Origin of the sequence: Emticicia sp. 17c, assembly GCF_037153985.1 — a bacterium.
Lineage (GTDB): Bacteria > Bacteroidota > Bacteroidia > Cytophagales > Spirosomataceae > Emticicia.
In genome coordinates this window covers 1-41220 of sequence record NZ_JBBAYI010000021.1, presented here as the reverse complement: position 1 = coordinate 41220, position 41220 = coordinate 1, and the positions used below count along the sequence as shown (strand labels likewise).

Genomic DNA, 41220 nt, shown 5'->3' with positions numbered 1-41220 from the left:
TATTATTTATGGTGTTGAGCTATCATCTACTAATTATATAAGTATTGCTGATACGAAACCTGATGAGTTTAAGGACTTGAAGCAATATCTTGGAGGAGAAGCTAATTGTGATATGGCTAAAGATTTGACGCTTGAACAATTAAAAACAATAGCTCCACATGCCAGCAAAGCCAATAGAATAAAATATTTAGAACCTCTTAACCAGACTATGCTTGCTAATGAAATAAATACTGTTTTGAGAAAAGCTCATTTTTTAGGTACTCTTCTACACGAATCTGGAAGTTTTCGTTATAATCGAGAAAGTGGAAAAAGTAATGATTCTTATGGCGGATTTCCAGGCAGAGGATTAATTCAGATTACAGGTAAAGATAATTACACTAAGTTTGGTCTTTTTGCCAATGAAGATGTTACCTCTACACAAGAAAACAAAGAAAAAATGGAAAAATTGCCACATAGTGTTTATTCAGCAGGCTGGTTTTGGAGTGAAACAAATTTAAATCCAATAGCTGATGATAACGACTTATTGTATATTTCTTATAAAGTTAATGGTGCCTATAATAATATTGATGATAGAAACGATAGATTCACGGATGCTATGTCTGGATTAGATGCTTCTGTATGCTTAAATAAAAAAAATTCTGAACTCTTAAGTTTTCCTTTTGAAAGGAGTAGGATATATAACAATGCAGATGCTGCTTTTAAATGGGGAATTTGGCACGATAGTACCCCTAAAATGTATAACCCATTAGGTGCAAAAAAAGACACAAATGAGGCACTAAAAGGTTACTTAAGGGCCAAAGAATTATGGGATATTGACAAAGTAAATGCTATTTTAGCAAAACCTGAAAATAAAATGACTAATAAAGAAAAAATATATATAAAAAAATGGAACATTATTTTAGAAGAAACCAATTAAATATGAAAGTCATGGCAACGCTTGTTTTTGTTATGTTTATGTTTGGAGAAGTTAAAGCCCAATACATGGAAAAAATTAATTTTATTAATAATAATAGATTTGACGGTATTTCATTGTCTAATAAAATACTCAATGAAGAGAAGTTTAAAAAAAAGTTTGTCATAGCTTATAAGAACGAAAAAAAAATTGATTCAGTAAAAAAAGAAAATGAGATATTTTTTAGTAAAAATAAAGCAAAAAACCAATATACTTTACGTGGCTTTTATCCTACAATTCCATTTTCAAGTGTTGATACTGTCAAAAATACCTTTTTTAATCTTGTATATACTTACACCATAGGCGGTTGGTATTATAGTGAATTGCAATTTATATATAAAAATGATTTTCGTCTCAATAGATGGTCTTTAGCCTTTGTCCGAGTGATTGAGAATAAAACTCATTTTCAAAAAGATATAGAGGAAGTAGGTTTTGAACCTAATCCTACAATCATTTCATGGAGAAGACCAAATAAAGTTATTGATTTTTTCTCATTACATAAAATCAATCTTGATTCAACACAGACACTCTCCTACTTACCAGTTTTAGTTTATAACAAAAAAATAAAAGAGGAATATCAAAGAAAAAACTATTCTTTCTTTAAAAATACTTTTACTGAGTCAGAGATAGAATATTTACTCTGCTTATATCAGAGAACTCCAGACTCAATTGAATTTTTTAACAATTTAGGCTTCTACTTAGAAGAAATCAATATGAATAAAGAGGCTATCTATCTTTTAAATATTGTAATTGGTTTTGACAAATTCCGAACTGTTGCCTACCTAAATTTGGGTGATGCGTATTGGGCAGCGAAAGATTTTGTAAGAGCTAAGGAGATGTATAAAATTTATCAGAAACAGATGCAAAATAATAGAAGCGAAGACCGAATTCCTGATAGGGTCTTGAAAAGATTATAATGAATATTTAGAAAAAATGAAATATATTCTGCCAATATTGCTATACTTTTTGATGAATTTAACATACGTTAATGCACAGGTTATTTCACTTGATAAATTGGGCATAAAAGATTTTTTGCCTGAAGATTTTAGACTGTTAGGTAACGTAAAAACGGTTAAAATTTATAAAAAAACTATTGAAAAATTAAAACATAATATAGAAGTTGTCTAAAATTATACAGGTTAAACGCATTATCAAAATTTTCATCATAATTTGCGACAATTTCCAAAAGAAAAGTTTAGGTGATTTTTATAACTATCTGATAATCTTTCAAAAATCATCTTATTTTCGAGAGATGACCAAAGAATATTCTGTAATGCGTTCAACCTGATCGGGTAACAGATATTTTGGTTCGCAAAACAAAAGTACTGTTTGATGAGCATCTTAATTTTTATATCCACATAATGTTAAACAAGTTCAGTATGAAAAAACAAAGACAAACTTTTGGTTGACACAGGTAAATATACTTTTGAGGTTGAATTTGAAGTCGAAACCAACGGGCTTAGACCTTTACGAAATTCAAAAATTAACTAATTTGTGGTGGTTCTATAGAAACGCTACAATTTTGAATTATAAATTTATTGTATTTTTCTTAGCTATCTTGATTCAATTTTTCTATTTTGATATAAATTCCAAGGAGAAAACAAAGTATTTCTTCTTTAAAAGAATCGGTAATTACTATGAAAATATAATAATTCTAAGAAATATAAAGTAGGTTTAACTGTAGCGAATCTATTGAACCTTCACAACTAATTGCTTAGTTTGAAAAGTGAATTTTTTCTCGTTTTGGATGAAGAACCTCTTCTTGTTCGTGTATTGTTTGTCTGTTCATTTTATCGTGTCTTGGTGCGTTGGCTTGGTAGCTCTTTTGCATTTTTTGTGGATTTGTGTGTTGGCTAAAAATGCAAATGTGCTACCAAAAGCGTTGGCTATATTCTTGTCATTCGTTGCGATTCGATTTTGTTAATGTCTTGTATTGTTATGTTATTTTCAGTTACTAAATTTTCAAGATGTCCACGGTTTAGTAATGTTATGTCGTTAGACTTTGCTAAAATTGTTGCTGATGAACTGTAATCATTATTGGTTATTGTCAGCAGTTTGAATTGTTCTTTAAATCTGTCCTCGTAATATTTTTTTGCTGTGCAAATTTCTTGTATTACTTCATTTCCAACTAAGGATTTTGTCTGTTTAGCTTGAATAAGATAATTTTCTCCGTTCTTTAAAACCACAACATCAACTCCCTTGTCATTGTAATACGGTGTTAGATATACTTCAAAACCTTGTTTTTTATATAATGCTCCAATTGTTGCTTCAAACAAGTTGGGGTTCAAACGGTCTATGTCAGTAAGAGTTTGACCCTTCGGTTTACTTTCGGTTTTTGTTCCAAAAATATTTCCAAATAGTTCATCAGGTGTGATTTCAGCTTGTTCTGTTGGAAACAAAGTATTACTTGCCAAAGACTTTTTGTTATTCAATAAGGTGTCAAGAATTTCATCAAAAGATTTCATTCTATTACCTTCTTCGTCTTTCATTTCTTCTGGAAATATTGCCATTGGATAATACACAAAAACATCTTTTTGTTGTCCAATTCTATAAGCCCTGTCTGTGGCTTGTTCTTCTTTTGCAGGATTCCAATGCCGTGTGTAATGAACTATATGATTGGCTTTTGTTACATTCAAGCCAACACCTGCTGCAATGGGCGACATAATAATTACATTGAATCCTTCTTCTTCTTGAAAACGGTCAATGGTTTGTTGTCGGCTTAGTTTGGATTTCCCTTCAAGTTGTTTTGTAGTCGGTGTATCTCCGTTTATAATACTCGTGAAAATTCCAAAAGTATCGTAAACAACTTTCTGCAACATCTTTTGAGTTTCTCGCCTGTCAGCAAAGACAATTACTTTTTCATTTTTGGATTTTATATCTGCTAAAATCCCAACGGTAGTCTGCAGTTTAGACGAACTATTTATAAGTTCATCACTAGAAAACTTCAAAATTTGATTTTCCAATAAATACGGATGGTCTGAAATGTCTCTAACTGCCCAAAGTGATTTCAATTTTTGATTTCTTTTTTCTACCCCTTCCAATTCTGAATCATTTGCCATTTCAATTTCCTGCTTGTATCGGTCTAATTGAACGGTCGGCATTACTTTTTTGATTCTTGAATTTTGATCATCGTATTTTTTAGGCAAATCTTTTGCTACATCACTTTTTAATCTTCTTTTGATAAATACTCCAATGTTGTTGCGAAGTTGTTCCGTTAATGCTTTTATATCTGTATTCTCATCACTCAAAGGTTTTTGATATTCTTTCGCAAAATCTTTGGCATTGCCTAAAAGTCCCGGAACTGCAAAGTCCATTAAACACCAAATATCAACCAAGGTGTTTTCTACTGGTGTTCCTGTCATTGCAATTTTAAAATCGGCTTTTAGTGCTTTACTTGCATTGGTTATAAGCGTTCCTGGTGTTTTTATTTTTTGTGCTTCGTCCAATGCAATTATTGCAAAATCAACCAAACCTAAACTGATTTGGTACGACCTGAGTGTTTCATAATTAGTTAAAATAATTTGTTTGAATTGTAGCCGTTTTGCATCTTGTTGGTTTTGAATTGGTTTATTTTCTTTTGTTAATGATACACCACCATACAGTTTACACAATGGTAAATTCTTTGGACTAAAAAATTTCTCATATTCGTTTTCCCAATTTTCAAGCAAACTAACGGGAGCAACAATCAAGTAAGGTTTGTTTTCATCACAACTTTGGCTGTGCCATTCTATGAAATACAAAAGTTGCAATGTTTTACCTAAACCCATATCATCAGCAAGCAATCCACCTACAAAGTTTCCTTTGAACAAAGATTGTAGCCAAGAAACACCTTCTTTTTGATGTTCTTTTAAGCTAATGCCATTATTCAAATTTGGTATTTCATAGAAGCTATGTTTCAAATTTTCGGGCAACTCATTTCCGTTTGAAAACTCGGTTAGTTCTGCATTTTCTTTGATAATCAGAACTTCGTGATCTGTTTGCTTCTCTTGTTTTATTGGTTTATTTGGATTTTCAAATTGCTTTTTTGCAGTCTTGATAAATTTTTCAGCATCTTCTATTGGAATTTCAGCGTTTTCCCATTCAACAGTTTGCTTTTTTTCTTTTATAGCTTTTTCCTTTTGCTCAATGAAGTCATTTAGTTTTTCAGGCGTTTTGAAATAAATTTTCTTTTCTCCGTGAACTTTATCTTTTATTACAATTCCCGGAATCCATTGTGATTTATATGGACTTGCAAAAGAGTAGAACTTTGGACTATAAACGCCAATTTCTTTTACTCTGTCGCTGTAAAAAACAGTAAAATCAATTACATCATCATCAAAAAACAATTCTGGGTGCTCAATAATTTCCTGAATTGCTTCTCGGTCTGAAATTTTCCTATGAGTTTTTATTTTTCGAAGTTCAGCTTTCTGATTTTCTGAAATAACTACTCTTGTTGTTTCTCCATTGTTTGATGAAACGGGATAAACATCACGAACCATTGGCAACTTATCAAAAGTATTGGTAAAGCCTATTGCGTTATCAATTTCAACTGATGGTATGATTTCAAAAATGCCGTTATTGAAATCAACGTCCAATTTGATTTTTTCAGGAACATATAATTCTTGATTGTTTAAAAATTGCTCTAAGGTCAATCCACTATCTTTTGAAAGTGATTTTAATTCTGATAATTTTTTAAGATTAGTAAAATTTCCTTTCTCGCTATCGGATAAGTAGTTGAATTCGTCAATAGCTTGACATAGCAAATATTGGTTTTCGGAAAGTAGATACTCGTTTTCTTCTACTTGTAAAATTGCTCCATTTCGAATTGTCTTTAATCTTGTTCCGTTAGGTGCAAAGTCATAAAATCCATATTTGAACTTGAAAGAATTATGTGTTAAAATTCCGTCTGATTCTACAAAAATCTCATACGGATAACCTTTAGGCAAATCCAATATTTGCTTATCAATATCATTTAACCTTAAAATATCAATACTATCAATTTCACAAGAGTTTTCCGTGTAATTCGCTAATCCGTTATCGTGTAATTCGTTAAGAATTGCAAGTTGAGATAGATATTCTGATTGCAGTTTTTCCCATTTAGAAACAGAGATATTGCTCTCAGATTCATTTAGGAAGTAGAAAGAAAATTTGTTGTTGTCTTGTTTATATTTAAACATTTATTCCTGCTATATTTTTAAACCAATATTCAAAAACTTGTTCCCATCTTAAATCTCCGTCATTATGAGTTAAGCGACCTTCTCTATTGGTATCATTTATACTGTATCCAGAACGATAAACAAGCATTGGCATTGAGCCATTTCTTAATTCATCTACACTTTCCAAACGATAATTTAAATTTGGTTTATTATTTCCACTCAATTTGTAAGCATAAAAGGCATAACCAGCATCACTAAATTCAATGAGCATATAGTCTCCAATGTAAAGGATAAATGCTGACACATCTCTGTTGCTTGAAACGACTTGAAATCGTCCTTCTAAATATTCTACAATTCTATTGTCTCTCTTGAGAATATTTTTAGTTTGAGTTGGTCCGTAAACTTTAAAAGAAACTCTGTTTTTTGATGCAACGTTAAGCCAAAAACGTTTTCTTCTTTCATCATTGATACAAACTCTAAAGAAAATATCAATAAACTGTTTAGCAATCCATTCGTCTAGAATATTTCTTGCTTCAATGATTTCTCTTCGTTCAATTTCAGTTGCATTTTCAAAAGCATTCCAATTTGAAACATTGCTTGGATCGCCTATTTGAGTAAAAGCGATCTTTTTTATACTGTCTTGTAGGTTAGAAAATTCAGGCTTATTGGCTTGAATAATTATTTTGCTGATTAATCTTTTATTTGTAGTTGAACTATTATGTTTTAGTAAGACTTGATTCAAATTTTCAATCTCATTTGATATATTATTTTTGTTCCTTTCGTAATAAGTTACAATAACTTTAGAGAAGTAGGCATAATCAAACCACGATTCAGGAACACCTAATATTTTTGTAGCTTCTTGAATTGGCTTGTTAAGTTTTGCTATGGTGTCGCCTAAAATCAAATCTCCATTTTTTGAGTTGAAAAATCTTTTGTTATTTTTGAATGAAGCTAAGGCACTTCGATTACCTGAATAATTGTCTAATTTTTGACTGATAAAATGCTCCAATTGCTCTAATGATTTCGGATATCTTGTTTCCCAATTCTTCAAAAAGCAATCTATCAAACCAACCAAAAATGAATCACGCCAGTTTGATTCTAATAAAGTCAAAGCATATTTCAGCTCATTTTCATTGATGAAAATGGAAGTTAAACTTTGTTCTGAATGATTCAAGGAATAGGTAAGCGTTCTTAATTCTCTTCGTTCAAAACTTGTATCTTTACTAATGATAGAATTTTTGAATTTTCTAAAAACTTGTGGAATAAGATTGTTTCCTGAAAACGAAAAAGAATTTGCCCCAACTTCTTCTGATATTTTTTGAAGTTTGTCAATTCTATGTTCATTCAAAGATGTAAGTGTAATTGGAATAATCTTTTGTGCCGACTGCTGAAATGCAGTCGGTGAAAAATGAAATTGTAATATGTCTTGTATCGTTGGCATATTAGTTTCTTCTTCCGTTCAACTTGCTAAGTTGTTCTGTTAGTTCTTCTAAAATATCTTCTTGTTTTGACGATGCTCCTGCAAGTGATTCCGCTGTCTTGGTCAAAGCATCGGTGTATTTACCTAAATAAGTTTCAAGGCTTCCTCCTACAGTAGCTTGATAATCTTTTAACCCAGTTGTTATTTTTCCAAAAATGTCTTGTAATCCTTTTTCTATAATTTCAAATTTCTGTGCGTAATCGGCAGAAACAGTTTTTGCTGTTTCTAAAGATTTTTGAATTTCAATAATTGTGTTGGAATTGTTTTGTAAGAACTGGTTTGTGTGCTTTGAAAACTCGTTTTGCGATTCCCCAAATTTGCTTGATGATGCGTTTATTTCCTGGGAAACATTTCTGAAAGTTGAAATAACCTTTTCCAGTTCTGATTGAGCTTGATTAAGTTTTGAAATGCTACCGTTTACTTCCGTGGATAGTCCGTTCATTTTTTCAATACTTGTATTGAAAGCACTCAAAAGATTTTCAGAAACTTGTAGGTTTTTAGATTGTTCGGTTAACAATGTTTGTTGTCCAGTTTGTAACCCTCCGACTTGCTCTCTCAATATCTTAATCATATCTTCAATCTGCATTTTCATTTGGTTGGTAGATTCTTCGGATTGAGAAAGTGTTTGCTTAGAAATTTGTTGCACAACTTCTTGTAATCCTCTAAAGTTTTCATTGAGGTTATCGGTCATGTTTTGCAATTTCAAAGGGAAGTCTGTTAATGACCCACCTGCTTGACCAAGTAACCCCGCCAATCGTTCCATTTCATTTTTAGTTTCTCCGCTCATTGAAGTTTTAAATTCTTCAATCATTTTACCCATTGATTCCTGCAATTCTTTTACAATATTTTGGGTCATATCGGTTGCTGGGTCTTTGAGTTTGTTGCCTAAACTCTCAATTTCGGCTTTTACCAATTTTAATTCAGCTACCACACCTTCTGTTGGGTTATTCAAAATTTGCTCAAAACCTGCTGAAATCGTTAAAGCTAAATCAGAAGAAAATGTTTGTAAGGATGTTGATTGCTTTTGAGATTCTTTATAAATATCCCGGAAAACATTTCCGGGTTTAATGGTGTTTCCGTTTTCATCAATAGTGTAGAAATCATTTCTTAATTCTTCAATTGCTTCGATTAGTTTATTTATGGCTTTTGTTTCATCGCTTAAAACTCCTTTTTCATTTTTGTTTTTTACAAACGATATTATCTTTGAGAAGATAATTGAAAGTGCTATTCCAACTATAGATGCAAGAAATGCTGTTTTTAATCCTTGCAATAATGTAGGAATACTTTTTTCAATATCTTCAGGATTAAAGAACCATAAGCCATAAGCAATACCGCCAAATGTTCCTAAAATACCTATCGTAGTAAACATTGAAGGAATTAATTCCAAGTCGTTTAGGTTTACTTCACTGTAGTTTTTCTTCGCAATATTGAGTACATAGAATCCATAAATTAGATATGAAAACAATGCTATTGCAATAAATATTTCAACTATGTTCATTTCTTTTCAATGTTTTTAAGTGCTTCGTTAATAATGGCTTCGCTAGTTGTTACAATTCTAAATTCAACTCGTCTAGATTTGTTATTGTCAATTGGTTGGTTGCTACCAAATGCAATTTTAAAATCTTTATCTACGGTTCGTCCATATGAAAGACCATTGGCTGTCAGCCAATATTGTAACCTATCTTTTTTATTTGTTTCAAGATTTATAAAACAATCTTGTTGTCTAAGAAAACCTAAAACATTTCTTGCTCTGTTTTGGGACAACTCCATATTGTCAATGTAGGGGTCGCTTGTTTTGTTAATGGGCTTAGTGTTTGTGTGTCCTTCAATACGGATTTCTGCAATTTTGTCTTTGTATTTATCTTGTAAAACAACCCTTAAATACTTAGGCAGAAACTCTCTTAAAATATTTTGGAAAGTAGGAGTAACATCTGATTTCCCTTCATCGAACAAAACTTGTGGGTTTGTAAATTTTATTGATAAGTCATTGTCAAGTTTTAAATTCCATTTTGCAAAATCCTTTTTAAAAGCTTCGTTCAATTCGTTGTATAAAGCAACTTTTGATTCTTCATAGTCCTTAAATATTTGATTTTGTTCCTTCTGTCGCTTTTCCATTAATGCCATATAAGAAATAGACATAAATAGAAAAATTACCATTAGAACCGTCATAAGGTCGGCTAAGGGAATCCAATGGCTTTCTTTCTTCGTTCCTGACATATATTTCTCTGAATTAGTTAAGAATGTCGAATGTAATTTTGTGCGGTTGGGGCAAAAGCAAATGTGCTGCAAAGCGTTGGCATTGTGCGTTGGTTAGTAGCTCTTTTGGTTTTGCCGAAGCGTTGGATTGTCTGTTCATTTTTTCGTCTGTTTAATTTAGCACTGTCGCTGGTTTAGGGTGACAGCTAACTCTAAAATATACGAAAGGTTTACGGACCGCCCTTTAGATTTGAACTTTGATTATTTATAATGTGAATCAAGAGTTGAAACTATAAAAAGCAAACAAGGAGCATTTTGTTAAATTGCAAAATGCTACAGTTACAATTAATTCAAATATACTGCCTTGTTTGCGAGTGCTATACTACAAAAAGTTGCTTGCACTACCAACGGCAAAGTAATAATTATAGTCCTCGATTTACGGATGCCGAAGCGATAACTATTTATCTTTTCTGCACCTTGCAAGGTGAATTTACGAATCGTTCAAGCTATAATTATATTGTTAATCATTGGTTAGACTGGTTTCCTGATTTACCATCTTATCAAGCCTATAATTTTCGGATAAACGAATTATACTGGCATTTTGAAGTTATTATTAATTATTTGGTTAGCCAGATTGATTATTCAGATTGTTATGCAAATGTCTGTTTAATTGATTCCTTACCAATTATGTTAGCTAAGTATCCTGATAGAGCTAAAGTAGCACCTATGTTAGCCAGTAAAGGATATTGCGATGCTAAATCACAATACTATCATGGAATTAAGCTACATTGCCTAGGAAAAGATAGGTTTGAGCAAATACCTAAACCAAGTATAATTCGTATTACAGCGGCCAATGTACATGATTTAACAGCTGTTAAGCCTATAATTTGTCAATTAAATAACCAATATGTCATTGGCGATAGAGCCTATGCATCAGAATCATTAAACCAGTTAATCAAAAAAAACAACTCAGCGGTTTTAACACCAGTAAAACGTAAAAAAGGTCAAAGAACAAAATCTGCTGAAGATAATTTAATCTCTAAGTATATCAGTGCTGTCAGGCAACCTATTGAATCTTTCTTTAAAGCGGACGGCTAGTCTGGTTGATAAACAAAACTGATATTCAGAATGCAGCTAAAGTCCGTTCTGAAAAGGCTTTGTGGACGCACTGCTTTGGAAGAATTGCTTCAGCTTTAATTTTATTCATCATTAACCCTTGATTCACATTATTTTAGTATTATTCAAATAATACATTTGATTTTTGATGTCGTACTTTTTAGATATTATCATTTTATATAAGAAAGGAAATGAGACAATTTTGTAAAAAACCAGTAAATCTCCATTTAATTATTTACTTAATTTCCTTCTAAAATGATCTTCTATCTAATCTTTGACTTTAGCCCCAAAATTAAAAAAATAGTGCCATTTAATAAAATATTTTAATTTATATTGATTAATCGGTACTCAAAAAATAGTTAACTAATCTCTCCTTTTATTTCCCATGCCTATCACGTTTTTAACTAGCCAAGAAAGAACCAAATATCAAGAATTACCTGCGGTTTTAGAAGAAAATGTTCTCAGGCAATATTTTCATCTAACAAAAAGTGATTTAGATTTTCTTGACAAGTATCATGGATATGTTAATCGTTTAGCCATTGCTTTACAAATTGGTATTGTTCGTTACTTCGGGTACTTACCTATTTCTTGGCAAATAAATGTTAGCACGCAACTACTAAATTTTATGGGCTTTGAGTTAAAAACAAAGTTTCCAATAGAAATCAATATAGAAGACTATGGCAAACGAGAAAAAACACGCACAGAGCATTTACAAGAAATAATCAAACACTTAAATTTTCGTAAATGGCAACCCTTGATGGATGAACCCATCTTTGAAAAGTGGCTTGTCGAACAAGGAATGGTTGGGGTGGTCTTGATTCGACGGACACTTGAAAAGTGTACTTTTACAAAATTATGCCAAATCAAGTAAATAACAAACGGGGTCAAAAGTATGACCAATCATTCAAGGAGCAGGTACTTCAAAAAGTACGAGGGGGTCAAAGTGTGCCGAAAGTAGCCATCGAATTGGGCATTAGAGAGAGTGTCATTTATCAGTGGCAGGGTAAATTAGGCACTGACGACAAGCGAAAAATTAGCGACCTGGAAAAAGAGGTTTTTCAACTCAGGAATCAGCTAAAGCAGGTTGAAATGGAGCGAGACATCTTAAAAAAAACCACAGCCATTTTTACCAAGTCGGGATAGTGGACAAGTATGAATTTGTTAAGCAAGAGCAACAAAACTATCCTGTTAGAATTATGTGTAATGTACTCCATATCAGCAAAAGTAGCTATTATATCTACATCAAAGGTCAGAGCCATCAACAGCCTGTGGAAAGTGGTTTAAGCGATGAATTACGGCAGGTTTTTCAGAACCATAGTCGTTATGGTTCGAGAAGACTACAGGCACAGATGAAAGGTATGGGCTATAAAGTTGGCCGTCATGGTGTGCGTAAATTGCTTAGGGAGCAAGGTTTGAAGGCCATTCAGCCACTATCTTTTGTTCCTAAAACAACTAACAGTAAGCATGGATTGGTGGCTTGTCCTAACTTGCTGGGTATCGGTTTTGAGGCTCATAGACCTAATCAAACATGGGTTTCCGACATTACATATATACCACTCAAAGGTGGTAAATGGGCATATTTGGCAGTTTGGACAGACCTTTATACCCGAAGAATTGTAGGCTGGGCAATAGACACCTCAATGACACAAGAGCTCATTATTATAGCCCTCAATAGTGCTATAAAACGCTATAAACCAACAACAGGGTTAATAGTTCATTCTGATAGAGGGGGGCAGTATTTTGGACTCAAATTTAGGCAAATTATTGACAAGCATCTGTTTATACAAAGTATGGCAGGTGTAAAGGCTGCCTATGAGAACGCTCACGCAGAGTCTATTTGGGCAACCATTAAGCGTGAGTTAATTGAAAATGGTAGCTTTGAATCATTGGAAGATGCTAAAACCGAACTTTTTGACTATATTGAGGTCTATTACAACCGGCAACGTAGGCATTCGGCTTTAAATTACCAAAGCCCAGAAATATTTGAACAGCAGTACAATCAAAATCAATTAAATAACTTACAAACTAAGGTGTCCGCCATTTGAGGACCACCCCACGCTTAAAAGCTAATATAGGCGATAAATATTTCATAAAGCAATTATTTTATCTGCTTCTCTAATTCCACTTAAATATGCTCCGTGTGCTGTTGAAAAATAGTCAATATGTGTATGCTCTCCTGCAAAGAATAATTTGCCATATACTTCTTCTGCCAAGTCGTCAAAATGTTGCATTTCTGTTCCAACTTGTGTAAAAGAATAAGAACCAAATGAATTTTCATTAGTTTGCCATTGGGTTCTTAACATATTTGTAGGATTTGGAATGCTGTTCCCATAAATATCTCTTAAATGCAACATTATTTCGCCTATAATTTGTGCATCAGTCATTGCTTCAGTTTGCCTTGCATAATTTGCATAAGCAAAAGTCATCAAAGCATTTACATTTGGGTGAAACTTTTTTACATTCACAAAATAGTTAAATTTATCTTTAATTTCAGGTGTATAGTATATGTATTGTTTATTGTCCCAAAAAGCAGTATTCCAAGTAAGTAAAAATTTATTTACACAATTCATCCCTACTTTTTGAATGGCAGTTTGTTTGGCTATTGGTAAATTTGGGACAAACTGAATTTTTCCTGATTTTAATACACCCAAGGGAACTGTTACTATAACATAATCAGCTTCTGTTACATTGCCATTATGAGTAATTTTTACTTTTATATCTATATAGTCAATTTTTGAAACTCGTTGGTTTAATTGAATATTTAAGCCACTTGCCAAATAGTTTGGAATAGTGTCATAGCCATTAGTAGAAATTCGTTCTTCACCAGAAAACTCTTCTCCTTCTTCATACAAAGTTGAAGAAACTTTGTCCAAGTCGCCTAAGTCAAATGTAATGTATGTTGAAAGTAAGAACTTCCATAGGCGGTCGTTTACTTTTGTTGGGTATAAACGATTAAAAACTGTTTCAAAACTCTGAGAGGCACCACCACTATTTTTTAGACTGTTTAAAATAATTTCAAATTCAGTTTCTGCATCATTGAAAACAGCATTATTTCTTAAAACGCCAGTAATGTCGTAGCAAACCAAACTTTCATCATCGGTAAAAGCAGTACTCATACCTGCTTGTTGAGCTAAGGTTGTTATAGGATTACCACTAGTACCGTGAATCCAACTTGCACCTTCATCAAAAGCTACTCCTAAGGTTCGATTGGTTCGTAGTCGTCCGCCAATTTTATCTTGGGCTTCAAGAACAGTAACATTAAAACCATTTTCTTTCAATTTTTTGGCTGCTGCCAAACCTGATATACCTGCACCAATAACAATAACAGTTTTTTCATTGGGTTCGTGGTCATCTTCTTTATTACAAGAACTTGCTAATAGAGATGGTGTCAAAAGTAATATGGGCAAACCTGTTAGATTATCTTTAATAAACTTTCGTCTCTGCATATTATTAATTTTTCGGTCTGTTGTTCTAAAATGGCAAAGAACAGTTTTCGGCTTGGTGAAGGTTAGAATTTCGAAGTACAAATACTCATTTAAGCACAAATGTTCAACAGAATTCTAAATTTAGGTTTTGAACACTTTCGAGTAAGACAGCCACTAATGGTCTTAGGGGTTTATGTTGGGGAAACGCGTGTTAGCGGCTCGGCTATTATTTTTTTTATGACTATTTCCCAATTTTCTATAAAGAGTTTAATTTCTTCTTTAACTCAATGGATAAATCGAATTTTTTGTAAGGTATCTCTTTTGAATTTTCACAATATGTTAATCCATTTGGTCCTATCCACTGCTCATAGTCACTATTCTTGATAGTGGTAAAATGTGTCCATTCGTTATTTTTCTCTTTATCTATAGTCGTAAAAAGTCCGCATAAAATATAAAGTATCTCTTTATTTGGCTTTATACTGTATTTGATTTGAACATTCTTAAATTGTGTTGGCAAAGGTTGTTGGTTCTTATAAAAATCATTAGCCGAAACTTCAATTATTGATTTGACTACCGCATCCAAAGAATCATTTCTTGCAATTACGGAAGGAATACTGTCAATACTTACCTGAGAAGTAGCTGTTTGAGTTTTGTTCGACCGTGTATTACAAGAAATTAAAAGAATTGTCAAAAAAGCCACCATAATTTTTAAATACATTCTGGGTTTGGCAAATGTCTGTCTTTTTTTAGTGGTTCTTTTCATTTTTAATTAATATTGATTATAAATTATTTTATTGCGTGACCTTTAATGACTCTTAGCTTGGCGAAGTCAGGGGTTTGGAAACCATCAGCCAAAATTAGTGTTGATAGAAGTACAAATGCTCAGTTGCTTCCGACTGCCCTGCTTTTGTCAAACGGATTGTTAGTGGGTATTTTTCTCTTTATAAATACTATTGCTGTGAATATGATAAATAAAATACTTCCATCTAAAATGAACTTATTTATTTCAAACATTGAATTTGTATTTTCTTCAATTAACCAGTTATTTTTTTCTATACGAAACTTTACTTCATGCTTATTTTCATTATTTAATATAAATTGTTTCTGTGGCAAGCCTTTATGACTCAAAATCAGTTCACATTGATTGTTTGGCATATCCTTAAAAAGGATATTTTTAATATGATAAGCTGTGATTTTTTGAGGCACATTTTCCAATTCAGCAAAAAGCGTTGTTTCATGACCTAATTGAATTTGTGGATTAGTAAGTTTAATGGTATCATTGTTAATGACAACAAAACAGCTTTTGCTGAAATGCTTAATTGCTAACATCTTAAACTCTTGTGGGGTTTTATAGGCATCTTTACCATAACGATAAATTACCTCTCCTTCAAATGCAGCTAATGAACTTTTAATTACAATAAAGTTTTTCCCTTTTTGTTCATAAATCATTAGGCTTGAAAGGTCTGGGCTATGAGCAAATAAGAATGGCTTAAATAATATCATTCCTATTATAGTTAGTATTAATTTAAAGTTCATTAATTATTGAGCATACGCTCCTGCTAAACTGTTGATAAAATTATTAGAACCGGCTTTGTCGACATGATAATGGTATCCTCTTGTAGCGTCATAATGGCCACGACTTGCATCAAGGTCGGTATATTCCGTTCCAGAAGCACTTAATCTTTCATATATTCCAAAACCATCTAAGGCATACCCAATCATAGCAGCATGCCCGTCTAATTGATGAATTTTTGTAGATTTTCCTGTTGCTGCATGATAGTGATAACCTGCACCAATATTAATATGTCCACCTGCATCATCAAAAGGTGCCAATGTATATGCTCCTAAAATAGCACTTACAGGAGCTGGGGCATCAAACACAACACCATTGAAAGCAATGCCTCTTATTGTTGGTCCTGAAGAACCTGGGCCTGCACCAAAACTTACAGGAGAAGACAATTTTACCGGAGTTATAGGTATATAAATAGTTTTTGTTACCGAAGAAACATAGGAAGGCAGACATTCAACACAGTAGTTTTTATATTGAACACCAACATTTGGATTTGCAGCAGCCTGACAATCAGCTTGGGTCAATGTTTTTGTTATTTCACCAGTTGTTTTATTATACATTTGCCAAGTTGTGTTATTGTAAAAAGTAGCTAAATTTTTAATAAATGCACCATCTACATCATATACATTCCCATTCTCTATCCAAATGCCCCCTTTGGAGGCATCATCTGAAATGTTTGTAGGACACCAAGGACCTTGGATATGGTCAGTTGGTGTACTTTTTGTGACAATTTTGTAGCAAAGAGCAGACGTACCATTTGATAGCGTTCTTGTTTCGGTTGAAATAGTTACGTTTCCAGATGATGTTAGGAATTTTGTTGCGTCTACATTAATTACTGTACCATTATTGGTAGGTGTTGTAGTACCACCATCTTTACTACAAGACATCAAGGCACATATTAGTGCTACAAATAAGAGATTTTTGTAATTCATACATTTTATAATAAAAAGTTAATATGATACCATTTGTGCGGTAGCTAAACTTACATTTTACTTAAACTTTTTAGAATAATTATCACTGCTCTTTTTGAAAAAACACTGTATCTTTTCTCTAAAACTTAATATCAAAAGTTCTCATCAAAATAGAAAAAAATAAATCGACCTCTCTAAGAAAAATACAATGATTTTATAATTAGAAATTTTAACATTTCTATATAACCAGTACAAATTATGTGGCTACAAACATAATGCAATAAGGGAAGTTTGCCAATGCTATTTCCGTTTAGTAAAGTAATTGGTCTATTAAAGAAAAGAGTAAAGGGGAGGATCTCGACTAGACGTAATTTTCGTTACAAAAAACTCACAAAAAGGTGGAAAGCAAAAGTAAACTATGTACCGCATCCTCAAAATCGAGTAATTGCGCATGCCTATCTGTAAGAAAAAATTATTAGCAGAAGAAAAATCAAAAACAAATTATACTTTCTTAAAGATGTAACCCTCTGAAAATCATACAATAATGGAATTTACAAGGAAAGCCAATACACAAAAGTTATCAGCATTACAGGGTATAATCTTATTTATATTTTATGATAAAATATTCAATGATACCATCTGCCTTAAAATGGGTCATAAACTATCATAATTCTAGAATCACAACCAAAATAACGTCTTAAGCTAAGTTACCTTTTTTACATTTTCAGTCAAAAGTTATAAAATTTAATATTTACCTAAAACCCTAACAATAAAAATGAACAGATTCCTTATTTTACTACTTATGGTCTTTGGCATATAGCTGGTTTTGGAATTGTTACCGAAAGCCCTATTGTTACATTAGCCCGGAGGTTTCATTAGCATCCTCTACCGTAATTGATAGTACTAATATCCTAGCAAGTAAATCTGCTGATACCGTAAAATTGACACAAGAAGAACAGATTCTTTTTAAACCCATTGATGTCTATTTTCTATCAGGTCAAGTAAGTATTTTACATACTCCGGAAGTAGATACATTCCTCTTGACTGCAAAAAAATATTTAAGCAGGTACCCCCAAAAGCAATTATTGATTACTGGGTATACCGATAGTGATGGCTCTGATGAGTTAAACCTGAGACTTTCTAAGATACGAGCAAACAAAGTAAAAGGTTTACTAGCAACTGATGGTGTCAATTCTAATCAGATGATTACAGAAGGAAGAGGTGAAAAGGAACCTATAGCTTCTAATGATACCAATGAAGGTAAGTCTAAAAATCGTCGTGCAACCATAAGGCTAAAAGAGTAAGCTATAGCCGAACACTTTTTTATGTTTAATCAATTAAATACTTTTTATATAATGGAAAATCTAAAATGTCTATTCAATAATTTCCCTTGGGATATATTCTTTTTTTGGTTCTTGCCCATACTATTATTAGCATTATTATTATGGTGGTTTATGAATAAAAAGATTAACAATTTAGAGAACTATAATGCAGATCTGGAAGATGAAATAAAGACATTAAAGAGTGAATTGAAGGCTTATCTTAAGGCAACAAACATAACAACTGGTCTAGGCACTTTATCAAATCAATTCGTTGATGACCTCAAAATCGTGGAAGGGATCGGTCCCAAAATCGAAGAATTACTTAATAAAGTGGGTATCTATACTTTCTCTCAATTGGCAAATACATCAGTGATTCAATTAAAAGAAATTTTAAATAAGGCAGGAAGTAGGTTCCAGATTCATGATCCAACCACTTGGGCAGCTCAAGCAGCTATGGCTCGTGATGGGAAATGGGAAGAACTAAAAAAATGGCAGGACGAGCTTTATAAAGGGAAACTATGATACATAAAGGAAGTGTAACTGAACTATTGACTAGATAGAGGTTCAAAATCTTTCCACAAATAACTTATAATTGAGAAAATCTCAATCTGTAAGTCAATGTCCATTTTTAGAAATATTTTATATTCATATCTATCAAAAGTAGGGCTAACGAAGACATGTTATCAAGCCCTACTTTTTGTGAGAATGTCCCATTAAATAGATACTCTTATTTGCATAAATTTTACAAATATGTAAAGTGTAGTACCCCGTGTTTCATTTAGGCCAAAAGCGTATTAAGTATTATTTAAGTCGCTATCATATATAAATGTTTCAAAAGGAACAGGCTACTATTTTCTTAAAAGAATCGAAACAGCGAAATGCTATTTAACTAAAATATCTACAAAACAGTGTAAAAAGTTAATTATCCTATTTAAAAATATAAAAACAGATTCTTGGGCATCGTATTCAGCTATATATTAAGTTTTTATCATTTAAAGACCCAACTGGAAAATTGAAAAAATCTATCAATATACTGCTATAAGACTCAGAACTTTACAAATTTTCCCAAAGTATAATCAGGCTTCTGCTTAGAATACATATGGCCTAGAGAGACAATGGACATGAGTTACAAGTCAAATAGAATTTGTTAGTCTCTTTCTGTTTTGATGGCCATATATTACTCTCCAATTAAGTTTTGACATCTGTATCAATTTTTTATTTATTGATACTTATAAATATTTCAGTGATGCAGTTTTCGTTTAACTCAACTACAAAACTTCTCGAGAATTTACAAAATTCAGGAATTAATGAGGAAATTTTGTTGCAACTTATACAGCATATTAAGTCCATTACCCTAAAGCCTAATCAACTGCTCTTAAAGGCTGGGCAAATAAACACGCACCTTTACTATGTCCTTGCTGGTGGCTTTGTATGTCGGTTTGTTAGTGGTGATGGCGAAGTAAAACGCACTATAAATTTTTACCTCAATGAACTTCACCCCGTTATGGCGTGTATAGATAGCTATTTTTCGCAAACGAAAACCCAATGCGAACTGAAAGCTATTGCTAAATCAACGGTTTTGGCAATTCCAAAAACAGAACTTGATAAAATTTTAAATTTAGACGATAAATTTAAAACCCTATACGATAACCTACTGACTAGGGCTTTAATTGAAGAAAATGACCTAAAACTTAAAATTATTTCTTCAAAACCCGATGAACTTTATCAATATATTCTCAGAGAATTTGCTGTAGTAGTTCAGAAAGTTCCTTCAAAATATATTGCCGAACTGATGGGTATTTCGGCCGAATGGCTCAGTAAATTGAAATCGAAACAGCGTTTTATTTCTTGAATTAATTCAAATAAGAATATAGAATTAAAGTCAGAACTTTGCAAAAAACATATTAAACTATGAAAAAAGCATTTGTGGGATATTCTGACGAAGATAAAAAAGAACTTTTCTCAAAATTTTATATCACCTCATTCGCCCCATTGTCGGCAGAGGTAATGGAAGCATTAAACAAGCCTTTAGTATGGGGTAGTATGCTCGATATAGAGCACATGACTGCACTTGAATCTGAAGGCTACATGGATGTAGAAACAGGGTTTTGTGTAGATACTGATGGTAGTACGATGGTAGCTGTAAAAACCCCTATGCCAAATATATCACCCAAAATGTGGAATTGGTGGTTTGGATGGCATGGTTCGCAAGATAGCCGCTATAAACTTTGGCATCCTGCGGCTCATTTGTCGGCTAAGTGGGAAGACGGACGCAGCGACAATGGCTATATTGGTCGAAACTCAATAATCAAAGAATACATTGGCGAAAATTTGCTCAATGCCTCCATTCAGTTTAAGTCACCCTTAGCATTTGGGTTTTCAAACGCTGCTCTCAATCAAAAAGAAAAGGTGGTATATATCTGTGCCGAATTGGGGCATCCTACCTTACCGGTAAATTATGGTTATCTAATTCATCAGGTCAGAAAGACTACCAATGGTGCCGAAATGCGTTCTCGTTTTTGGGTAGGTGGTAAATACGTTTCGCTCAGAAAAGAAGGAAAAATAGCCGAAGCTGTAACTGCCTTTTTGAAAACCATCAAGTCTTTACCCCAAAATTTTGGGCATGATTTATTAAAACATTGTTCAGAAGAAATGAGCCATTTGGCAACATTTTTACCACAACTTTATAAAGAGTTTTTTGACGAAAATCAATTAATAATCAGTGGTTTAACACATTCAAAAGACGAAAGTGATTTTGAAAAAATTATGTTTGGTTTGCTGTACAACAAGCAGCATTTTGGGCGTGTACCTGATATAATTGCCGAGCCCAAAACGGTTGAAGACGTTATTGCTATTATACGATATGCCAACAAAGTGGGCAAACGAGTAACAGTGCTTTCAGGCGGGAGAAGTTTTAGTGCCAATGCTATGCGAAATGATGTAATTGTAATTTCGATGCAAAATTTCAAGCATTACACCTTAAACGTAGAAGCTATGACGGCCACCGCCGAACCAGGCTTGGGTGGGGCGGATTTGATGAAAGTTTTATATAAAAACGATTTATTTTTTCCTACGGGGCATTGCGAAGGTGTGTGTATAGGTGGTTATCTATTACAAGGGGGTTATGGCTGGAATGGACGTAAACTGGGCATTGCCTGCAAAAGCGTTTTGGGTTTAGATATTGTTACGGCAAGTGGTGAGTTGGTTCATGCCAATGCCACACAAAACACCGATTTGTATTGGGCGGCTAGAGGGGCTGGAGCTGGCTTTTTTGGGGTAGTTGTAAGGTTTTATTTACAACTCTATACTTTGCCTAAATATCAGGCAATTATTGCTCACGATTTTTCTATCAAATACCTCGAAGATGTGTATTATTGGGCGTATGAGGTAGGACCATCTGTGCCAAAAACAGTAGAGTTTCAGATGATGATGAACCGAAATATGATGAACCTACTTGGGCCGGGTATAGAGGCTTTTGCCCCTATTTTTGCCAATACAAGAGATGAGTTTGAAGAAGCCAAGCAGTTTATGGAAAATAGCCCTATCAAGCAAAAAGCCTTAATTCGTACTCCTGCTTTCAACCCAGGCATTAATGTTTTTTACAAAGCTACCATGGAGCATTATCCTGCCAATTACAATTATGGCGTAGACAACATGTGGACACACGCCAGTATTGACGAGCTACTGCCATATATTAAAGAAATTGCCGAAACGTTGCCCCCTGCCCCTTCACATTTTTTGTGGCTCAACTGGTATCCCGATCCACTTGATACTGACATGGCATATAGCAAAGAGGATAATATTTATATGGCATTGTATAGCTGTTGGAAAAACCAAGAAGATACACCTCACTATACCAATTGGGCATCAGATATGGTGCGTAGAATGCAACACTATTCATCGGGTATCCAGCTGGCAGACGAAGGATTGCACAAGCGGAGTGACAAATTTTTGAGTGATGACAACTTTCACAAACTACAAGCCATTCGTGCTGACAGAGACCCACAAGGGTTATTTATGGAATGGCATAGTCACCGATTTTAGTAAGTCTTTTTTATTAGGTTTTCCTTGATAATTGGTTTAAAAAAGGGAGTCAGTTAAAAATCCTGTCTATAAAAGGCTGGATTTGGTTTTGTTGGTAATTGTAATCTATGTTTTTGCACAATTTTTAGTAAATCACTCAGTATTTTAAATTGGCTTCTCATTGGAAATTCTGATAAATGAATTAATCTAGGCTTCCCTTTTATATGGCTCTCAAAAGTTAGCAAAAGGATAAAGAATATTTTCTTCATGTGTATGGGTGTGGAACGAGCCGATGTTCAGGTTTAAGCGGGAGAGTTCTCCCCAGCGTTTATCAAGGAGAGGGGGATAAAACTCATGCTGCCCTGTAAACAAGAAAGCTGTTATGCTCATCGGTGTTTGAATGATATGGCTGCAAACATAAGGCAATGGGAGAAGTTTGCCAATGCAATTTCCGATTAGCGAAGAAATAGGTCTATTAAGGAAAAGGGAGGGGCACTCGGCTTATTTGTTTGAAGACTGTACAGCAGTGTCTTTATTTGTTTTTTGAAAATTCCGGTGAATCCTAAACGAACGAATCGCAACGAGTTCTGAAACACTTGACTGAATCATTGCCGCTACTGATGCCGTTTTGAATAGAATCATTTAGCAACCCCAAAGCTCACAAGGCTCATTACTTTTCTAAACCGAAAATAAAAATTCATTTCTTGTTGTGAAGGCTTCATACGAACTCATTCGAATTTTATAGCTTAGCTCTTGCAACTTTTGAGAATAGGGGTTAATAACTGCTATGTCTAAAATTCATTTTCTTATCAACCAATCTTTACCGAAGACCAAAATCATTGTCTAATTAAACGCCCATTTATTCAAACTGGCTTCTAACTGGCGTTTACGAATTCTGGTTGTACTACCCAATTTGCTGTGCCAAACCCTATCCATCGGATGCCCGTTGGCATGGGTGAAGATACTATCAATGTTATTTTTGAGTGCCAATTGAATCGTATCAGTGTTTAATGCAGCCGAGGTTGTCATCACAAACGAAGTAACCTTATGAGCTGCAATGTGTTTTTTGATGGGTTCGCTGTCTTTTATAGGAACTCTAATCTCAAACATATCATCTTTGATGTGTAGATAAATGCCGTATGTATTCAAGAAAATTTGCATCCTTTATTTTAACCAAATTTGTGTCGAAAGTATTTATGTGAATGTCAAATTGTACTACTTTCACAGTTTTTTCTTCTTTTCTTGAAACTCCTCTATCTCCTTTTTTACTTCTTCTAAAAGTTGGTTTTCTGAAGGTAGGTAAAGCTGGTATTGGCTTGCCAAAATTGTTTTATTATCACTTGGTAATGTAAATTTAACTACCGAATCATTTTTGTCAGCACAAAGCAAGATTCCAATAGTTGAGTTTTCATGTGGCAATTTCTCAATTCTATCATAATAATTGACATACATTTGGAGTTGCCCTATGTGTTGATGACTTAGTTTTTCTGTTTTTATTTCAATGATTACAAAGCATTGTAATAAGCGATTATAAAACACCAAATCCACAAAAAAATCATCCCCATCTAAATGAATTCTCTTTTGTCGAGCAACAAACGAAAACCCATTCCCTAGCTCGAGCAAAAAATCTTGTAGATGCGTGATGATAGCATTTTCAAGGTCTTTTTCGTAATAACTGGCTTGTGGTTTTAGGTCTAAAAATTCTAAAACCATTGGGTCTTTGATGATTTCTTGGGGCGATTGTGGTAGTTTCTCTTGTTTGGCCACTTCTAAAACACTCGTTTTATCATTGCTCAACAAAAGCCTTTCATAAAGTTGGCTATTTATCTGCCTTTCGAGTTGGCGAGACGACCAGTTGTTTTTTGAAGATTCTTCAAAATAATATAGCCTTTTATCATCATTATTAATGCTAATCAATAGTTTATAATGTGTCCAACTCAATTGCGTCCGCAGTGTGGACGCAATTGGGTATATCCGATAAAACTGTCGATAACGTTCCAACTGCCGAATCGAAAAACCACTTCCAAATTCAGGTTCAAGTTCTTCCGATAAAGTTTTTAATAAATATTTACCGTATTCGGCACGCTGTTGTCCGCCTTGTTCTTCTTCCAAAATACGTTTACCAATCTGCCAATACATTAAAACACGCTCAAAATCAACCGACCGAATGGCTCGTTGTTTGGCTTCTTGAATAATATTTCGTAAATCTTGTAGTATCATCATGGTTAGTTGATTTTTTAATTGTGCCAAAACCCCTCGATGGTGATTTACCAATACCTACGCCATCGGGTAGTAGGGCGTTAGTAGTAAATTCTCCTGCAAAAGCCAGCATTATTTTGTTCTTCAATTGAGTTTCATGCTCCGAAACGTTTATTTGTGCTATGATTCGTTCTTGCGATTCAAGGAATAGCCCTACGGTAATGTGCTGAAATGTATGATGAGTTTTGAGAAGAGAAGCAATGAGGCGTAACTTTGGTAAATGTGTCTAGTAAATATCAAAGTAAACTGCTCTCATTCCATTCTACAAAAGTCGTTAAAAATGGCATCAAAACCACAGGGAGGCAAAATTTTTTATGCCATAGCTGTAGTAAACAATTTCATCGGACCGCCGATGCGGTGGGAATATTTATATCAAGGAGCAAATCCATTGATAAAATCCCAGGTAAAGAGTTCTTTACTTCATAGTAGTGGTATTCGAGACTGTTATAAGGTGTATGGCATAAGCCCTCAAACCACCTTAAATCTTATACTTTCAGAAGGAAAAAAAAGTACAGATTTCCCCTCGGCAAAAGTATTATGAGCGTATCGAAATTGATGAAATGTTTTCTTTTGCAAGCAAAAAGTGCAAAAAAGTTTGGATATTCTATGCTTATGCACCCGAAACAAAAGAAATTTTAGCGGTAACAATGGGTAAACGAAATCAAAAGCAGTTACAAAGTTTAATGGTACAGATTAAAAACCTTCATATTGAGATCGGGTTTTATTGCACTGATAGATTTGAAGCATTCAAAGAAGTTTTACCTTATTGCAAACATTTAATTGGTAAAAAATTTACAAAGAATATTGAAGGGGTCAATACTCCTATTCGCTCTAAAATCGCTAGATTTCATCGTCGCACTACCGCACGGGCGGCCCCGCAAGTTTTCAAAGAAGCTAACTATTCAATGGTTTTTGATGAAAATATTCATTTTCTATTTCAACCAAATGCCATCATACATTTAAGAACATACCCTTGGAAAGACTCTAACAGCAACAAAACTAATATATTGGCTCAATGGTAAAAGACAATTATTAATAAAGTCATTCTATAAAAGTTCTTTAAGTGAAAGAGCTTTTTCAGCCAATAATTCACAATTCTTCTTTGTTTTTAGATTCTCACTTAGTTTTTTTATCTCAATCAATAGCTTTTCTTTTCTATCAACATTTGCAGAATCATCTTTAGTGGTTTTAGTCATCAAATTTTCAAGGTTGTGAACCGAATTATCAGGAACATTAGCATTGGCTAATTCTTGAATTTCTTTCTTACTGATTTTACCTTTTCCTTGTAAAACGTCATTTCTTAATTCTGAAGATAATTTATTTAAACCTTCTGCATATTTTCCATCATTTTTGATTGTTCTTGAAGTTACATTAAATTGTTCTGCTAAATTTTCTGCTATGTTTACTACCTCTTCTCCCCTACCCTCCTGAGCTAATTGTAATGCTATCCCACGTTTTCCTTTCTGTGCATTATATTTTAATCCTCTGTAATACGATTCTTCTTCTAAGGTCAGATTTCGACGCCCAATTTGTAAATCAATCATGTAATCCTTCACGGCGTCTATTCCATCAAATGTTTTGAGCATGATTTTAAAATCAATCGTATTCTGTTTACAAATTCGATAACGGTTATGACCATCCACTAACACATAAACCGATAGTTCTGATTCTCCCCTACCTAATTCATAATCTGAAGTTTCCCATAAAATCAGAGCATCTTGGCATCCATGAGTTAAGATATTTTGTTCTAATTGAGAAAACTGTTCGTTTGTTAGTGGACGTATAAATGCCTGTAATTCGGGTAATATCTGGATATTTGATTTAACTCTTTCAATATCATTAAAGGCTCCAAGAACTGTTGGTTTAGGTGAATTATGAATTGCCGTGAGTTCTTGGGCTTTTTTCTTAAAAAGTTCTTTTTTTGATGTCATTTCAGTAATTATTTTTCAATAGATGCTACTTCTCTCGCTAATTCTAAATATTGCTTTGCTGCCTTTGATTTTCCATCAAACTTAAAAATATCTTCATTGAGGTATTGGCTTTGTTTTAATACAGTTTGACTCTCAATCATGCTTTTAAAAATCGGTATTGATGGATAGGTTTCTGATACATTTTCCATCACGACTTGGTGAATAGTTTGATTAGGATGAACCATGGTAAACAAAAAACCTCTTACCTTCAAAGTTAGATTTGTATATTCTTTTACATTATCAATTTTTTCTATCAAATTTCTAACACCATTAAACGCTGAACTTTCTGGTTGGATTGGAATAATGCACTCTGCTGAAGCATTTAATGCCGAAATGGTCATGACGCCTAAGGATGGCGGACAATCGAAAAGGATAAAATCATATTGGTCGGTAAATGCTTGAATCTTCCGAGCTAAACGCATTTCAGCCCCAACTTCTGTAATTAGCTTAATTTCATAAGTTGCCATCTTAATATCGGATGGAGAAAGATGAAGATTTTCTTCTATTTCGATAATAGGAAGTGTTTCTTTTGAAATCAATGATTCTATTACTTGTTTCTCTGGATTATGAATCCCAAAGCACTGTGAAAGATTTCCTTGAGAATCCATATCTACTAACAAAACTTTATAGCCAAGTAGCGTGAGTGCTTTTCCTAAATTAATTGTGGTGGTGGTCTTCCCTACTCCACCTTTATGATTAATTAATGAAATGCTTCTTGCCTTTGAAAACATCTGTTCAGAATATCCATAATTCCTCATAACGGCTTCTAATTTTTCAAGATGTTTCGCCGAGAATGGCTGTACTCCCTCAAGTGCCTTATAGATGGTTGTGTTGGGTATACCCGCTTCTTTTTCTAACTGAGTTCGATTAATAGATGGTTTAGAGTTTAGAAATTTTCGTACAATTTCGATACTTATCATGTTAATTATCAGGTTTATGACGTACAAATATATAAAAAAACATATATTGATAAAATATTTATATAAAAATCAATATATAAGTAAATCCCAAAAGTGAAAACGTTTCACTTTTGTAAGTTTATCATATTATTTACACAATAAGTAAAAATAAAATCCAATAAGTGAAAACGTTTCACTTATTGGAAAGCATTATATATTCTCGTAAGTTTTTTTAAAAGAAGCATACAGGTATGTCCCCATTTTTGTTATAGTTATATTTGACTATAAGTACTATATTTTATCATTAAAAATGGGAGGGGAGAATTATTCTAAATTCATTAGAACAGATATAAACTTTTTATCATCTATAACAAAAATGGGGAGTAGAATCTTTAAAATGACAAAAATCACTAATCTTACCATAATTTTGACGAAATAATGTGGGTGAGTGATACATCGTAAATTTTCATATATCAAAAAAAGGTAGATTTACAGGCTGAAATGATAATTCAACTAAAATCCTTTCTCGTTTAGCATATTTTTAGCCTTATTTATATTCCCCAAATCCGTTATAAAAATATCTATAACAAAAATGAGGTATTGTTATGCCTAAAAAATATATGACCAATAACCTCCATTTTCTATTTGAAACGTCTAATAATATGATTAAAGACTATATAAAAACTTCTTAAATTGAATTTCCCCGGAAACGTTATATTTAGTTGATATAACATTTTTGGGGAATGGGTGACTTTATAATTTAAAATGGCTATTGATAGGAAAATATCAATAGAGGATTTTATTGATATTTTTTATTTGTTTTTAGTAAATTTTATCTCTTTCATCATCATTACTAAATGTTTGATGTATTTTTATTTATTTTAATATTACATTTTAAAATATTTCAGCATCTGTAACTATCTAATAATCAGTTGATTATTAGTATAAATATAGCAAAAATGGGGTGTAGTATAACACTTTTGGGGACTGTTATAACGAAAATGGGGATATATATAACATTTATGGGGTTTAATATATCAAAAATGGGGATAGTATAACAAAAATGGGGCTAAATATAACAATATAAAAATATGTGTTATATTTGAAATTATTTTTACACGATGAAGAAGAAAAAGACTGACGAGACTAAAACAGTTAAACTCATTAAGAAATCCAACGATTTAGTCGAGGGGCGTTATCGGTTTGATATTTGGGAAACACGAGTATTTACCAAAATGCTTACTATGATAAAAGCTGATGATGAGGATTTTAAAGAATATAGAATTTTTTTAAAAGATGTAGTAAAAGATTTCGGTTTATCTCATAAAAACTCATACCAGATGCTCAAAGATGGAGCAAAGGGCTTAACAAAAAAGGAAATCAAAATAATAAGAGATACACCAGAAGGGCTAAAAGAGTTTCTGACACACATAGCAGTAGGGGTAGATAGTTTTGTAAAAGATGGCAATTACATTGATATATCGTTTCATCCCAAAATGAAACCCTTTTTGTTGCAATTACAAAATCAATATTTAATGTATGATATTCGTAATGTTTTAAATATTCAAAGTTCTTTTTCTGTCAGAATTTATGAATTGTTGAAGCAATACGAAAAAATTGGTAAGAGAAGGTTTAGTGTTCAGGAATTAAAAGAAATGCTTGATATTTCAGATAAGTATCCGCTATACGCTAATTTCAAACAAAGGGTTATTCAAAAGGCTCAAGAAGACCTACAAGAAAGTACAGATATTAGATTTACTTTTGAAGAAATTAAGCTGGGTAAACAAGTAACAGAATTAATTTTTTTTATATTTAAAAATAGTGGTGTTGTAGAGTTAAGAACCAATAATAAGCCCGAAGAAAATCAGCAAGTAGAAGATTTGAATATTACTAATTTGATTGAACGAGAAGTATTCTCGATGGTTAGAGATATGAAAGGGGCGAACCTGAAAACCGTTCAGAAATGGCTCAAAATTTATCCAGAGGATTACGTTAAGTCTCGAATAATATTAGTAAAGAACTTAATTCATGTTGGCCAGAAAATCATCAACCCAATGGGATTTATACAATCTATGATGGCTCAACCCAATATTTTTGACCCAATAGAAGAACAGAAGGAGATAGAAGCATCACGTAAGCAAAAGATAAAGGAAGAACAACTTCAAAAACAAAAACAAGCCGATAAAGAACAACAAATTCAGATTCAAAAAGAACAGTTCGAAGTAGAAAAATTAAAGTTAATAGAATCACTTTTTGATATAAATCCAACATTAAACACCCAGTTTTTAGAAGAATTCAAGCAACTCAGACAACAAGAGAATTGTCCATTTATTGTAGAATTAGCCTTTAATCATTATCAAACAAATATAGCTGGAATGGCTATTGGAAGTAAAGAAGAACTGATTCATAATTTCAAGTTGGGCGGAAGTTTCGGAGCATTTTTTTTAGAATGGATGGAATCCAAATTTGTAAAAGAATTTCAAATTCTAAGAAACTCTGTAGTATCCAATTAGACCTAAGTATGATAGTTGAAAATCTTAAAAACTGGCTTTATAACGCATTTATCACATTATAATGTTGTGTTTTAAAATTCAATCATCTACCTTTACAGTATCTAATTATTTATAATCTATGCCAACATTAGATAGAAGTCAATTCAAATATAACGCAAAAGTTTTCGAGAAAACTTGTTTGTACTGTGGTACTGTATATTTCGCTAATCGTTCGACTGCTAAATATTGTAGCTCAACATGTAGGGGATATGCCAATCAAGCAAAGAACCTCAATGAAGCTGCTCCGTGGAATGAGGAAGAACGTACCGTTGATGCTTTACTCTCTCAGGTAGCTTATCTGAAAGGACAATTGCAGCATTATGTCAATGAAAATAAAGAGTTGAAAAGAATCATTTCGGAAATGAAGAAATAAATTCATTTCTCAATTGATAATGCTCGCTACTTTTTAACTAAAATTATTACGCTATTTACCCATTATTTCTCTCCAAAAACAATACATGAATACTGCAGTACACAACAAATTAGTCTCTTTTATATGGTCGATTGCTGATGATTGCCTCCGTGATGTTTATGTCCGTGGAAAATACCGTGATGTTATCTTGCCAATGGTTGTTTTACGTCTTTTAGATGCTTTGCTCGAACCCACCCAAGCGGCTGTTTTAGAAGAACTTGCTTTTCACAAATAATGTATTTCTTTCCCCATTTAGCTTCTAATGTCTCTAATTGTCTGAAACCTTCTTCTTTGTTTACAGCGGTATAAACAAGTTTAAGATCAGCTATAAAAGACTTTTTATCTTTCTCAGGAACATCTTTTAAAGTATTGCGTATTTGGTGGACTATACATAGCTGTATTTGGGTTTGCGGGTATATTGTAGCAATAGCTTCTGGAAAGCCTTTTAGTCCATCAATACAAGCAATTAAAATATCCTCTACACCCCTTCTTTTTAAATCCGTCAGAACCGAAAGCCAGAACTTGGCTCGGGGACGCCTAGTCCTTCTGTTTCAACCACATACATACCTATTAAGTCCTTTTTTCCCTCTAAGTTTATTCCTAAAATGTTGTATATGGCTCGTGAAACTACTCTACCGTTCTCTTTAACTTTATAATGGATACAGTCCATAAAACAATAGGATAGATGTTCTCCAAGGGTCTGCTACGCCATTCTTGCATGGCAGGAATTATGGGGACACCTAGTCTTTGTCTGTAATACTCGACAATTGTGTGGCTGAAATATCCATTTGATATAGCTCCTTGATATGAGAAGATATATCTCTGGTAGACATGCCTAAACCATATAAACCTATAACTTTAGTTTCAAGTTCTTCTGTAATTATTACCTGTCTCTTAGGTAAAATCATAGGCTCAAAAGTCCCTGAACGGTCTCTACTATTTTACAGTTCAAACTCTCCAGATAAACTCTTTACCTGCTTAATAGCCTCCCCATTTTTACGATTAGCTATTCCCTTTGCTTTTGATTCTGCCAAGTGATTTTCTAACTCCCAGCTAAAGCTGCCTCTAAAAAATGTCGCTTCGGTGATCCGAGTCATTAGAGGTGTAAAAATGCCCTTCTCACCACTAAAGGGCTTCCCAGCATACATACCTGCAATTGCTTGCTTTTTAAACTCTTCAAAGTCGAATTCTTCTTTCTCTTCCATAAAAAAACTGTGTTTAAAGTAAAAATAACATTTTAGCTAAATTTTACCTTGACACAGTTTAATTTACAGTCTCGTATTAGACAATGCTCGTATTCATATTGCTCAAAAAGTCAAAGAACGCCTAAAATATATAAAATCCTATTGTTTTAACTACCAGCAACCCCTCTAACAAACATATCAACAAAGTTCAATAGCTTATTCCAGATTCTGTCTCCTGTTTTTTTTCGTTGCAAAACAGAGGGCTTTTCTCCCTCTATCAATTCTAATAATTCATCACGCAATGGTTCTCTTTCAGAGAAAAGATAATTTTCAACTACCTTTTCCGCTTTCTCTTTAGACAGATTTTCTTCTTTTACTAATTCAATAAATGCTTTTTCCTGTTCTTTGTTCCAGAATTTTTCGAACTCATCTGGAATAGCATCCGTATCTTCAATAAAGGGTAGATTCTCCTGAATAAACTTTTCTATCAATTCTCTTTTACTCCTTAAAGAAACTTCAGTATTTAAAAGATTAAAGATTTCCTTTTCTATGCCTTCTTTATCATTTGGATTGTGTTTAGATTTTAACTTTATGAGCAATTGAAGAATGTAAGTTACATTAATCATATCTCTTCTTATCAGCTCTAATTCAAAATCAATATCATTCAAAATAGAAATCTTATCTTCATTAGGTATTAGTGGGATTCTCTCCTTTATGTCCAGATATTTACTTGTATAATCGGCAAAAAGTTGTTCTTCAATAACTAAATCGTCCCATTGAAACTCACTGTAATGACTCATTTTCTTATGCAGCCTTATTAATGTTCTAAAGGCTATAATAAATTGCATTTGTTCATCTTCTGTATATAAGCTATCAACTGAATTAACTTGTGGCGCAATTTCCATTAATCGCTGAACACCTTCATTAAATTCCTCTACATATTTTTCGTATGGCTCTACAATGATTTCATCAATCGCTTCTTTATTACTAAATAAAGCTATGGCTTCATCTGTCTTATCTTTCAAATTGCGGAAACAAACAATATTTCCCTGTGTCTTATTTTTATCGAATGTCCGGTTTGTACGACTAAAAGCCTGTATCAGTCCATGATATTGTAAATTCTTATCTACATACAACGTATTTACGTACTTACTGTCAAATCCAGTCAGAAACATATTGGCAACCAATAGAATATCTGCCTCCTTGTATTTTGCTCTTTTGGCAACATCATTATAATAGTTATAAAAGCTTTGACTGTCTTTAGTGCTATGCGAAGTACCAAATAATATATTAAAATCATGAATATAGGCATCTAAAAGCTCCCGGCGATGTGGTTTATAGCCATATTGTAACTGAGGTTCGGCTGCCAAACTCACATTCCCATACATCGCAACCTGATTATCCATCTCCTCTTCATTCTGCATAAAACTGAAAATAGTTACTACTTTCAGCTTGTGTTCACCTCTTAATTTCTTAGCCTTAAAAATTTCATAATATTGAATCACAGCATCAATATCCTGCACACACATCATAGCACAGAAGTTTTTGTTCTGTGTTTTCTGGTCATGATATTTGATGATATAATCTACAATCGCATTTTTACGTTCAGGGGCCTCAAACACTTCTGTTTCATTAATTTGCTCTACCTGTAAGTCTATAATATTTTCCTTCTGCTTAAAAGTCCTGATATATTCAACTGAGAATCTCAATACATTTTCATCTCTGATAGCATCAGTAATCACGTATTTATGCAAGCACTTACCAAACAAACTTACGGTTGTTTTTTCTCCATTGGCATTCTCGGCTAAAATAGGGGTACCAGTAAATCCAAACAATTGAATATTAGTAAAGTAACTGACTATGTGCTGATGAGTATCACCAAATTGTGACCGATGACATTCATCAAAAATAAAAACCATTCTTTGTTGCTGAATGGCATTCATTCTGGAGATATTTCGCCCCATAATAGCATTATTAAGTTTCTGAATAGTGGTAACAATGATTCTTATGTTAGGGTCATTGAATTTTCGAATAAGGTCATCTGTATCGGTTGCAGAACTCACACATCCTTTGCTGAATTTGTCGTATTCCTGATTAGTCTGATAGTCCAAATCTTTCCTATCTACTACAAAAACTACTTTCTTGATAGCAGGAATTCTGGACAATATCTGGCTGGTTTTAAAACTGGTAAGTGTTTTACCGCTACCTGTCGTATGCCAGATATAACCATTCTTCTCTACTGAATAACCATTCAGAATCTCATTTTCAGTAACTTTTTTAATGATTTTTTCAACCGCAAAATATTGGTACGGGCGTAGTACCATCAGCCTCTTGTCTGTTTCGTTCAATACTATATACTTGCAGATAATTTTACTAACATGACAGGGTTCTAAAAAAACATCCGTGAATTCAGTAAGAATATTATTTAGTGGTTTATTATTTTCGTCTGTCCATTGAAATGTCTGCAAGAATTCTTGTGTATGTATACCGAAATTGCTGAAATACTTAGTATTAACTCCATTACTGATGACAAACAACTGAATAAAATGAAATAAACCATTCCCGGCACCAAAACTATGCTTTTGATAACGATTGATTTGATTAAACGCTTCTTTCATCTCCAATCCCCTTCGCTTCAACTCAATCTGTACCAGGGGTAAACCATTAATAAGTAGAGTCACGTCATAGCGGTTTTCATATTTCCCTTCCTGCTTTATCTGATGAGTAACCTGATATTCATTCTGGCACCAATGGTCTACATTTAATAGTTCAAAATAAAGATTGTCTCCATTATCTCGTAGAATATGCTGTTTTTCCCGTAGTGTTTTTGCCTTCTCAAATACTGACCCTTTATTCAATATATTCAGTACCTTCTCAAATTCAGTAATGCTGAGCTCTATATTGTTATGCTTTTCTAGCTGAGTCTTCAGGTTATTTAGTAATCCTTTTTCATCAGTTATAAGAACATAACGATAGCCCAGTTTTTGTAATTGAGCAATAAGTTGTTCCTCTAATACTTGTTCTGATTGTTTACTCACAGTAGTTATGAATTAGGAGTTTAGGTTACTTTAGCCACGTACCGAATCACAAATTCAACAAATTAAATAACTCTAATTCATTACTCCTAATTCATAAGCTAAAACTTATCGCAATCCCTTAAACATTTGTTCAATCGCTTTCTTTTTCTGTTCAAGATTCGGATGAACATAGAGATTTAAAGTAGTGCTGATATTGGAGTGTCCCAACAAAACACTTACTGTTTTGTAGTCGCAATTACTTTCAATACACCTGGTAGCGAAACTATGCCTAAGCCCATGAAATTTTAGTTCAGGCATACCTAGTTCCTTCATCATATTTTTATAATAACTCCGGTAGGTTCTTGGCTCAGTAGGTTTGGCGTCGTTGGTTAATACAAAAAAACTGTTGTTCACTATTTTTTTGAAAGGCTTAAGCATTCGTAGTAAATCTTTGCTCATCGGAATATCACGAATAGAGTTCTTTGTTTTAGGGGTATCTAGAATAAGTTCGGTTTTGCGATGCCCATCTTCAACTGTATAAATTCTCTGAATGGTTCGCTTTACGCTAATAATTCCGTTCTCAGTATCAATATCCTCCCAGGTAAGCGCACATACCTCACCAATTCGCATACCTGCACTTAAACAAATGTAGACACCTAAATTCCGGAAGGTAAAGTGTTCATTAATATATTTCATTATCTTTTTTTGGTCAGAGCGACTAAGTACTTCTATACTATGCTTCTCCCGCTCGGTTGGGTATTGAATGTCGAAGGGTTTATACTCCAGCCACTTGTTTTTAGCTCCGAATTTGAGAATCATTTTCAAAACAATCAGAATATCCTTTATCGTCTTCTGACTCAACCCACTCTCTAATTTCTGAAACACAAACGCTTGCACATCTACTTCTTCAATTTGACCTTTATCACCAAAAACAGGTAATAAATGATTTTCAATTAATAGCACATAAGCTGAGAAACTTGATTTTTTCACATACTGTTTTTTGTCTGTTTTCCACAGACTAATCACTTCTGACATTTGTTTTTGTACATTCATAAGAATTGGATTTAAAAAATTTATTTATGAATCGCAAAACAACACTAATAGGATTTGAAACGCTAAATACTTTATGTTCCTAATTTAAGATTCCCAGAGTTTGAGGGGGAATGGGAGGAGAAGAAGTTGGGAGATTTATTAGAATTTAAAAATGGACTTAACGCTTCAAAGGAACAATATGGAAAGGGAATTAAGTTTATAAACGTTTTAGATATTCTATCTAATGATTTCATTACTTATGATAATATTATTGGATTAGTAGATATTGACGATACTACTTTTGATAAATATTCTGTAAAATATGGTGATATTCTTTTTCAACGAAGTTCAGAAACAAGAGAAGAAGTAGGAACCGCTAATGTTTACCTTGATAAAGAAAAAACTGCGACATTCGGAGGATTTATAATTAGAGGTCGGAAAATTAGTGATTATGAACCCATTTTTCTAAATAAGCTTCTAAAAACGCCTGCTGCAAGAAAAAGCATTACTACAAAATCAGGAGGGAGTACAAGATATAATGTCGGACAAGATATTCTTACATTTATAAGTTTACATTTTCCTACTCTGCAAGAACAACAAAAAATAGCTTTATTTTTATCACTTTTAGACGAGCGTATCCAAACCCAAAACCAAATAATTGAGGAGTTGAAATTATTAAAGAGTACGATTAGCAGGAAGCTTTTTTCTCAGCAACTGAGGTTTAGAGACGATTACGGAGACAATTTTTGTAATTGGAAATTAGAAAAATTAGGAAATGTAGTAAAGTTTCTCAAAGGAAGTAATCTTTCAAAAAATGATATTGATTTAAGTGGGGTTTTAAAATGTATTCATTATGGAGAACTATTTACTATATATAATGAAGTAATTTATGACATTTTCTCTCGTACCAATAAAGAAGGGACTAGAAGTCAAGCTGGTGATATACTGATGCCAAGTTCAGACGTAACACCACAAGGTCTCGCAACAGCTAGTACAGTTTTAGAGGAGAATATTATTTTAGGTGGAGATATAAACATACTACGTCCAAAAGATACTATTAACTCTATATTTTTATCATATTTTTTGAATAACGCAAAGAGAAAAATAATAGAGTTGGTTTCTGGTACAACAGTTAAGCATATTTATTCTAAAGATTTAGAACAAATGGATATACCAATTCCTTGTTTTGAAGAGCAATGCAAAATTGCAAATTTTCTTTCCTCTTTTAATAGAAAAATTAAAATTGAAACTATTGAATTGCAACAATTAGAAAACCAGAAAAAATACCTTCTATCTAAACTGTTTATATGAATAAATTGCCCAATAGATACTGTTTTTGTCTTAAGAACAACTCTTGAAGTCTTATATTCATTTTAATCTTATCATCAATAGTGGAGATAATATTTATTATTTGTATTTGCTCATGATTTGAAGGCAGTAATATTTTCATTTTCAGGAATTCATCCACATTGATTGACCGTCCATCTCTAATTCCGTATGTTACTGTTTTTAAGGAGTTGACAAACATTTTTGAGGTAAAGTATTCTCTTAAAAAACCATATATAAGTGATAAGGTAGGTCGTAAAATTGTGTAAGCCGGACTACATATACCTTTTTTATCAGAAAATGCAAAACCTCCTTGAAACGAACGTAAGTGGATAATATAGTCTCCGGATTCTACAATTTTATAGTTTTTTGTAGAGTTCTTATCAAATTTTATATCAATATCTATATCTTCACGACTTATCATTCCATGAGCTTGAGAGGCTGATAAAATGTTAGTTACAGTATTATTTGTGTTCTTTTCAGTACTTAAATTAAATAAATTACTAAATGAATATTCTTTCCATTTAGTATGGGGTTCATTAAATCTAAAGGTTTGATTAAATAATTTATCAACAAGCGTACTCACATGAGAAAATAATTCCTTAATTAAAGGGCTAAGGGAGCAATTGCTTTCCAAAAAAGTTAGGTTCAAGAATAATGGAAATGAATTTTCTGACTGGAAGATTAAGACTTTAGGAGATATTGGGGAAACCTTTAATGGGCTAACTGGAAAGAATAAAGAAGATTTCGGAACAGGGAAATTATATATCCAATATAAACAAATTTTCGATTCTCCAAATATTCAAATTCAAAATTGCGCCTTGGTTGATGTTTCTAAAGAAGAAAATCAAAATAAAGTAAAATATGGAGACATATTTTTTACAATATCATCTGAAACACCTAATGAAATTGGAATGGCATCAGTCTTATTAGATAAAGTTGATGAAATGTATCTTAATAGTTTCTGTTTTGGTTATAGGCCATTATCATTTGATATTCTAAATCCACTTTTTGCAAGTTATCTTTTTAGAAGTTCCGTTTTTCGTACTCAAATTATGAAGTTAGCACAAGGAAGTACACGATATAATATGTCTAAAACTGAATTATTGAAATTAAGAATTTCTTTGCCTTGTTTACAAGAGCAAATTATTATATCCGAATGTCTCTCTTCTATTTATGGGAAAACACACACAGAGAAGAGCTTATTAAACAAATATCAACAGCAAAAACAGTATCTTCTTCAATTTCTATTTATATAAATAACTTTTGCAATAGATACTTCTTCTGTATCTCATAATCTTGTAACAAAATTCTCTCGACATTTATTTTCTCCTCAATTGTTAATAAAAAATTTGCTATTCTTTCCTGTTCTTTCAAGGTAGGAAAAGGTATAATAGTCTCACCGTAATCCTTAAAATAAATATGAGGAATTCCCGAGCCTACTTTGTATTTATCGAAATTAAAAAATTTTAAACAATAAAAAATATATCGTAGATATACTTGCTCTTTAGCGGTTAAATAGTTTAAAGTTCCTATGACTGAAAACTTACCATTGCCATACTGAACTTTCCCAACCCCAGCCCCATCTTTAATAATCATAATTGCTTCTTCATCTATTAAGTAATACGGAATGTATGAAATAAGACCTGTTGCTCCATAAACTGGATAGATTCCATTTTTATCTGATATATCTGTTTCAGTTAATGAAGATGAATGGTAGTTTACACAATCTTTTAATTTTTTATTAGGAATCTTAGAGTAAATGACTTTTTGACAAATCCCTTTAATTAAGGTTTCTAATTTTTCAATTATTTGGATTTGGGTTTGTATGCGCTCATCTATAAGTGATAAAAAAGAGGATATTTTCTTTTGCTCTGAAATATTTGGCTGAAAAAAAGCGATTTGTTCTATAGTGCTTTTAGAGAGGCTTGGAACTCCAGATGCTTCATTATATTTTAACCAATTTATATTCTCAAAAATATAAAGAATAAATTTAGACAGAATATGCTTATAGGAATGAGTATAAAAAAGAGTATCCACTGTCCAAAACTTACCATTATAATAAAATGGCTTATTAATAGTCCCTTTTCTTCCAATACAAACACTTTCTCCATCAAAAAGGTAATCATTAACCGATGTTATATACCCCCCTGTCCCAAAAACAGGTATATCGCCTTTTTGCAAATGTTTATAGTCCCTACCACTTCCTATATCCAGAACCTCCCCCAACTTCTTCTCCTCCCATTCCCCCTCAAACTCTGGGAATCTTAAATTAGGAACATTAGTGATTTTTTTTGATATTTTTGCCATATTAGCAAAAATATCAAATTCTTTTTTCTTGAAATATTAAATCCCAAAGTTTTTTAATTAAGGATTAAAAAATAAGTCCAAGTTCCTTTAGATAAACATTTATTTGAAGGTCTAAATCCGCTCGTTTAGCCTCTAGCGATTTAATCTCACTCATAACCGCTTGTATATCTATTTCCTCTTCCTCCTCAAAAGATTCTACATAGCGAGGAATATTGAGGTTATAATCATTTTCTGCGATTTCGCTTAAGGAAGCACGATAGCTGTATTTTTCAACAACGTTTCTATTTCGATAAGTCCCAACAATTTTTTCAATGTGTTCTTCCCGTAACACATTTTGATTTTTCATTTTATCAAACTCCTTACTGGCATCAATAAATAGAATATCGTCTGGTGTTTCCCGACACTTTTTAAATACTAAAATACAGGTTGGAATACTGGTGCCATAGAAGATATTGGCAGGCAAGCCAATTACAGCATCTAAGTAATTTTTTTGTTCAATCAGGTATCTACGTATCTGTAATTCTGCCGCACCCCGAAACAAAACACCATGAGGTAAAACGATAGCCATGATTCCATTTTCAGCCAGATGGTAAACCATATGTTGTACAAAAGCAAAATCTGCTTTACTCGCAGGGGCTAGTTTTCCGTACTGACTGAAACGTTCATCACTCATAAACAAGGGATTGGCACTCCAAACAGCCGAAAAGGGAGGATTCGCTACAATAGCCTCCGCTTGCAGTCCAAGGTGCTGAGGATGCTCTAAAGTATCTTCCTGTTTTATATCAAACTTTCTATAGTGCACCCCATGTAATATCATGTTCATACGAGCAAGGTTATACGTCGTACGATTCATCTCCTGTCCGTAGAAATTATTGACATCTTTTACTTCTCTGGCTACACGCAACAATAAAGAGCCAGAACCACATGTAGGGTCATAAACTGACTTAAGCTTATTTTTTTCTGTAGTTACAATTTTTGCCAGAATTTTAGAAACTGTCTGAGGTGTATAAAATTCGCCAGCTTTTTTACCAGCCCCACTAGCAAATTGCCCAATTAAGTACTCATAGGCATCTCCTAATACATCTAACTCGGTGTGTTCCAATCTAAAGTCAATCTCATCTAGATGCACTAATACCTTTGCAATAATAGCGTTTCTTGCCTCAGGCGTTTTACCCAGTTTAGTGCTGTTAAGATCCATATCTTCGAAAAGATTATCGAAATCTTCCTCACTTTGAGTCCCCATAGTACTCAACTGAATATTGGTCAATATCTTTTGAAGATCTTCAAGAATGAAAATATTCGTTTCCCCTCTTTTAGCAATTTCACTAAACAACTCAGATGGCTTTAAGAAATACCCTAAAGTCTCAAGAGCTTCTTCTTTTATTGCCTCAATATAGCTTTGTCCTTCTTCCGTATTTTCATCAATCTCTCGGAATTCAATTTTATCCTGCTCTAAAATGGAATTAGCATAGATTTCCATCTTTTCGGCCAGATACTTATAAAATATAAACCCAAGAATATAATCACGAAATTCATCCGCATCCATTTTGCCTCTCAAAGCGTTCGCGATATTCCAAAGTTGTTGCTCTAAAACTCTTTTATGTTCTTCTGACATCTTACAATTAGGGATAAATAATCCTTAAGTATTTACATTAAGGTTTTAATAATAAAAACTACAATAGTAATGATTTTTGGCAATATATTTTATTTTAGAGGAGAATATTTTGGTTATAGTCTCAAATGTATGATGAGTTGAAAAGATTAAACAAGGGAGCGAACTTTGGAATTATGTCTCAAATAATCGTAAAGTTAGATTGCCCCATTGCTTTAGTGCAAAATATAATTCCATCATGGGTAAAATGGCTTTAAAAAGAATAAAGTTCAGAATTACAAGTATACAGACTGTAAGAAACAGTCGCGTCGGCGATCCGATTCAGTATGAATATCTATATTAGGGAGCAGATATTAGTGTTAAGCGTGAGATTATCAAGCTATTAGAGGTTCTTATAGTAATTAGCCGAAAAATTAACTTTTCAAACTAAATAATTAGTTGGCTTTGTTGTAAATACCAATGCTTACCCCTCTATATCTGAGATACTTATAAAGGGTCATTTTTGAAACACCTATTT

The 41220-nt window shown here is 33.0% G+C and carries 37 protein-coding genes and 1 pseudogene; 17 read left to right on the top strand and 21 right to left on the bottom strand.

From position 1 onward, the window contains the following. Together WAA15_RS23390 and WAA15_RS23385 are read left to right on the top strand one after the other, a co-directional pair. Window positions 1-916: glycoside hydrolase family 19 protein (locus WAA15_RS23390; RefSeq protein ID WP_337045275.1), on the top strand; the 916-nt coding region annotated here is incomplete at its 5' end. 11 nt (window positions 917-927) lie between these two features. Then, complete coding sequence (locus WAA15_RS23385) at window positions 928-1869, top strand: tetratricopeptide repeat protein (protein ID WP_337045274.1); 942 nt, start codon at window positions 928-930, stop codon at window positions 1867-1869. 969 nt (window positions 1870-2838) lie between these two features. Here WAA15_RS23385 and WAA15_RS23380 read toward each other — a convergent pair. From WAA15_RS23380 to WAA15_RS23360, 5 genes are read right to left on the bottom strand one after another with little or no spacing between them, the layout of a single operon-like run. Next, the gene (locus WAA15_RS23380) at window positions 2839-6108 is read right to left on the bottom strand and encodes an SNF2-related protein (RefSeq protein WP_337045273.1); all 3270 of its coding nucleotides are present in this window, start codon (window positions 6106-6108) and stop codon (window positions 2839-2841) included. Beyond that, window positions 6101-7528 carry an EH signature domain-containing protein gene (locus tag WAA15_RS23375; RefSeq protein ID WP_337045272.1) on the bottom strand — a complete coding sequence of 476 codons (1428 nt, stop codon included), beginning with the start codon at window positions 7526-7528 and terminating at the stop codon, window positions 6101-6103. The genes WAA15_RS23380 and WAA15_RS23375 overlap by 8 nt, the downstream gene beginning before the upstream one ends. 1 nt (window position 7529) lies before the next feature. Continuing rightward, a complete protein-coding gene (locus WAA15_RS23370; RefSeq protein WP_337045271.1) occupies window positions 7530-9065 on the bottom strand; it encodes a MotA/TolQ/ExbB proton channel family protein in 1536 nt (511 codons plus the stop codon). After that, complete coding sequence (locus WAA15_RS23365) at window positions 9062-9784, bottom strand: OmpA/MotB family protein (protein WP_337045270.1); 723 nt, start codon at window positions 9782-9784, stop codon at window positions 9062-9064. The genes WAA15_RS23370 and WAA15_RS23365 overlap by 4 nt, the downstream gene beginning before the upstream one ends. A gap of 13 nt (window positions 9785-9797) precedes the next feature. Further along, entirely contained in the window at window positions 9798-9923 is a 126-nt protein-coding gene (locus WAA15_RS23360) for a hypothetical protein (RefSeq protein ID WP_337045269.1), read from the bottom strand. A 317-nt stretch (window positions 9924-10240) separates the two neighbouring features. Here WAA15_RS23360 and WAA15_RS23355 point away from each other — a divergent pair, with 317 nt between their 5' ends. The 4 genes from WAA15_RS23355 to WAA15_RS23340 all read left to right on the top strand — a co-directional run bounded on the left by WAA15_RS23355 (window position 10241) and on the right by WAA15_RS23340 (window position 12924). Continuing rightward, window positions 10241-10861, top strand: a complete 621-nt coding sequence (locus tag WAA15_RS23355; RefSeq protein ID WP_337045268.1) for a transposase — start codon at window positions 10241-10243, stop codon at window positions 10859-10861. A 403-nt stretch (window positions 10862-11264) separates the two neighbouring features. Then, on the top strand, window positions 11265-11750 hold the full coding sequence (locus tag WAA15_RS23350; protein ID WP_337045267.1) for a DUF4158 domain-containing protein: 486 nt from the start codon (window positions 11265-11267) through the stop codon (window positions 11748-11750). Continuing rightward, window positions 11735-12022, top strand: a complete 288-nt coding sequence (locus WAA15_RS23345) for a transposase (RefSeq protein WP_337045266.1) — start codon at window positions 11735-11737, stop codon at window positions 12020-12022. The genes WAA15_RS23350 and WAA15_RS23345 overlap by 16 nt, the downstream gene beginning before the upstream one ends. Further along, complete coding sequence (locus WAA15_RS23340) at window positions 12022-12924, top strand: IS3 family transposase (RefSeq protein ID WP_337045265.1); 903 nt, start codon at window positions 12022-12024, stop codon at window positions 12922-12924. The genes WAA15_RS23345 and WAA15_RS23340 overlap by 1 nt, the downstream gene beginning before the upstream one ends. Window positions 12925-12966: 42 nt before the next feature. On the opposite strand, the gene WAA15_RS23335 is transcribed toward WAA15_RS23340, so the two are convergent. The 4 genes from WAA15_RS23335 to WAA15_RS23320 all read right to left on the bottom strand — a co-directional run bounded on the left by WAA15_RS23335 (window position 12967) and on the right by WAA15_RS23320 (window position 16806). Beyond that, on the bottom strand, window positions 12967-14325 hold the full coding sequence (locus WAA15_RS23335; RefSeq protein WP_337045264.1) for a flavin monoamine oxidase family protein: 1359 nt from the start codon (window positions 14323-14325) through the stop codon (window positions 12967-12969). Window positions 14326-14560: 235 nt separating this feature from the next. After that, window positions 14561-15067 (bottom strand): hypothetical protein, encoded by a 507-nt coding sequence (locus tag WAA15_RS23330; RefSeq protein WP_337045263.1) that lies wholly within the window; start codon window positions 15065-15067, stop codon window positions 14561-14563. Between the two features lie 119 nt (window positions 15068-15186). Beyond that, entirely contained in the window at window positions 15187-15807 is a 621-nt protein-coding gene (locus tag WAA15_RS23325) for a hypothetical protein (RefSeq protein WP_337045262.1), read from the bottom strand. 36 nt (window positions 15808-15843) lie between these two features. Beyond that, the gene (locus WAA15_RS23320) at window positions 15844-16806 is read right to left on the bottom strand and encodes a YHYH protein (RefSeq protein WP_337045261.1); all 963 of its coding nucleotides are present in this window, start codon (window positions 16804-16806) and stop codon (window positions 15844-15846) included. A 920-nt stretch (window positions 16807-17726) separates the two neighbouring features. Between WAA15_RS23320 and WAA15_RS23315 the strand changes: the two genes are divergently transcribed. The 4 genes from WAA15_RS23315 (at window position 17727) to WAA15_RS23300 (ending at window position 22151) form a co-directional block, all read left to right on the top strand. Continuing rightward, on the top strand, window positions 17727-18089 hold the full coding sequence (locus WAA15_RS23315) for an OmpA family protein (RefSeq protein ID WP_337045260.1): 363 nt from the start codon (window positions 17727-17729) through the stop codon (window positions 18087-18089). Between the two features lie 51 nt (window positions 18090-18140). Then, complete coding sequence (locus WAA15_RS23310) at window positions 18141-18629, top strand: hypothetical protein (protein ID WP_337045259.1); 489 nt, start codon at window positions 18141-18143, stop codon at window positions 18627-18629. Between the two features lie 724 nt (window positions 18630-19353). Further along, window positions 19354-19959: a Crp/Fnr family transcriptional regulator gene (locus WAA15_RS23305; protein WP_337045258.1), complete on the top strand. Its 606-nt coding sequence runs from the start codon at window positions 19354-19356 to the stop codon at window positions 19957-19959. Between the two features lie 59 nt (window positions 19960-20018). Beyond that, window positions 20019-22151: a DAPG hydrolase family protein gene (locus tag WAA15_RS23300; RefSeq protein WP_337045257.1), complete on the top strand. Its 2133-nt coding sequence runs from the start codon at window positions 20019-20021 to the stop codon at window positions 22149-22151. A gap of 210 nt (window positions 22152-22361) precedes the next feature. Here the strand turns inward: WAA15_RS23300 and WAA15_RS23295 are convergent, their stop codons facing one another. The 4 genes from WAA15_RS23295 to WAA15_RS24635 all read right to left on the bottom strand — a co-directional run bounded on the left by WAA15_RS23295 (window position 22362) and on the right by WAA15_RS24635 (window position 24552). Further along, window positions 22362-22520 (bottom strand): hypothetical protein, encoded by a 159-nt coding sequence (locus WAA15_RS23295; protein ID WP_337045256.1) that lies wholly within the window; start codon window positions 22518-22520, stop codon window positions 22362-22364. A 453-nt stretch (window positions 22521-22973) separates the two neighbouring features. Beyond that, on the bottom strand, window positions 22974-23291 hold the full coding sequence (locus WAA15_RS23290) for a CRISPR-associated endonuclease Cas1 (protein ID WP_337045255.1): 318 nt from the start codon (window positions 23289-23291) through the stop codon (window positions 22974-22976). 60 nt (window positions 23292-23351) lie between these two features. Next, on the bottom strand, window positions 23352-24353 hold the full coding sequence (locus WAA15_RS23285) for a PDDEXK nuclease domain-containing protein (RefSeq protein WP_337045254.1): 1002 nt from the start codon (window positions 24351-24353) through the stop codon (window positions 23352-23354). Continuing rightward, entirely contained in the window at window positions 24286-24552 is a 267-nt protein-coding gene (locus tag WAA15_RS24635; RefSeq protein WP_442892828.1) for a CRISPR-associated endonuclease Cas6, read from the bottom strand. The genes WAA15_RS23285 and WAA15_RS24635 overlap by 68 nt, the downstream gene beginning before the upstream one ends. A 59-nt stretch (window positions 24553-24611) precedes the next feature. On the opposite strand from WAA15_RS24635, the gene WAA15_RS24630 reads away from it, so the two are divergent. Both WAA15_RS24630 and WAA15_RS23280 read left to right on the top strand, forming a co-directional pair. Then, window positions 24612-24815 (top strand): transposase-like zinc-binding domain-containing protein, encoded by a 204-nt coding sequence (locus tag WAA15_RS24630; protein WP_442892827.1) that lies wholly within the window; start codon window positions 24612-24614, stop codon window positions 24813-24815. A gap of 56 nt (window positions 24816-24871) precedes the next feature. Next, on the top strand, window positions 24872-25411 hold the full coding sequence (locus WAA15_RS23280) for an IS1 family transposase (RefSeq protein ID WP_337045277.1): 540 nt from the start codon (window positions 24872-24874) through the stop codon (window positions 25409-25411). Between the two features lie 24 nt (window positions 25412-25435). Here WAA15_RS23280 and WAA15_RS23275 read toward each other — a convergent pair whose 3' ends face one another. Next, on the bottom strand, window positions 25436-26320 hold the full coding sequence (locus tag WAA15_RS23275; protein ID WP_337045253.1) for a hypothetical protein: 885 nt from the start codon (window positions 26318-26320) through the stop codon (window positions 25436-25438). An 8-nt stretch (window positions 26321-26328) separates the two neighbouring features. Further along, complete coding sequence (locus WAA15_RS23270) at window positions 26329-27279, bottom strand: ParA family protein (protein WP_337045252.1); 951 nt, start codon at window positions 27277-27279, stop codon at window positions 26329-26331. Between the two features lie 1100 nt (window positions 27280-28379). Between WAA15_RS23270 and WAA15_RS23265 the strand changes: the two genes are divergently transcribed. The 3 genes from WAA15_RS23265 to WAA15_RS23255 all read left to right on the top strand — a co-directional run bounded on the left by WAA15_RS23265 (window position 28380) and on the right by WAA15_RS23255 (window position 30457). Beyond that, window positions 28380-29771 carry a replication initiation protein gene (locus tag WAA15_RS23265; RefSeq protein ID WP_337045251.1) on the top strand — a complete coding sequence of 464 codons (1392 nt, stop codon included), beginning with the start codon at window positions 28380-28382 and terminating at the stop codon, window positions 29769-29771. A 118-nt stretch (window positions 29772-29889) separates the two neighbouring features. Beyond that, window positions 29890-30183 (top strand): hypothetical protein, encoded by a 294-nt coding sequence (locus WAA15_RS23260; RefSeq protein ID WP_337045250.1) that lies wholly within the window; start codon window positions 29890-29892, stop codon window positions 30181-30183. Window positions 30184-30268: 85 nt separating this feature from the next. Next, window positions 30269-30457: a type I restriction-modification system subunit M N-terminal domain-containing protein gene (locus WAA15_RS23255; protein ID WP_337045249.1), complete on the top strand. Its 189-nt coding sequence runs from the start codon at window positions 30269-30271 to the stop codon at window positions 30455-30457. 1 nt (window position 30458) lies between these two features. Here the strand turns inward: WAA15_RS23255 and WAA15_RS24625 are convergent. The 3 genes and pseudogenes from WAA15_RS24625 to WAA15_RS23225 form a co-directional block, all read right to left on the bottom strand. Then, window positions 30459-31427, bottom strand: a pseudogene (locus WAA15_RS24625) (IS256 family transposase); the annotation flags it as partial. A gap of 146 nt (window positions 31428-31573) precedes the next feature. After that, the gene (locus tag WAA15_RS23230; protein ID WP_337045246.1) at window positions 31574-34444 is read right to left on the bottom strand and encodes a type I restriction endonuclease subunit R; all 2871 of its coding nucleotides are present in this window, start codon (window positions 34442-34444) and stop codon (window positions 31574-31576) included. Window positions 34445-34549: 105 nt separating this feature from the next. Next, on the bottom strand, window positions 34550-35476 hold the full coding sequence (locus tag WAA15_RS23225) for a tyrosine-type recombinase/integrase (protein ID WP_337045245.1): 927 nt from the start codon (window positions 35474-35476) through the stop codon (window positions 34550-34552). A 66-nt stretch (window positions 35477-35542) separates the two neighbouring features. Here WAA15_RS23225 and WAA15_RS23220 point away from each other — a divergent pair, with 66 nt between their 5' ends. After that, window positions 35543-36766, top strand: a complete 1224-nt coding sequence (locus WAA15_RS23220; RefSeq protein ID WP_337045276.1) for a restriction endonuclease subunit S — start codon at window positions 35543-35545, stop codon at window positions 36764-36766. On the opposite strand, the gene WAA15_RS23215 is transcribed toward WAA15_RS23220, so the two are convergent. Further along, window positions 36759-37433, bottom strand: coding sequence for a restriction endonuclease subunit S (locus WAA15_RS23215; RefSeq protein ID WP_337045244.1), 675 nt, complete (start codon window positions 37431-37433; stop codon window positions 36759-36761). The genes WAA15_RS23220 and WAA15_RS23215 overlap by 8 nt on opposite strands. Between WAA15_RS23215 and WAA15_RS23210 the strand changes: the two genes are divergently transcribed. After that, a complete protein-coding gene (locus WAA15_RS23210; protein WP_337045243.1) occupies window positions 37408-38040 on the top strand; it encodes a restriction endonuclease subunit S in 633 nt (210 codons plus the stop codon). The two genes, WAA15_RS23215 and WAA15_RS23210, sit on opposite strands and share 26 nt — an antisense overlap. Here the strand turns inward: WAA15_RS23210 and WAA15_RS23205 are convergent. Both WAA15_RS23205 and WAA15_RS23200 read right to left on the bottom strand, forming a co-directional pair. Beyond that, window positions 38033-39091: a restriction endonuclease subunit S gene (locus WAA15_RS23205; protein WP_337045242.1), complete on the bottom strand. Its 1059-nt coding sequence runs from the start codon at window positions 39089-39091 to the stop codon at window positions 38033-38035. The two genes, WAA15_RS23210 and WAA15_RS23205, sit on opposite strands and share 8 nt — an antisense overlap. A gap of 64 nt (window positions 39092-39155) precedes the next feature. Beyond that, a complete protein-coding gene (locus tag WAA15_RS23200; RefSeq protein WP_337045241.1) occupies window positions 39156-40706 on the bottom strand; it encodes a type I restriction-modification system subunit M in 1551 nt (516 codons plus the stop codon). Window positions 40707-41220: the final 514 nt, after the last annotated feature.

Bases quoted from the DNA above. Each gene is read 5' to 3' on its own strand.
- WAA15_RS23385 (WP_337045274.1), top strand. From the start codon at position 928: ATGGCAACGCTTGTTTTTGTTATGTTTATGTTTGGAGAAGTTAAAGCC.
- WAA15_RS23380 (WP_337045273.1), bottom strand. From the start codon at position 6,108: ATGTTTAAATATAAACAAGACAACAACAAATTTTCTTTCTACTTCCTA.
- WAA15_RS23375 (WP_337045272.1), bottom strand. From the start codon at position 7,528: ATGCCAACGATACAAGACATATTACAATTTCATTTTTCACCGACTGCA.
- WAA15_RS23370 (WP_337045271.1), bottom strand. From the start codon at position 9,065: ATGAACATAGTTGAAATATTTATTGCAATAGCATTGTTTTCATATCTA.
- WAA15_RS23365 (WP_337045270.1), bottom strand. From the start codon at position 9,784: ATGTCAGGAACGAAGAAAGAAAGCCATTGGATTCCCTTAGCCGACCTT.
- WAA15_RS23360 (WP_337045269.1), bottom strand. From the start codon at position 9,923: ATGAACAGACAATCCAACGCTTCGGCAAAACCAAAAGAGCTACTAACC.
- WAA15_RS23350 (WP_337045267.1), top strand. From the start codon at position 11,265: ATGCCTATCACGTTTTTAACTAGCCAAGAAAGAACCAAATATCAAGAA.
- WAA15_RS23345 (WP_337045266.1), top strand. From the start codon at position 11,735: ATGCCAAATCAAGTAAATAACAAACGGGGTCAAAAGTATGACCAATCA.
- WAA15_RS23335 (WP_337045264.1), bottom strand. From the start codon at position 14,325: ATGCAGAGACGAAAGTTTATTAAAGATAATCTAACAGGTTTGCCCATA.
- WAA15_RS23330 (WP_337045263.1), bottom strand. From the start codon at position 15,067: ATGAAAAGAACCACTAAAAAAAGACAGACATTTGCCAAACCCAGAATG.
- WAA15_RS23325 (WP_337045262.1), bottom strand. From the start codon at position 15,807: ATGATATTATTTAAGCCATTCTTATTTGCTCATAGCCCAGACCTTTCA.
- WAA15_RS23320 (WP_337045261.1), bottom strand. From the start codon at position 16,806: ATGAATTACAAAAATCTCTTATTTGTAGCACTAATATGTGCCTTGATG.
- WAA15_RS23310 (WP_337045259.1), top strand. From the start codon at position 18,141: ATGGAAAATCTAAAATGTCTATTCAATAATTTCCCTTGGGATATATTC.
- WAA15_RS23305 (WP_337045258.1), top strand. From the start codon at position 19,354: ATGCAGTTTTCGTTTAACTCAACTACAAAACTTCTCGAGAATTTACAA.
- WAA15_RS23300 (WP_337045257.1), top strand. From the start codon at position 20,019: ATGAAAAAAGCATTTGTGGGATATTCTGACGAAGATAAAAAAGAACTT.
- WAA15_RS23295 (WP_337045256.1), bottom strand. From the start codon at position 22,520: ATGAGCATAACAGCTTTCTTGTTTACAGGGCAGCATGAGTTTTATCCC.
- WAA15_RS23290 (WP_337045255.1), bottom strand. From the start codon at position 23,291: ATGCAAATTTTCTTGAATACATACGGCATTTATCTACACATCAAAGAT.
- WAA15_RS23285 (WP_337045254.1), bottom strand. From the start codon at position 24,353: ATGATGATACTACAAGATTTACGAAATATTATTCAAGAAGCCAAACAA.
- WAA15_RS23275 (WP_337045253.1), bottom strand. From the start codon at position 26,320: ATGACATCAAAAAAAGAACTTTTTAAGAAAAAAGCCCAAGAACTCACG.
- WAA15_RS23270 (WP_337045252.1), bottom strand. From the start codon at position 27,279: ATGATAAGTATCGAAATTGTACGAAAATTTCTAAACTCTAAACCATCT.
- WAA15_RS23265 (WP_337045251.1), top strand. From the start codon at position 28,380: ATGAAGAAGAAAAAGACTGACGAGACTAAAACAGTTAAACTCATTAAG.
- WAA15_RS23260 (WP_337045250.1), top strand. From the start codon at position 29,890: ATGCCAACATTAGATAGAAGTCAATTCAAATATAACGCAAAAGTTTTC.
- WAA15_RS23255 (WP_337045249.1), top strand. From the start codon at position 30,269: ATGAATACTGCAGTACACAACAAATTAGTCTCTTTTATATGGTCGATT.
- WAA15_RS23225 (WP_337045245.1), bottom strand. From the start codon at position 35,476: ATGAATGTACAAAAACAAATGTCAGAAGTGATTAGTCTGTGGAAAACA.
- WAA15_RS23205 (WP_337045242.1), bottom strand. From the start codon at position 39,091: ATGGCAAAAATATCAAAAAAAATCACTAATGTTCCTAATTTAAGATTC.
- WAA15_RS23200 (WP_337045241.1), bottom strand. From the start codon at position 40,706: ATGTCAGAAGAACATAAAAGAGTTTTAGAGCAACAACTTTGGAATATC.